The organism is Aeromonas sp. R6-1, from assembly GCF_040908165.1.
Taxonomy (GTDB): domain Bacteria; phylum Pseudomonadota; class Gammaproteobacteria; order Enterobacterales; family Aeromonadaceae; genus Aeromonas; species Aeromonas caviae.
Window position 1 is genome coordinate 124,450 of sequence record NZ_JBFODF010000026.1, and the last position, 53,718, is coordinate 178,167.

Genomic DNA, 53,718 nt, shown 5'->3' on the forward strand with positions numbered 1-53,718 from the left:
GTCGTTTTTATCAGAGCCATCTGGCTAACGCCACGCCCTCGGCCCGATCAGGCTTTCGCTGGCAGGCTCAGGCAGGCGACCGCTTCCACCTGCATCGTGCGAGGGGAAGATCCCGAGCGACGATCAGGCCTTCGCTGGCAGGCTCAGGCGAGCAACGGCTTCCACGTGCATGGAGTGCGGGAACATGTCCACCGGCTGCACCTCGTCCAGCACGAAGCCCTGCTTGACCAGCCAGGCGAGATCCCGGGCCAGGGTCTGGGGGTTGCAGGAGACATAGACCAGACGGCGCGGCGCCATGGCCACCAGGGTCTGCAATACCGCCTTGTCACAGCCCTTGCGGGGCGGATCCATCACCACCACGTCGGCACTCACCCCGTCGGCATGCAGGGCAGGCATCAGCTGCTCCGCCTTGCCCACGTGGAACTCGGTCTGCTCGATGCCGTTGAGGGCCGCATTGCGACGGGCGTCGCTGATGGCACTCTCCACCGACTCAATCCCCACCACCTTGGCGGCCTTGCCTGCCAAGAACAGGGAGATGGTGCCGATGCCGCAATAGATGTCGAACACCGTCTCGCTGCCGGTCAGCTCGCAATACTCCAGCGCCTTGGAGTAGAGCACGTCGGTCTGGCTCGGGTTGTTCTGGAAGAAGGAGAGGGGCGAGATCTCGAATTCGAGCTCGTGGATCTTGTCGCGGATCACCCCGCTGCCCAGCAGCACCCGGTTCTTGTCACCCAGGATGCGGTTGGTACGCGCCTCGTTGATGTTCTGCACCAGGGTAGTGACCGGCAGATCCGCCAGGGCCGCCAGCAGCTCGGCTTCGAACGGCAGCGCTTCGCCCAGGGTCACCAGCACCACCATCAGCTCGCCGCTCTTGAAGCCCTTGCGGGTCATCAGGTTGCGCACGCAGCCGGTGTGGGCCACCTCGTCATAGGCCGCGATGTCGTGCTCGCGCATCCAGTTGCGTACCCGGGCGTTGAGCTCCACGTGCAGGGAGTCCTGCACCGCGCAATCATCGGCGGTGATGAGGTCATGGGAGTGTTTGCGGTAGAAGCCGATCTCGGCGCCCGCCTCGCTGCCACGCACCGCGTACTGGGCCTTGTTGCGGTAGGCAAACGGCGTCTCCATGCCGAGGATGGGGTTGACCACGGCCTCACCCAGACCGACCTGCTCCAGTGCGCTCTGCACCAGGCTCTGCTTGAGGGCAAGCTGGGCCGGATAGGCCAGCGGGCGCACCTGGCAGCCACCGCATTCGGTGTTGGGGCAAAAATCGGCCACCCGATCGGCAGAGGGTTGGGTCAGCTCGACCAGCTTGCCGTGCAGGTAGTTAGGTTTGACCTCGGTCAACTCGACCAGCGCCTGCTCACCGGGCAGCAGACCCTCGACAAACAGGGGGCGATCGAACAGGCGACCCTTGCCATCCCCCTTGTCGGTCAGTTCCAGAATATCGATCTGATGTTGGTGTCCCACTAACGGCATGAGCGGCTCCGAAGGCATGAAAGAGAGGGTGACGACGGGGCAGACCCGGCGACCCCGAATAAAGGGTGGCAGAGTTTAGCGGAGATCCGCCCAAAATGCAGGCATAAAAGACCCCGCAAACACAAATAGCGACCCCGGCCACCAGCGGCCCGGTCCGGGCAGCCTGGCCAGCCCGCCCCAATAAAAAAACCGCCGGACGGGGCCGGCGGTATGACATTCATGGCAGCAGGATCAATGGCTGTAGGCTTTCTCGCCGTGGCTGGTCACGTCCAACCCTTCGCGCTCGGCATCTTCCTTCACCCGCAGACCGATCAGCAGGTCCACCAGCTTGTAGGCCACGGCCGAGACCAGGGCGGTCCAGACCACGGTCACCCCCACGCCGATGACCTGTACCTTGACCTGGGCCAGGATGGAGTACCCCTCGGCCACCTGGTTGGTCACATAGTCCCACACCCCGGTGCCGCCCAGATCCGGGCTGGCGAACACCCCGGTCAGCACGGCACCCAGGATCCCGCACACCCCGTGCAGGCCGAACACGTCCAGGCTGTCATCGGCCCCCAGCAGACGCTTGAGACCGTGCACGCCCCACAGACCAGCCACACCGCTGAGCAGGCCGATGATGAGGGCGCCCCCCACACCGACGAAACCGGCGGCAGGGGTGATGGCGACCAGACCCGCCACCGCACCGGAGACAGCGCCAAGCAGGGAGGGACGGCCCTTCATCGCCCACTCGGCGAAGGTCCAGGAGAGGGCGGCAGCGGCCGGCGCGATCCAGGTGTTGGCGAAGGCCAGGGCCGCCGTGCCGTTGGCTTCGAGGGAGGAGCCGGCGTTGAAGCCGAACCAGCCGAACCACAGCAGGGCGGCACCGATCATGGTCATGGTCAGGCTGTGGGGGGTCATGGGGTCACGGCCATAGCCAACCCGTTTGCCCACCATGAAAGCCCCAACCAGACCGGCCACCGCGGCGTTGATGTGCACCACGGTGCCGCCGGCGAAGTCCAGAGCGCCGTGCTGGAACAGATAGCCTGCGGTGGCACCGGCCGCTTCGGCGGCGGCCGCATCCGTGTAGGCATCCGGACCCGCCCAGTACCACACCATGTGCGCCATCGGGATATAGGCGAAGGTGAACCAGATCACCGCGAACAGCAGCACCGCCGAGAACTTCATCCGCTCGGCAAAGCCGCCGACGATGAGCCCGCAGGTGATGGCGGCAAAGGCACCCTGGAACACCACGTAGATGAACTCGCTGATCCCGACCCCCTTGCTGAAGGTGGCGGCGATGGAATCCGGCGTCACCCCCATCAACAGCACCTTGTCGAAGGAGCCGTAGAAGGCGCCGCCCTCGGTGAAGGCCAGGGAGTAGCCGTAGACCACCCAGAGGACGGTGATGAGGCAGAACAGGGTGAACACCTGCATCAGCACGCTCAGCATATTCTTGGCGCGCACCAGGCCGCCGTAGAAGAGGGCGAGGCCCGGCACGGACATCAGGATCACCAGGGCCGCCGCCACCATCAGCCAGGTATTGTCCCCCTTGTTGATGGTCACGGTCGCAGCCGCCTGTACCACATCGGCCTGCGCGGCCACCTCTTCGGCCCAGCCCGGGGCGGCCATGGTGGCGGCCAGCGCCAGCAGGCCAGTCATTACGAGTCTCTTGAACATACAGCCCTCTCCTTGTCGTCCCGGCATCCGGGTCCATTTCCTGATATGCATTTCCAACCTGGCCACCTGCCCACCGCACCTGTGTGGCTCACGGAGACATCATGGCGACATGACATGGGGAAAGCATAAAGCAGGCCAAGAAAAATAATCCTTTTATTTCATGTATTTATGTTTTTATCACATTCAACACGCACCATCTTGGCGCACGATGCCCGGTTACAGGGGGAAAATCGCACTTTGGCTGTGCATTGCCGGGAAAGTGCACCAGGATGACCCAACCACCTCACAATGACGGGGCGAACCCGTGGTGATGTCACCCTGGCAGGCTTATCTATCCCGCTAAGGTATTTATGAAATAAATGAAATGGGCCATACCATGGTGAAATCAAATGAGGCTGACGGCCAATATCCCCCCACCCGAGGGGCACAAGCACGATAAGAGTGCAAACTCGCGCCATTCGTCTGGCCTGCCCCGAAATGCCCGGTCATACTGGCAAGCCATCTTCCCCTGTTCCCAGCGCCTCGAGGAGCCCATGCCCAATCTCAACGTGACCGAAATCAAGGCCTTCGTGCCTGCCCGGGATTTCACACTGTCAAAGCAGTTCTATCAGGATCTCGGCTTTACCCTGGCCTCCGATGGCGACGGCGTGGCCTATTTTCATCTCGGCAACGCAAGCTTCCTGCTGCAGGATGGCAACCCCCCGGGGCTGGCCGAGCAGCTCATGATGCACCTCCTGGTGGAGGACGTGGCCGCCTGGCAGGCCCAAGTGGAGGCGAGCCAGGTCGCCCGCCGCTATGGCGTCAGGGTCACGGAGCTCGTCACCCAGCCGTGGCGCATGAAAGAATTCTGTCTGTACGACCCCTCAGGCGTGCTGTGGCGCATCGCGCAGAACATCGACTGAGGGGATGGCAGTCCGAGAGGTTGATGGCCCGAGAGCCTGTGGGTCTGAGGGTCTGAGGGTCTGAGGGTCTGAGGGTCTGAGGGTCTGAGGGTCTGAGGGTACACCTCTTCGCACCGCCCGGAAAAACAAAAGGCCATCCGCGAGGATGGCCTTTTGTCATGGAATCTGATGGTGCCCGGGGTCGGACTCGAACCGACACGTATTGCTACGGCGGATTTTGAAACCATCGCCAGCCGCTGTGAATCAATTGGTTGCCGTGTTTTTGCGGGTTTGCTTGGGGATGGATGGGGGTTATTGGGTGTCGCTGGTGAGCGCTGCCGCCACTTTGCCGCCATTTTTCAGCGCGGTGATCGGGTTGAGTTTGACCGCGTCTTCGAGGTGGTCAGGGGCGAAGTGGGCATAGCGCATGGTCATCTTGATGTCGGTGTGGCCGAGGATGCGCTGCAGCACCAGGATGTTGCCACCGCCCATCATGAAGTGGGAGGCAAAGCTGTGTCTAAGCACGTGGGTTCGCTGGCCGGCCGGCAGGGTGATCCCCGCGCGGCGCAGCGCCTTCTCAAACTCGGCGTAGCAATCACCGAACAGGCGGCCGGTGCGCTTGGGCAGCAAGGCCAACAGCCAGCCGGCCACCGGTACGGTGCGGTTCTTCTTGCCCTTGGTGCGGGTGAAGGTCAGCCGACCGATGCCCACTTGTGATCGAGTCAGCTTTTCAATCTCAGACCAACGCGCCCCGGTCGAGAGGCACAGCATCACGATCAGCCACAAGTCGTTCAGCCCCGCGCACGCTGCCAGCAACTGCTCGATTTCATCCTGATTGAGGAACGCCAGCTCGGATTCCTGCACCTTGTACTGGCGCAGCACCTCCAGCGGGTTGCCGTGGGCCCACTCCCCCAGGCGGCCGAGCTCATTGAACACCGCCTGCAGGTAGAGCAGCTCGCGGTTGATGGTGGTCGGGGATACCTGTTTGCGCTGACCGGGCACATAAAGCTCGCCGGCCAGTCGCCGCTCACGATAGGCCGCAAACTGCTGGGCAGTGAACTCTGTGGCCAGCGGGTTACCCAGCGCCTCAGCCAGCCAGATCAGCTTGTCGCGGCGCCGTTCGCCATCGGTCAGGGTTTGGCCGTGGCGACCATACCAGAGCGCCACCAAGTCACTCAGCCGCCGCTCATCCGCATGGCCAGCCTCTGGTTGTTGCCAGGGCTGGGCCAGCATGTGTTTTTCCCATGCCAAGGCTTCGCCCTTGGTGGCGAAGCGCTTGCGTTTGCGGGGGCCATCACGGCCTTGTGGATAGACCTCAGCAAGCCAGAGCTTAGACTTGCCATCATCGAGTTTACGGACAGTCATACGTAGGAGTCAGATTGATTAGTTTGACTTTAGTAACTGGCATTTTTCTTTAATAAACACATGCAAACTCCATCCGTACTTAATAAAGTGTTTCTCACATAGCTGCCACGACAGGAAGCCAAGAGAAAGGCATATTAGTAGCGATGAAACCTGATTAAAAAGAACTCCTTGAGAATGAAAGTAATGGGCCATGACTTGCTGCACTGGAAATCCCCATAAATAAACGCCATAAGACAAATCAATTTTAGGCTTTATCTTTAACATAAACTTTCTTGATGAAAGATATAAAATAGATAAGAAGATAAATGCATATGCCAAGTATGCTGAGTATAGTGTACCACTGAGAACGTAATACAGCACAAAAAAACCAACACAATGAGAGAGTCTCACATTCACAGTGTCTTTATATAAAGCTAGAATCGCACCGAATGCAAAGCAAGGGGCTAAAAAATCTATTTCGTGATTTTGTGGAACCCATGGAAACATAACTTTATAAGTTATAAATGGTTCGATCAGTATGAGTATAAATATAGCAACACTGAGTTTTTTAGACCTTAGTACACCCACAGCAAAGAAAGCAAAAAGCAATACATATGCAAATACTTCAAATGGGATGGTCCACAGTGAACCGTTGACTGCATTGGGATATGGGTTATCTACGAATACCCCAGGAAGGGTATACTGTATATTCATGGATGTAATATTATAAATATATCTTAAAACATCATTGGAATTGAAATAATCAACAATTGTCAACTGTGTTAACAATGGCCCCAAAAGAACAGCAGTAATAACGCTTGATAATATAAGGGCTGGCCATATTCTAAAAACCCGAGATATAACAAAGCGAATTAGATCGCCGTTATTTATAAGTGAGTTAGTTACAACCAATCCACTTAAAAAGAAAAATATCTTAACTGCAATTGACCCTGAATAATCATCATGCAGTAGGACTCTATGAATTACATCTGATTTTCCAGCCTCAGGAGATAACGCATAAGCATGGCCGTAAATTACCATGCTGGCAGCGATCAATCTGAATATATCTATATTGTTATTTTCTTTTTTTAATAAATCAGATAGTATCAACTTAATCTCCAAATATAATAAAATATAGCAAATAAAACTCAGATACCTATCGCTTTCTAAAAATTCGATGCTCGACCATCACGCCGATGATCTCAATATGCTGCCGGTCGGAGTGCATGGGCGGGTAATCGTCGTTGAGGGGGACCAGTTCAAAGACCTCTTGCCCACTCTCATCAATGCCACGGGGCCGGTACTTCTTGAAGGTGGCCTCTTCGCTGCCGTTCTTGGCGACCACGAAATCCCCCGGGCGTGGCTGTTCGTCAGGGTCCACGATCACCAGGTCCCCCTCATTGAATTGCGGGGTCATCGAGTTGCCACGCAGCCAAAGGCCAAAGCCACGGGGACCGATGTCCACACTGGCCGTCACATACTCGACGTTGCCATCAAAACCCGTGGCCTGTTCGCAGATCTCCCGCCAGTTGCCAGCCTGCACATAGCTCAGGATCGGTACTCGACCGCCTTGCGGGATGACCGCCGGTTCTACGTTGCGATAGCCAGGAATAGGAGACTCCGCGACGCCCGTGCTGCCTTCTTCTTTGCCGGTCAGCAGCCAATCAACAGACACGCCGAGCGCAGCCGCTAAATCGTTGAGATAGCGGCCTTTTGGCTGGTTCAGCCCTGATTCCCACTTATTAACAGACGCGTGAGTAATCCCAACGCGCCTAGCTAACTCGTTTTTGCTGATCTTGAGTGCCTGGCGGCGCTCTGAAATGCGGTCATTGATCGTTTTCATGAAACCTAAGTTACCACCCGCGATTGATACTTTGGGATCAAAAATCGTTGACCACCTATAATACCTAGGTTACAGTTTTCGCATTGTTGATACTTAAGGACACGGTGAGGGCAATGCGAAAACATGACGCCATAACACACTTCGGTGGTGTGACTGCCACTGCAAAAGCGCTCGGCATATCACACGCCGCAGTAGTTAAGTGGGGCGACACCATCCCACAGGGCCGCGCCTACCAGATCGAGGTGTTGACCGGCGGTGCACTGAAGGCTGACCCCGCCCCCACGTCTGGCCAACGGCGCCCATCTCAGCGCGTCGCGCCGGGCACCCCGCTGGAGGAGATCCCCAGCGTCCAGCGGGCGACGGCCGCCGCCAAGGCTGACCCCACCAACGCACAACCTGGTAAGGCGTAACCACCATGCCACCTCGTCATGTCAATCCAGCCGCCAGGCCGACCCAGGCCACCGCCGTCAGCGCGATCAATCTGGTGATCTCGGCAGACATTCCGCCGCTGATGCCCATCGCCAGGTTTGCCGAGTGGATCGGGGTGTCTGTCGATACCGCCCGCCACTGGGTCAAAACGGGCCGCCTCGATGTCATGGAAAAAACGCGCGCCAATGAGTTGGTGATGGTCAAGGTGCATGTGTTTATCGCCAAACAGATGGCGGGACACTCGTCATCCCTGTTCACACTCGCCAGCTAACCATAGCGACCTTTGGAGGGAAATCAGAGTGTCAAACCAGTCCTGTTTTTCACACAGCCACTTTGCAGGGGCATGCGACCTGTTCAAGCAGGCGCACAACATCAGCCAGCTGGCAGAAGCCATCGGCATGTCCAGCCACGTGCTGCACAACAAATTCAACCCGGCGTGTGAGCGGCACAACCTGACTGCGCACGATCTCATTGCCCTCTACCACGCCACCGGCGACGACACCCTGTTTGATGGCCTGCTGTTTGATTGCCAACTGACCGCCGTTCGTCTGCCGGATGCCGCCCAGGTTGCACCAGAGGCCCGCGCCCAGCAGGCGCTCAATGCGGGCGCCCAGATCATGGGCGTCACGGCCCAGGCCACCACCCTGCTTGCCGGTGATCGCGTCACCAAATCACACCGAAACACCGTCGTCACCGGCATCTGGGCAGGCATCGAGCACCTGGTGCTGCTGGCTACCGAGGTCGAGGACCGCTTTCACGCCATCCCCAGCCTCGCGTGCGCCGCCGATATGGCCCGCGCCGCCATCGGCGCATAGGAGACCAGACCATGAGATTGATTTGCCCCCACTGCGGTTACCACGCGAACACCCGAAACTCCACAAAAATGAGCCCTCTGACAGGGCACGCCTATTACGCCTGCAGCAATGTCGACTGCGGCCACACCTTCAAGGCCGCGTTTGAAATCGTCGGCACCATCAGCCCATCCGCCATGCCCAATCCGGCCATCGTGCTGCCGACCTGCAAGGGCGTGGGCAAAAACTGCAAAACCATGTCGAAGAGCGTCCCGCTCAAGGAGCCAGCATGAAACTTCGCGCAGAGCAGCCGGGGCTGATCCCGCTGCCTTTTCTGCTGTTCAACCGCGCCACCGTCGTCACCAGCGGCGACGAGCCGGTGATGCGCAACACCACCCGTTTCGACGGCAGTTATCTGGAAGACAGCGAGGGCCGCCGTGGCGCGCTGCGCTTCCAACCATGCCGCCAGCTCAGCAAGAGACCTCGCCCGCACTGGCTGACCAGGCTGCTGCAGGCATAACCGGAGGGCCACCCCATGAGCACCGCAAAGATTTTCGAGCTCGTTCAACAGCCCAGCGCCGCAGAGGTGGCGCTGGCAGAGATGCGCGCCCAGTTCGGCCGCAATGGGGCGGCCAGCCGCTGGTCACGCCTGCCGACCCGGGCCCGAGCCGTCATCTGCTACGCCGCCGGGGTGTCGACCACCCAAGCCGGGCGCGAGCTGGACCAGTTCGACTTTGAGCAGCAAGAGGCGATCCGCCTCGCCCTGGGGGAGCTGCTGGCGACCCTGCACGAGTTTGATGGCGGCGTGCTGCACCGACGCGAGTGGCACCGTACCACCCGCCGCATTGAGGGGCCGACCCGCAGCGAGCTGGAGCAGGCGGCTTTTGAGGACAAACGCCGGGCTCTACTCAACGAGCAGGCCAGCACATTGGAAAGCCGCATCGCGGCATTGAGAAAGGCAGCCGGGAACGGCCAATAAAAAACCCCGCTATCGGTGTTGGCGCACCAGCGGGGCTTTCAATCAATCAGCGAGGTAAACCTCATGAACAATCTTACAGCAGAACAGGCGATCCGCAAAGTCGCCAACTCCTTGATAAATACCCACCGCCCCCAGCTCGGGGCCTGCCACAGCCTGGCCGTCGAGGCCAGCCTTGAGGCGCTGGCCGAACTGGCCGACGAGCTGGCCCTGCTCGACATCTACGCCGAGCTGACCAAGCGCCTAGAGATCCTGCAGGGTGGCCAGCGGCCCCACATCATCGGCGTGGACATGGCGGCCCCAGTCCATGACGTCACCGTGATATTCCAGCCGCCTTTTGCCCATGAGCTGCAAGGGGGTGCCCAATGATCGCCATCACCGCCAAGCACACCGCCCCATCACCGGCCGCTGCCGTCGCCTACCTGGTGCGCCACGGCTACATCAACGTCAAAAACTGCTGGCTGCGTGGCCAGCGCCAAGCCGCCCGTATCGAAACCCTGGCCTCCGGCCGCGCTTGTGTACTGGAAGGAGTAGCCGCATGAGCAACATGAGATGTGAACAGTGTGGGCGCTACCGCCTGCCGGATCCGGCCGCCTTTCGCTGCGGAGACAAGGTGACCTTCAAGCGGGTGATCCAGCGCGCCAGAACCACCCAGCTCAAAGCTGTCGATGGCGTCATCGTCGAGGAAGGTGTCGCCACTGTGACAATCCGGGTTCGGGGTGGTGACAGGGTCCAAGTCGCACGCACCGGCATCACCATGCAGGGCGCGCCAGGTCCACTGACCTATGAACTGTTTGGCGTCTGCCACTGTGAAGGAGGCCAATCATGAGCAGCACCACCGGCAATGTCATCGAGCGCGAGCTCTACCCAACGCCCGCCAGCGCAGTGGCTGCCCTGATGCGCTGCATCAGCTTCCGTCCAGGTGATCACTTCATGGAACCATGCCGCGCAGAAGGGAACATCTTCGATCCAGTTCCGCTGCCGGCCGAGCAAAAGGAGTGGGCCGAGATACGCCATGGCCGCGACTACCTGACTTGGGACTTTGGCCGCCAGTTCGACGTCATCATCACCAACCCGCCGTTCTCGCTGACGGAGGAGTTTCTGAGAAAGAGTCTGTACGAGCTCGAACCTGATGGCACCCTGATTTACCTGCAGCGGGTGAACTTCTTGGGCAGCAAAAAGCGCGTGCCGTTCTGGGCAGAGGTCGGCTTTCCGAACAAGACCCCGATCCTGGTACCACGGCCCCGTTTCGTGAATGGCGGGTCTGACTCCTGCGAATACAGCTGGTTTATTTGGGACAACGGCAATCGTGTGAACCTGCCGAACGGCCTGAGTCATCTGATTGCGGAGGATGCAGCATGATCCACGACTTCTGGCTCGATGCCATGTTGAGCGACGCCGCGCGCCGCCGGGAATACCAACTCGAGTTACTGGATGCCCGTCGCCGTCCCTGCCGCCCCCACCGATATATCAAAACCCTGCTGGTCATGGTGCGCGCGGCCCGCCGCTGCGAGCACCAATCTGCCGCCCGTCTGCGCCAGTCATACAACGGAGGCGCCATCTAATGACTCACCAAAAACCAGCCGGGCTTGCCCCGGCTTTGGGCGTCGTGCGCCCTGCAAACAGCAATATCGTGACGCTTGAGCCCTGCACCAAGTGCCACCAGATGGCGGTTTGCCTGCCGGTAGCGGGCCGACACGGTCGCCGCTCTTACCCCTACTGCGTCGAAACCTGCTGGCCGCTGGCCCGCGCCGCCAGTGAATCCGTGGTGAAGACCGTCCCGGCCAACGCTCGCCCCTCGATGCGGTGCAGTTGCTGCGGCGAGTTCGGCCATGTGCGCCCGGTCATCCTCTCCGGCAACCGCATGACCAGTCTGTTTTTCTGCGAGTCCACCTGCTGGTCTGATCGGCTCGCCACCCTGGACATGGTACCGACCTGCTCCACCTGCGGCCGCTACCTGCAACCCAACGAGTATGTGACCGAAAAGTGTGGGGTGTGCAAATGAGAGAACAGAATTTCAGCCTCTTCAATGAAATCGTCGTGGACAACTTCGCCGGTGGCGGTGGGGCGTCTACCGGGATCGAGATGGCGCTGGGTCGCAGCCCGGAGATCGCCATCAACCACGACCCCGATGCGATCTCCATGCACACCGTCAACCACCCTGACACCGAGCACTATTGCGAATCGGTGTGGGATATCGTGCCGCGAGACGTCGTGGCTGGCCGCCCAGTCGGGCTCGTCTGGCTGTCACCTGATTGCAAGCATTTCTCCAAGGCCAAGGGCTCGACCCCGGTCAGCAAGAAGATCCGGGGCTTGGCGTGGGTCACTCTGCGCTGGGCCGCCACGGTACGCCCCCGGGTGATCATGCTGGAGAACGTCGAGGAGTTTCAAACCTGGGGCCCGCTGCTGATCGACTCGGAGGGCAACGCTCGCCCTGACCCTGCAAAAAAGGGCCGCACCTTCAACAGCTTCATCAACGCTCTGCGCCGCCAGGGCTACAAGGTGGAGTGGCGGGAGCTGCGTGCCTGCGACTACGGCACCCCCACCATCCGCAAGCGCCTGTTCCTGATCGCTCGCCGGGATGGCGCCCCCATCGTGTGGCCCAAGCCGACCCATGGCGACCCCGCCAGTGCTGAGGTGCAGGCCGGGAAGCTGCTGCCGTGGCGGACCGCTGCTGACATCATCGATTGGTCAATCCCGTGCCCCTCCATATTCGAACGCAAGCGGCCACTGGCAGAGAATACCCTGCGCCGGATTGCCAAGGGGCTGGAGCGATTCGTCATCAACGCCGCCGAGCCGTTCATTGTTAAGTGCAACCACACCAGCACGCGCACTGTGTACGACTGCTTCCGGGGTCAGGGTATCAACGAGCCCCTGCAAACCATCACCCAATCACCGGGGTTTGCCGTTGTGCAGCCAACCCTTGTCCCCTTCATCACCGAGTTCGCCAACGCCAGCCATCAGCGCAACATGCCGGCAGATGAGCCGCTGCGCACCATCTGCGCCCAGGTGAAGGGCGGTCACTTCGCCCTGGTGGCACCGGTCATCGCCCGCCAGTTCGGCAACTCTGTCGGCCAGTCAGTGGAAGACCCGCTGGGCACAGTGATGGCCAAGGCCGACAAGAGTCAGCTGGTGACCGCCTTCTTAGCCAAGCATTACACCGGCGTCGTGGGTGCCGAGCTGATCCAGCCGCTGCCGACCGTCACCACCGTTGACCACAATGCGCTGGTGACCAGCCATCTGGTGAAACTGCGCGGCACCTGCCAGCACGGCCAGCCAGTAACCGAACCCATGCCCACTGTCACCGCTGGCGGGCTGCATATCGGCGAGGTGCGGGCCTTCCTGCTCAAGTATTACGGCACCAACATCGGCCACCCTGCTGACGAGCCTTTGCAGACCGTCACCACCAAGCACCGGTTCGGGCTAGTCACCGTGCGCGGAGAGGATTACCAGATCGTCGATATCGGCATGCGGATGCTCGAACCCCATGAGCTGTTCGCCGCCCAGGGGTTCCCGGCCGACTACGTGATCGACCACGACGCCACTGGCAAGAAGTTCACCAAAACAGCGCAGGTGGCTCGCTGCGGCAATGCCGTGTGCCCACCACTGGCTGCCGCTCTGGTTCGCGCCAACCTGCCAGAGATGTGTGCCGATGCGCAGGAGGTAGCGGCATGAATGACGCCATCACCAACCTGCACGGGATACAGCTGCCCCAGCACTACCTGGTCGGGCACCACGCCATCAACATGGCCGGGGCGGCCGAACAACTCGCCCGCATTGAGTGGCACGTTGCCAAGCCGCTGGCCGCGACCTTCCTGCGCCGCTACCCGGCCAACCCCAAGACCGCCAACATCTGGCTGCGCCGCATGGTCGACGCCTGCGCCGCCGCACAGAGCCGGTTCCCGGTACCGGTGATTGATCTTCGCAACGATGTGCGCCGCGAGCTGGTTGCCGCCGAGTGGGCCCGTCGCTGCCAGCAACTGCTGGCGGCGGCGGGCCATGAGCGCACCGCCACGGAGCTGCTGGCCGATATCGGGGCCCAGGCCAAGGCGTGGCACTTCTGCCCTCCCCTCCCCATTCACCCGCGTACCAAGGTGGAGTGCCTGCTGGGCCGCCCACTGAGCCAAGAAGAGCGGGATGATCTGGCTGACGAGGTGGACAAGTTCGAGGGAGCCGCCGCCAGCCTGCTGGTGCGCCTGCTCGACGAGTCATGGTGGCTGCGCAAGATCAACCGCGCCTGGGCCATCTACTGCGAGCTGATTGCCATCCTCACCGGCCAGGTGCGCAAGGGGGTCAGCCCCTACGCCAGCGCCCACGCGGTGCGCGAGTTCACCCAGCGCAAGGCGGCACAGCAGGCATGGATGGCGAGCATGAGCGCCGTCAACGAAGATCTGGGGCAAGAGATTGACCTGGTCGATGCGGTGATGGGCTCGGTCGCCAACCCCGAGATCCGCCGTCATGAGCTGATGGTGCGCATGCGGGGCTTTGAAGACATGGCACAGGAGCAGGGCAAACTGGGCCTGTTCCTGACGCTGACCGCCCCCTCCAGCTATCACGCCTGGCGCCAGGGCAGCAAAGACAAGGCGAAGACCTACCAGAATGAGAAGTTCAACGGCGCCTGCCCGACCGAGACCAACCGCCTGCTGTGCAAACAGTGGGCCCGCTTTCGTGCCGCACTGGCCCGCGAGGGGATCATGGCCTTCGGTTTTCGGGTTGTGGAACCGCACCACGATGGCACCCCGCACTGGCATTGCCTGCTGTTTATCAACCCCGAGCACCAACGCGACTTTCTGACCCTGCTTGCCTACCACTTCACCGCCGCCGAACGGGCCGAGCTCAAAATGCCCAACGGCGACCAGCTCGATGCGCTGTCCGAGATGAAAATCCGCAACAAGATGCCGCGCATCAAGTGGCTGCTCGATGTGAGCAGCCCGGCGGTGGTCAAGGCCATCAACCCACGGGTGAATTGGAAGGAGATCGACCCAACCCAAGGCAGCGCCACCGGCTACATCGCCAAGTACATCGCCAAGAACATCGACGGCCACAAGGTCGGGATGGATTACGAGGCCGAGGCCCCGGTCGACCACACCACCATCGCGGTCGCGGCCTGGGCGAGCTGCTGGCGTATACGCCAGTTTCAGCAGATAGGCGGCCCTGCTGTGAGCGTATGGCGTGAGCTGCGCCGCCTGGGTGACGAGGTGATCGAGTGGGATTGCATCCTGGAAGCCGCTCGCACCGCAGCCGACAACAACCGCTGGGGAGACTTTATCGACGCCATGGGCGGCATTGACCTTCCCCGCAAAGAACACCTGATCCGCCTCTCCAAGCGCCTCGATGAAGCCGCCAACAAGTATGGCGAGGATGTGCTGCGCCTGATGGGGGTGATCACTGACATCGGCATGACCACCGCCATCACCCGCACCGAGGGTTGGCAGATAGTGCGCAAGGGGGTCAACGGGTCGGGTTTGGGCGAGCAGCGCGAGCCTGCTGTGAGCGAGCGCAGCGAGTTGCCCTCAGGCGGCGGCAGCCGCCCCCCTCGGAGTTCTGTCAATAACTGTACGGAAGGATCCAAATCGGGGGTGAAAGGATCCGCTCTGGCTAAAGAGTTGAGCCGTATGGGTCTTGATGAGAGTAACGCCACCCTGCTGCTGCACGGCAGCATCATCAATGCCGGCGGCCAGTATGTGCGACTGCGGGGCGATCGGCTGATTGTGACCCGACACTGGCCTGGTGCTGGCGATGCTGTGGCCGACCAGCTGACCGCCGAGATCGAGGCAGAGCAGGCCAGCAACCGGGCCGCCAGCAGCGACATGCTGAAACAGCAGGCCCGCGAGCTGATGCACTCCGGCGGCAACATCACGGAATGGCTGGCAGCTCTGCCGCTGGCGCAGGCCGAAGAGGCGATCACCATCTTCACTCGCCTGCTGGATGACGAAGAGGACCGGGCCAGTTACCAGCCCACCGAACAGGAGCAGGCCCGCGTCGACTGGCTGAAAGCAGACAACAAGCGCCATGAAGCAGAAATCGCAGCGGCCCGTCAACGCAGGGGCCTTTAACTAAGGAGGTGTGTATGAAGAAGAAACCAGCCTACATGCTCTGGACAGGCACCATTGTGTGCAAAACCACAGGAAAAAAGCTGTGGATTGCCGAAGGCTGCCACTACGACAAGGCCAACCCTGGGGCCCGCGAATGGCTTAACCCCACCTTCAATCCAGACGAATACGAATTTCCAAAGCCAGAGGAACCAAGAGAAACATGGTCGCCTTATGCAGAGGGGGAATAACGTGCAGGACATCATCCCCCGCGCCAACGTGGAGCGCCTGCTGCCGCTCTGCCAGCGGCTCTGGCCCATCATCCAGCAATACCCGCCGGGATCGGCAGGTCGTGCCGCCATTACCCACGAACTCGACAGCCTGCCGGCAGCCGACCGCTATCTCTGCGATCTGCTGCTCGACCGCATGGAGCGGGTCATACGGTTCGAGGATGCCTGGTTCCCGTTCTACCAAGGTGAGATAGACACCATCACCCCACCCAAGAAGGCAAAGCGGGTGCTGCCTGCTGGCCCAACACCCAAGCAGGTCTGGAAGGCCACCCGGGCGCGGCAGGGCGCGTTTGCCAAAAGATAATGTCCTTACTTCACCACCGGCAGCTCGCCGAGCGCGGTGGTATAGCGGGGGCTTAACTGCTCTCGCTTCATCATCCACTCCCGGGTGTCCCGACCGCGAGCCGCGAAGTAGACCTTCCCCAGCCGCCCCTGGTTGATCTTGTCGATGACCTGCATCAGCGCCTCGTTAGGTGGGGTGATGGTGCCGATTTTCCTCGGCAAGGACCAGAGAAGACCTGAAAGACCCTAAAAGGCCCAGAAAGGGAAAATAAGGGGCAATCAGAGACTACCAGGGTTGATTGGTGGCGCAATGTTGCGCGATACTGCGTAATATACAAAATTGAATATTACTCACCGAGCATCTGTTTGGTGACGTCCACCCCATCATTGAAGAGGATCACGCTATGAGCAGCCATCTCAATGAGAAGCAACTCCAGGCCAAAATCCGCCCTGGGAAAAGCAAGCGAATCACTAGCGACTCATTCAAAGCCAAAATGGCTGAGGGCTTTGTTACCGTGGCAAAGAACATGGAAACAGAGCGGTGGAAGTGATTTTGCCGTTTTGATTGCGGTATGAATGAACTGCGCATCGACTGGTCAGTTATCGGCCAGGACATGCAAAACTCACTCAGTGAGGAAGGAACAAACCATGTTTAACGAAGAGCGTGTGGCACAAATGGCCGCCTTCCTGCTTTCCAAGCGGGGCGGACGAATGGCATACCTCAAACTGATGAAACTGCTCTACCTGAGTGATCGGGAGTCCATGAGCCGTTTCGGTGAATCCATCAGCGGAGACCTCATGGTGTCCATGCCCCATGGGCCCGTGCTGTCACAGACGTTGAATCTGATCCGCGGTGGCGGTGAGCATGCTGACGGCTGGAATGAGTGGATCTCGGGCGAAGCGAATTACGAGGTGGCAATCCGTCGCAACGTGTCCGACCGGGACGACTTCGACTTGCTCAGCGATGTGGATTTGGAAATCCTGACCAAGGTATGGCACGAGTTTGGGCACATGACTCGATACCAAATCCGTGACTACACCCATGACCATTGCCCGGAGTGGCAAGACCCCAGAGGCAGTGCTTACCCCATCAAGGAAGAAGACCTGTTTTTGGCAGTCGGCAAGTCGCCGGAAGTGGCTGGCGCCATGGCGCAGCATCTGCGCGAACAACGCCAGCTCGACGAAATCACCAGCAGGTTGCGCTAATGTCGATAGCACTCGTGCGAAGAGGCACGCTGCTGATCCCATCGGGCGCAACCAATCATCTGTTTTTTGTCTGTAACGACCCCATTCTTTACCCCAGAAACACCAAAGCAAGCTTTCTTGCGGTCAATATCAGCAGCATCGCCCCCAACATCGAGCATGATCGGACTTGTGTGCTTGATGTGGGGGATCACCCTTTCGTGCACCACCCTAGTTTTGTCTTTTACCGCAAAGCCGAGATTTTCGGTGCAGCAACGGTCGGCGAACAAATCGCGGCTGGTGACATTCAAACCCACGCCATCTGTGAAGAGCCAACCTTTGCACGCATCTTGGCCGGGTTTGACCTGTCTCCACACGTCACCCCCTTGATCCGCAACTTCTATCGTAAATACTGCCTTCCCCAACCCTGAGCAGTCCTGCGCTCCCTGACTTTGTGTATGTTTCCTGCCGAAACTAACGTCCCCTTCCTTGCGTAGAACCGGTACCCTGCCGGCGGTGTTGTGCTGCTGGGCAGGGGTGATGGTGCCGATTTTCCCTGATAAGCGCGGATGCGGGCCGCAGGGGGCCGGAAAGGGACAAAAAGGGAGCATCGGGGACTATTGGGGTTGATTGGTGTCGCGCTGTTGCGCGATACTGCGCGGGCAACGGCAAAATCCGTTGCCGGGATTGGCGTCCCGAACTTCCACAATGAGCACAACACGCTCTCGCGTGTTTTTTTGTGCAACCCAGTTGTACCTGTCAGTTATGACGGGCTGGGCGGGGGCCCTTCGGGGCGCCGGGTTCATTGTGGCCGGTACGCCAACCTCGTTCAGTTCGTCACCAGATGATTGGCGTCATCGGTGGCGTTACCCAACGACGTTTGGAGACACCACAATGAACAGCATCCGCTTCCATGACACCCAGTTCACCGTTATCCCCCATCACGGCCAGCCCTGGCTGACCGCTACCCAGATCGCCCAAGCCCTTGGCTATGCCAGCGAAAAGTCCATCAGTAACCTGTACAACCGCAATGCCGACGAATTTACCCCCTGCATGACCTTGGTCATCAATTCGATGACCAAGGGGTTCGGCAATGGCAGCAGCGAGAAAGAGGTTCGAATCTTCTCCCTGCGCGGCGCCCATCTGATCGCTATGTTCGCCCGCACTGCGCTGGCCAAAGAGTTTCGCCGCTGGGTGCTCGATGTGCTGGACCGGGAGACCGCCGCCCATCCGCAGCCCCTCACCGTGCTGACCGACGACGAACTGCATTCGCTGGCGTGGCTCTGGCGCGCCGCCGATTACATGATGGGGGCCGCCCGCCGCATCTATCCCCTACTCGAGGTGGCCGAGCATCGTGAAGCCGGCACCTACTACTCCATCATCCACGAATACCCGATGACCCTGGCCAGCGCCCAACGCATCCTGGCCGACAAGACCCGCCATGTGCAGCCCGCCACCCACTGTGATCGCGACTGGAACAGGTTGATTCCCCACCTGCACCGTCTGCCGACAGCAAAAAGTTGGTAATGTGACCGGTCACGCACCTCGGTGCGTGACCGGAGCAACCCCAAAGGGTAGTCTTTTGCATGGGGGCTCAGATGAGCTTTAACCTATATTATCTGCCAGCGGCTCCCCGCTAAAAACACCGAACCCATTAATTTTAAGGAAGAATTATGGCGCTTCTGAATCGTAGTGACCTGCAATATAGCTACTCTTGGACGACAATATCACCTGATGATCCACGAGTAACAGGAACCCCTGATAACACCTTACTGAATCGTAATGAAGGGTATGAAGTTCTGTCGTTTCTGAACCGCTTGGCCAAAGCTAGTGAGTGGACTACCAAGGCTCCTGCTTTGAAAGCGGAAAGGCTTATCAAAAGCCATCTTCCAGGAGATGTGCGTAGCCATAAGAATGTCTGGAGCTGGCTTGTTGCTAATTGGAAATCCTATCAATAAGGCTTAGAGCCCATCAAAAGAACTGGGGGCGTAATAGAGCCCCCAGTTCTTTTTGTACCATTGACATCCATTCCATTCTGCCAGGTGAATACGTGAAAGGATCTGACGGAAAGTGAAGGATCGCAAAAAGGATCCGGCATCCCCAGCGCGGCCAGTGCTGGCGCGGGGAGCCGCTCCCCTCCCCCAGCCGTTCACCTGCATGGAAATCGACACATAAAGCGGGCAGGCGTGGCGGGGTCCCGATTGCGCGCCAGCGCTGCGCAGGGGGTCGTAACAGGCCGCCATGGCTCACCGGTGAACGCAGGGAGAGCCAGCCGGATTTGGGCGCGGTGCTGAGTGGGTTTGAAGGGCGATCGCGTAGCGGGCCGCTGGCGAGCCTAGGCGGGGGATCGTCCAGGTGAACCAGATGGAGGCCGACCGATGCCATGCGCCGGCAAAAGAAAACCCCGCCAGGTGGCGGGGTGTCGGGATGCGATCGGAAAGGTCAGCGCGGCAGGTCGCCATGGCTGGCCTGCTCGATGCCGGCGGCCAGCTTGTAGGGGTTGAACCGGATCACCTCCTCCCCTGCCCAGTCATTGAGCGCCAGCAGGCTGGCCTTGATGCTGTCGATCTCGTTGATGTCGAACACCTGGGCGGCCTTGGTCACATCGCCGAACCCGCCCGTGCTGTTCGGCATCACTCCCATCAGCTGGGGCGGTACCCGGTGGGTGGCCAACTGGTCGTCGCGGCTGACGTTCTTGATGGAGAGAAAATCATCCTTGGCCGCCACCTCGGCCACCGGGATCAGCTTCACCCCGTCCTTGCTGCCGTTCGGGGTGTAGAGCAAGAGGTTGCGGAAGTTGCCGGGCCCCTTGCTCTGGCGCAGCGCCTCACGCAGGGCCGCAATGTCGCCCTCGTTCTGCACCGCGTCGGTGATGTGCATGATGAACCCAGCGTGGGATCCATTCTCGTAATACTTGCGGCGGAACAGGGTGGCCGACTCGTTGAGCAGGGTAGAGTTTAGCCCGCCGACATAGTCGGGGATGCCGTAGATCTCCTGGTTGATGTCGCTCTCCATCACATGGCCAACCCGCCCGGCCGGCAGCGCCTGCTCCTGGCCGGGCTGGGCAATCCACCAATAGGTGTCCAAGTCCAGGGCGCGCCGGGTGTACTTGGCCCGCAGGTGGTCATAGCGCAGCACCCCGCCGAGCCGGTTCTGCACCGCCTGCAGATAGCCGTTGCCGAAGATCAGATAGTCCAGCGCCAACCCGGTGAAGGCGGCCAAACTCAGTTTCGGATGCGGGATGAAGCAGGAGCGCAGGATATTGCGCTTCACCTGGATGGCCGAGGCGTGATGCACCCCAGCCCGATAGACCCGGGACAGCCCATTGAGGGAGAGGGGCGGCTCGTACCAGCGGCCGTTGTGCATGGCCTCCAGGTAGTCGAACACCTCCCGTTGCGATAAGACGGGCACCGGCTCGCCAAAACTGAACGCCTCGATGGCCGCGCCGGGTTTCTGGGTCGCCGTCACCGGCGAGGTATGGCGCTGTGGGCGGCGCTTTCTCATGCGAAAATCTCCATCATGCTGGTATTGGCACCGGTGGCACCTGCCAGCGGTTCATGTAACAGGGCCTGCATCGTGGCCCAGGCAATATCGGCGTGGCTGGTTTCCTCTGACCGGCTGGCCTCAAAGGTCGGCAGCTTGCCGCCCGCGGTCACGGCGCGGCGGATGCTCATGAACGCCTGGGCGAGGTCGGTCCAACCGCTGTCAAACTCCAGCCGCCCCTTGTTCATCACATCCTGCGCCTTCATCACCATCTGGATTTTCACGCTCGGGTTGTACTGGATAGGGGTCGCCGCCGGGTAGAACTGCTTCACCAGCTGGTAGACCCCCTCCCCGATCCCAGTCGTGTCGATGCCGATGTAGCCCACGTTGTAGCGCTCGCACATGGCTTTGATGGCCCGCGCCTGGGCGTCGAAGTCCATCCCGCTCCAGCGGTGGCGCTCCAACACCCGAAACTTGCCGCCCGGTACCGCTGGCGGGGCCAGCACGGCGCAGCCCGCGCTATCCCCCTGCCCGCCCTTGGCCGGGTCATAGCCGATCCACACCGACCGGTTGCCCAGCGGGCGAAGGGCAAAGGGCTTGTAGTCGTCCCACAGTTCCCAACTGTCGACCATGCAGCGCTGCAGGGTGGCAAGCGGGAAGACGCTCGAGGTGTCATCCATGAAGATGCACATCAGCAGGTTGAGGTATTCCTCCTCGGAGTATTCGCTGCGCAGTTGTGCCAGGTCGAACAAGTCGCAGCCGCCGCGCACCGCATCCTCGACCGTGACAATCTGCCGCCACTGGCCATCGGCGCACAGCTTGCCGTCGGCTAGGTTGGCGTGGCTCAGGTCAATCTCGACCCGGTCGGCCTTGGGCTTGCCCCGGTTGAAGTTGGCGCCGGACCAGAACGCATAAGCAGGATGGGAGAGGCTGGAGGGGGTGGAAATGTAGGTCTGGCGCCACTTCTTGTGCATCGCCATGCCGGAAGCCACCTTGCGGAACTCCAGGAAGCCATGGATCCAGAAGTACTCATCCATGTAGATATTGCCGTGGTAGCTCTGGGCTGTGCGGGCGTTGGTACCGAGGAAGTAGAGGTGCGCCCCGTTCGGCAGCACCATGGGGTCGCCCTTGAGCTCGACCCCTTCATCCTTGGCAAACTGGATGATGTACTGCTTGAACACATGGGCCTGCGCCTTGCTGGCCGACAGGAAAATCTGGTTGCGCCCGGTGACCAGGGCGTCGATGAACGCCTCGAAGGCAAAGAAGTAGGTCGCCCCAATCTGGCGCGACTTGAGCAAGTTGCGGATCCGGTACTGATTGCCGGCCTCGTACCAGGTGCGCTGGTAACCAAACATGGTCGACTCGAATCGCTCGATCAGCCGCGCCTGCTGCTCGGGCTCCACCACATTGCGCTCGGGCGCCTTCTTCGGCCCCCTGTTGCGGTTCGCCACCTTGGGATTGAGGTCAGCCTCGTTGCCGCCGTTGCTGTATTTGTGAACCCGGGCGATGCGCTCCATCTGGCGGCCAAGCAGGTCAATCTCCTTGAAGTCACCGCCGGTTTTCACCTCCTTGGCGATCAGCTGGCACATCCGCGCCTCGATGGCGAAGTCGACCCGGTCAATGGGTTTGATGTCATCCCAGCCGTCGCGCTTCTTCCATGTCGAGATAGTCCCCTCCGGCGTCTGCAGCAATTCAGCAATGGCGCGGAGCGGATAGCCCTGGAAGAACAGGTGCATGGCCTGCCGTCTGGGTTCGATATGGGGGAAAAGTAAGGGTGCTGTCGTCATGGCGCCAGTCTACCCAGCCACAACCCATCCAAACGCCACCCCGCCAGTGTGCCAGCGCCGTACACACTGGCCGCCGATTGCACGAGCCAGCCTGTCACCCAGACCATAACCGCGACATCACCACCCAATCACCAAAGGGATCCCAGCTCATGGCGAAGAAAGCAAAATTCAAGCGCGTCGCGGTGGCAGGCCAAACCACCGACGGCCGCACCATCGCGCCGGAATGGCTCACCCAGGCAGCCAAAAACTACAACCGCGAAAAGTACGGCGCCCGCGTCAACCTCGAACACTACCTCAGCCCGTTCCCTGATAGCGATTTTCGCGCCTATGGCGACGTGATCTCCGTCTATGCCGAAGAGGTCGAGATCGACGGCGAAAAGAAAATGGCCCTGTTCGCCGATATCGACCCGACCGAAGACCTGATCAAACTCAACAAAGCCCGCCAGAAGGTTTACACCTCCATCGAGCTGGATCTGGACTTTGCCGGTACCGGCGAGGCCTACCTGGTAGGTCTTGCAGTGACCAACACCCCCGCCAGCCTTGGTACCGAATACCTCCAGTTCTGCGCCGGTGCTGGTGACAAAAGTCCGCTGGCAGCGCGCAAGCAAAAATCGACCAACCTGTTTACCTGCGCCATCGAAACCGAGGTCGAATTCACCGAAGAGGGCGACAAAGGCCCCGGCCTGCTGGAACGGGTCACTGCGATGTTCTCCAGCCACAAGAAGCAATCCACTGCCGATCTCAGCGACGTGCACCAGGCCGTCGAGACCGTTGCGAAAGAAGTGACCAGCCTCGATGCCGACCTGCAGAAGAAGTTCACCGACCAGGCCCAGACCATCACCGAGCTGACCAGCAAGCAGGATGCCACCGCCAAGGCGCTGGCCGACCTCACCGCCAAGCTGGAGGGCCAGGAAGATTTCAGCCACAAGCGCCAGCCGGCCACCGGTAGCGATGGTACCTCCATTCAAACTGACTGCTAAGGACCCCATACATGCGTAACGAAACCCGCCAGAAGTTCAACGAGTTCACCGGCCAGGTGGCCAAACTCAACGCCATTTCCAACGCCATGGTGCAGTTCAACGTGCAGCCGAGCGTCCAGCAGACCCTGGAAACCAAGATGCAGGAGTCGGTGAAGTTCTTGGAAATGATCCAAGTCATCCCGGTACCTGAGATGAAGGGGCAGAAAGTGGGTATCGGTATCGGCAACACCATCGCAGGCCGCACCGATACCAGCAGCAATGTCCGAGAACCTAACGACCCGAGCGCCCTCTATCCGCAAGACTACGAGTGCGCAAAGACCAACTACGACACCAGTCTGGGTTACAACAAGCTGGACATCTGGGCCAAATTCCCCGACTTCCAGACTCGCATTCGCGACGCCATCCTCAAACGCCAAGGGCTGGACCGGATCATGATCGGCTGGCACGGTACCAGCGTGGCGCCGAGCACCAACCGCACCGCCAACCCGCTGCTGCAAGATGTGAACAAGGGCTGGCTGCAACACATCCGTGAGGATGCCCCGGCCAAAGTGATGGATGAAGGGGAAAAAGGTTCCGGCCATATCTACATCTACCAGCCGAAGGGGGAGGACGACGCCAAAGAAGGCGACTACCACAACCTCGACGCCCTGGTGTTCGATGCCGTAAGCGAGTCTATTGCCCCCTGGCATCAGGATGACACCGAACTGGTTGTCATCTGCGGTCGCAAGCTGCTGGCCGACAAATACTTCCCCATCATCAACAACGCCGACAACAACCAGGAAAAGCTGGCCGGCCAGGTGCTGGTCAGCCAGAAACAGATCGGCGGGCTCAAGGCCATGCGGGTCCCCTTCTTCCCCGAAGACTCCATGCTCATAACTTCGCTGGAAAATCTGTCCATCTACTGGCAGGAAGGCGCCCGCCGCCGTCATATCCAGGAAGAACCGCAGCGTGACCGCATCGTCAACTACGAAAGCTCCAACGATGCCTACGTGGTGGAAGACTACGACTGCGTCGCCCTGATCGAAAACATCGTCATCGGGCCGAAACCGGCCGCCGGCGGTTAAGGGGGCGATATGACACCTGCCCGTCGCAACCGCGAACGCAAACTGGCCGCCCTGCAAGGGGCGGCCAATCCTCAGTTCGACCAACAACGCGCCAACGCCTACGAGCTGCAGCTGATGCAGCTGGCCGAACACCGCCGCACCCTCAAAGGCATCCAGAGCATCGAACGCAAGATCGACGCCAAGCGCCCCATGCTGGTCGTCTATCAGCCGTGGATTGATGGCGTGCTGGGCGCCGACCGGGGCGGACAAGATGACGTCCTGGTCACCGTCATGCTCTGGCACCTCGACACCGGCGATCTGGAAGGAGCCCTACCCATGGCCTCCTACGTGATCCGCCATGGCCTGAGCACCCCCGATCGCTACGAACGCACCGCCGCCACCATGATCGCCGAAGAAGTCGCCGACACCGCCATCAAGCAGCAAGAAGCCGGCGCGGGACCCTCCCTGCCCCTGCTCAATCGCTATCTGGCCATGTTGGCCGACTGCGACATCTTCGACCAGGTGCGCGCCAAGCTGCACAAGGCGGTAGGCCGTGCCTGCCTCGCCGATGGGCTCAAACAGCAGGCCGCCGAGCACTACCGGCGCGCCATCGAGCTGCATGACAAGGTCGGCATCAAAAAAGAGCTCGAAGTGCTCGAGCGCGAACTGAAAAAAGAACAGCAGCCCGACGCCACCGGCGGCGGCAGCTAACCGAGCGAACCCCGCACCCTGGGCGGCTCGGGCCTGACGAATGCGTTTCGCATACCAGACGGCCCGACCACCGCCCAACAAGCGGAAAAGGAGCACCATGAGCACCGGATTCATTGCCAATGCCCCCACATCGCCAGCCGAAGGGGAGATAGACTCCAGCCCCTTCTGGCCGGCGATCTCGCTGCCTGACCTGCGCGACACCGTCCGGCTCGATGGCACCGTCACCACGGCCCGCCTCAAGCATGCCGTGATCGACGCCATCACCAGCGTCAACCGGGATCTGGCTGACTGGCGCCGCGCCCGTGAGGCAGAAGGGGTCGCCACCCTGGCCGCCGTACCGGGTGAGGTCATCAATGGCGAATCGGCGTACCTGCACAGCTACCGGCGCGCCGTCTATGCCATGACCCGCGCCAACCTGCTGGAGCGTTACACCGACTACAGCGCCACCGGTGATGGCGTCAAAGGGGCCGATGCCAAAATCATCAGCTCGGATGACCTCTACCGCGACGCCCGCTTTGCCATTCGCGACATCCTCGGTACCACCCACATCACCGTGGCGCTCATCTGATGGAGCTGCGCAGCCAACAGGGTGACACCCTCGACCTCATCCTGTTCCGGCACTACGGCTACACCGCAGGCATCACCGAGCAGGTGCTCGCACTCAACCCCGGTTTGGCCGCGCTCGGCCCCATCCTCCCGACCGGAACCCTCATCACAATGCCAGCGGCCCCCACCCAGGCCGAGCAGCCGCTGATCCAGCTATGGGACTGACCATGAGCCGCCTCGACGACGAACTCGAACGACTGGCCGACATCAGCGAGCAGCAACTCGCTGCCCGCATCCACGCCGCCCGCATCAGTGGCACCGGCCCGCACTACTGCATCGACTGCGACAACACCATCCCGCAAGCGCGCCGTGAAGCGATCCGGGGCTGCGAACGCTGCGCAGAGTGCCAGACCATCCACGAATTTCAAACCGCTCGCCACTACGGCAGCAAACGATAGGAGAGCAAGATGCCAGAACCCATTTCAGCCAGTACCGCCAATGGCGTAGCGCTCGCCCTTGCGCTTGCCTCCACCGCGCCCTGGCTCGATCCCATCATCCTGCTTGGCTCATTCGCCGGTGCACTGCTCTTTGGGCTCACCAGCGAGGAGAAGATTGCCGGGCGAGTCATCCTCCTGTTTATCACCTCGTTCATCTGCGGGCTGCTCGCTGCAGATTTCACCGTCCAGATGCTGACCAAGCTGCTGCCGGTAGGTATCGAGATCAACAAGGGAGTTGGGGCCATCGTGGCCGCAGCCCTGGCGGTGAAAATACTGAAAGTCGCGATGAACTCGATCCCCGGTCAGCTCGGTACCCTGTTCAGTCGCATTGGCAAAGGGGGCAACGATGATCCCCACTAACCCCACCTACGCCATGATCTACACCGCGATCTATGCCCTGATGTGCACAGCCATCTGCCTGCGTGTCATGTTCTTTGACAGCCGGGATGGACGCTATCAGGCGCTTCCTGCCTGGCTGTCTTGGGTGATCTGTGTCGCCACGGCATCGGTGCCGATCCGCTTCTTGTTCGGCACCATCATCGTCCCCGACCTCGCCTCCGTCATCATCACCGCCTTCCTGCTGTGCGCGGTGTGGAGTGACGGCGGCTCTATCTACCACCTGCTGCGCAGCAAAAAACACTACCGCACCACCGATAGGAGGCAACCATGAGCCTGAAAAAAGGGGATACCGGCGCCGCCGTCGCCGACCTGCAGCGTCGCCTGGTCAAAGCAGGTTATCCGCTCGATCCGGATGGCTGGTTTGGCGATGCCACCGAGCGCGCCCTGCTCGCCTTTCAGCGGGACTACATGATCACCGCCATCGGCCAGGCTGGCCCCCGCACCATGGCCGCCCTGCTCGGCAGCGAGCGGGGCAACCAGTTGCGCATCGGCGACATGCAGGCTGGCGCTGACCTGCTGGGCCTGCCGCTGGCCACCATGGCCACCGTCGCCCAGGTCGAGAGCATTGGCGAAGGCTTCACCCAAGACCAGCGCCCGGTGGTGCTGTTCGAGCGGCATGTGTTCTACAAGCAGCTCACCCAGCACCTGGGCAAAGCCACCGCCGACAAGATGGCCGCCCATTACCCCAACCTGGTCAACCCCAAGCGCGGCGGCTATGCGGGCGGGACGGCCGAGTGGGAGCGGCTGCAACTCGCCATCAGCCTGCACCGGGATGCCGCCATCGAGTCGGCCAGTTGGGGGATGTTCCAGATCATGGGCTACCACTGGCAGGCGCTGGACTTTGCTTCGGCCAGCGAATGGCAGGCGGCCATGCAGCGCAGCGAGGTCAACCACCTCACCGCCCTGTGCCGCTTCATCCAGCAAGATCCCGCCATGCACAAGGCCATGCAGGGTCGCAAGTGGGCTGACTTTGCCCGCCGCTACAACGGCCCGGCCTACAAAGACAATGACTACGACACCAAGCTGGCCAAGGCATACGACCACTTTGCCAAGGTCTATCCGGTGAAGGAGGTGGCGGATGTGGCGTAGCCTGCTGCGCTCCCCCCTCACATGGTTGCTGCTGGCCCTGACCGTCGCCTTGGCTGGCTGGGGCTGGTCGGCCACCTCGGCAGCGACCGCCAGAGGCAAGGTCTCCACCCTGCAAAGCGACCTCAAGGCCGCCAACGACAAGGCCGTCGAGGCCGAGCAGCGGGAGAAACTCAAAGACGGGACCATCGACACCCTCACCGGCGAGCTGGACGCCCAGGCAACCGCCGCCGCCACGCTGCAACGCCAGCTTGGCGATCTGACCATCACGGCCGCCACCCGGGCCGACACCATCAAGAGGCTCAAACGTGAAAATGCTGAACTCAAGGAGTGGGCTGATCGCCCTCTGCCTGATCCTGTTGTCAGGTTGCTCCAGCGCCCCGCCTTCACCGGCGCCGCAGATTATCAGGCTCACCTGTCCAGCCCCGGCGCCCTGCCAACTGCCGGCAGCCAGCCCGGTCAATAACGGTGATCTGCTCGACCAACTGACCCAGACCGAGGCGGCATGGGCCACCTGCGCCGCCCAGGTCGACAGCCTTATCGCCTGCCAGCAACGCCACCAGAACGGGAGGGAAAATGGAAAAGCCAAAACAGATCCGTGAGGTGTTGCAGCAGTGCATCCCGCTGCTGCGCCAGAACCCGGATCACATGATGATATTCGTCGACAAGGGCAAGCTGGTTGCCACCGGCGCCGCAAGCCTGTCGTTTGAATACCAGTACGAACTGACCATCATCGTGGCCGACTTTGCCCAGAACGTGAACACCGTCATGGTGCCGCTGCTGGCATGGATCAGGCAGTACCAGCCAGAACTGATGATGAACAGCGACAAGCGCGAAAACGCCATGCGGTTCGAAGTCGAGATCCAGAACAACGAGACTTGCGACATCGAAATCAAGCTGCCACTGACCGAGCGGGTCAAGGTCTGGAAGGATGGCCAGGGCCTGCACTTCGAACACCTGCCCGAACCGCCAGAAGACCCCTACGACGGCATCACCTGGGAACTGTTCATCAACGGGGAGTATCAGCCGTGGCAGCCGACATCGACCGTCTGAACGACTTCGCCGCCAGGGTAGAGTTGATCCGGGCCAACCTGTCGCAGCGGGAGCTGGCCAAATTTGCTGACCAGATGGCCAAAGAGATGCGCGAAAGCAACGCCAAGCGCATCAAAGACAACGTCACCCCGGAAGGGGACAAGATGGACCCACGCAAGCCGCAGCGCGGCAACCGCGAGATAAAGTTCATCTACACCACCAGTGACAAAGAAGTGCGCCATCTGAAAAGCTGGCGCGGCACTCGCAGCTACATCATCGGCTTCGATATCATGCGGGGCGGCATCCGGACCTTCAAACGATCACGCATCAAGCGCTTCATCAAGGTCGATGCCAGCAAGGGCGACACCGTCAACAAAAGTCGGCTCAAGCGCAAGATGTTCTCCCGCCTCATCAAGTCGACATGGCTCAAGGCCAAGGGCTATAGCGACAGGGCCGAGGTCACATTCGCCAGCACGGCCGAGAAAATCGCCCATATCCACCACTACGGTCTGAAAGACAAAGGCAGCAAGGGGCAAGACATTCGGTACCCGGAACGGCGGTTACTGGGCATGGATGACAAAGACATCGACAAGGTCGAAGACCTGCTGCTCGCCCACCTCACCAAAGGGCTGTAACCAACGCCGCCAGTGTGCCAGCGCCGTACACACTGGCCGCCCCTCGCCTTACTCGCCATTGCCCAAAACAATGGCCCCATGCAACCGACCCCGACCGAACTCCAACGCCTGATCGACAACCTGATCCGCATCGGCACCGTCACCGCCGTGCGATCAGGGGAATGTCGCGTCAAAACCGGCGACCTCATCACCAACTGGCGGCCCTACGCAACTGCGCGGGCCGGGAGGAACCGCACCCGCCATCGCCTCTCCATTGGCGAACAGGTGCTGATGCTCTCGGTCAGCGGCGATTTGCGCAATGCCTACATCGTCGGCCCCATCAATTGCGCTGCCTTCCCAGAACCCTTGGCAGGCGATGACAATCCGGATCTCGACCGCACTGAATACGCTGATGGCGCCGTCATCGAGTACAACCCGGCCACCGGGGCGCTCAATGCCAGCGGCATCAAGCGCGCCACCCTCTCGGCCTCGGTGACCGTCAAGCTGATCACCCCCCTGGTGGAATGCACCCAGGCACTCAAGGTCGGTACCACCATCAGCGCGGGCGGCAAGATTACCGCCCCCACCGCAACCATCGGCGGCATAGAAGTCACTACCCATAAACACAAAGACACCATGCCGGGCAACGGCACCTCCGGGGGCCCGGTATGAACTGGCTCGGCATGAATGCCGCCCATGGCCGCGCCATCAGTGCCACCGACCACATCATCCAGTCTGTGCGCGACATCCTCATCACCCCGGTGGGATCCCGCGTCATGCGTCGTGACTACGGCAGCGAGCTGTTTTACCTCATCGACCAACCCCTGCACCAGGTCACCCGCTTGCGCCTGATGGCCGCCACCGTGCAGGCCCTCATCAACTGGGAACCGCGCATCACCATCACCCGGGTTGACGTGCTGACTGGCGCCACTGCCAGCGCCTTGACCATCGAGCTGACCTGGCAACGCAAAGATGGCGGCGCTCAGGAGTCTGCCAGCATCACTATCCCAACCGGAGCCGCCCAGTGAGCACCATCACCCTCTCCCAACTGCCACAGCCTGATGTGGTCGAGCTGCTGGATTTCGAGACCATCCTGGCCGAGCGCAAAGCCTATTTCGTCAGCCTCCACCCGGCAGACCAACAAGCCAGCGTCGAGGCCACCCTGGCACTCGAATCAGAGCCCATCACCAAGCTGCTGCAAGAGAATGCCTATCGAGAGCTGATCCTGCGCCAGCGTATCAACGATGCCGCTGTCGCCAACATGCTGGCGTGGGCCAAGGGGAGCGACCTCGATAACCTGGTGGCAAACTGGAATGTGCAGCGACTCATCATCCAGCCGGGTGACCCCACCGCCACCCCGCCGGTACCAGAACTCAAGGAAGATGACGAAGCCCTGATCCTGCGCGCCCTGATGGCGTGGGATGGCCTTAGCGTCGCCGGCCCGACCGGGGCCTATGAGTATTTCGCTCTCTCTGCTGATGGCAAGGTGGCAGACGCCAAAGGATCCAGCCCATCGGGCGCCGTGGCCATTGTCACCATCCTCAGCACCGAAGGCGACGGCACCGCCGACGCCGCGCTGATAGCCAAGGTAGACAAAGCCCTGAGTCACGAAGACCGCCGCCCGGTTGCCGACCGCCTCACCGTGCAGAGCGCGGGCATCATCCGTTACAGCATCAACGCCAAGCTGCATATCAGCAGCCAGGGCGCAGAGGGCGACGTGATCCTGCAGGCCGCCCGCGACAAGCTGGCCGCCTTCATCAACCCGCGCCGGCGCATCGGCATCGAGGTGCCGCGCTCCGCCATTGATGCCGCCCTGCACGTGCAAGGGGTCAGCAAGGTCGACCTGATCGGCTGGGCAGACATCACCCCCAGCCCGACCCAGGCGGCCTACTGCACCGGCTTCACCGTGGAGCGGGCATCATGACCACCCTGCTGCCGCCCAGCACCAGCCGCACCGAGCGCAACCTGGCCACTGCTGGGGAGCAGGCCATGCAGTTGCCGCTCCAGTTTCGCTCACTCTGGTCACCATGGACCTGCCCAACCCACCTGCTGCCCTATCTGGCCGCCAGTTGGAGCGTAGATCGCTGGGATGACAAATGGCCAGAGGCCACCAAACGCCAGGTCATCGCCAACAGCTACTTTGTGCACTGCCACAAAGGCACCATCGGCGCCATCCGCCGGGTGGTCGAGCCGCTGGGCTACCTGATCCGGGTACTGGAATGGTGGCAAGAAACCCCGAATGCCGCCCCGGGCACCTTCAAGCTCGACATCGGCGTGCTCGACACCGGCATCACCGAAACCATGTACCAGGAGCTGGAACGGCTGATCGCCGACGCCAAGCCGATGACCCGCCACCTGACCGGCCTTGCCATCAGCATGGAGACTCGCGGTCAGCTCTATCTGGGGGCCGCCTGTCACCTGGGTGAAGAGCTGACTGTGTACCCCTATCAGCCGGGCCCCATCGTCGTGACCGGGCTGGATGTGTTCGGTGCTGCAGTGCACACCATCGACATCACCAGCATCAGCTCGGAGGCTGGCGACTACCACTTCAACAAATGGGCCGCAGCCGTTGAAACCAGCTGCGCCCTTGGCTTTACGGAGGTAACTAATGGCGTCCATTAACCAGGGCGATGACGCCGTCGAACGGCTTGATAATGCCGTCACGGCATTTGAACAGATCATGACGGGGCAGGAAGGGCAGACCGTGGCGGTGCCGGGGCACCAACCACAGCCGACACTAGCCGAACGGGTCAAGCAGAACCTCAAGCCCAGCACAGACGAGGCGGCCGGTTACGCTGCGCAAGCATCAGTCAGCGCCAAAGCGGCGGATGATGCGGCCAAACGGGCGTCACAGATCTCCAGGCTGGAAACCGTGGCCGATGCCATTGGGTTAGCTGCCCTCCCGCTGCCGGATGTGTGGGCGCCGCTCTCTGACAGCCTGCGCCTTATCACCGGTTATGGCCGGGATGTGCTGGTCGGGTCGGATGTGGTGGCGAGGATGGTAAATTTCAGCCGCAACTCCACGGCGACCTATATCGGCAAAGACGGCCAGCTTAAAACCGCTGCTGCGAATGAGCCGCGCTTTGAGAAAGAGGGGCTGCTGATTGAAGGCCAGAGCCAGAACATCATTCCAATCAGTAACTTTCCACAAAATCTGGCTAGCTGGTCAACACCAAACCCAACTGGGAACCTGTATTCCTATGTTGCCGCCCCTGATAGAACAAGCTCCGCTGTCAAGGTTTCGTTTGCTGGTGATGGCTTTAACCAGCCTTTCCCATCGCTTGTCGTTGGGACTGTTTACACATTCAGTTTTTATGCAAAAAATGAAACAGCAACTGACGTTAACGTTTCAATCATGCTCGGCTCTGGGAGTGGCGAGGGCGCAGTTCGAATCCCAGCGAACACAGCATGGACTCGTTATTCTGTTACTCGCACGTTCCAGGCTGGTGATTCGACCCTTAGATGGTATTTCTCAACAAAAAATGTAGAGGTGTCGCTCTGGGGTACTCAGCTTGAAGCCCTGCCATTCGCCAGCTCTTACATCCCGACCAATGGCGCAGCGGTCACTCGGGCTGCAGATGTGTGTTGGATACCGAATGCGCTCAACGTCACGCCTGACTATGGCGATATTACGATAGCGATGGAGGTACGCCGCAATCTGGCCATTCCGCCCAGCGTATTCCCTCGGGCAATTCACATCTCTGACCGTCAGTTTGTGGTCGCTGACAGTGCCAGGATCATGGCCAGAGGCGGCGGCGTCGAGCAGGTTAATATCAGCACAGCCGCCCCAGGTACAAGGGAACGAATTGCCGCAACAATCAAGGGGAACACAATCGCGTGCTTCCTGAACGGGATAAAAGCCACGCTGCCACAAACGCCGATATTGCCTGTGTCTAATGGGACTAGCTGCTTTATTGGCTCTCGCAATGGATTGGATGGGCTCTTTGGCCACGTTCGTAATGTGCGGATTTGGCAGCGCACTCTCTCTGACGAGCAAATCAAGGCGGCCGCATGACAGACTATATCGACCTCAACCTCAAGGCGGCCGACAAGGCCGCTATGACCAAAGCCCTGCTGGCAGCTGGCTTTATCAAAGACAGCGAAAGCGGCACCCTCTATCACCCTACCGCCTCGCTGCAACTGCTGCCGCCCGGCATGGTCACTCGCCCCACTGGCGAGGTACAGACTGTCGATGGCATCGAGCTGGAGGTGCGGGAGGCCGTACCCGGCTATCACGCCAACGTCAGAACCCAAGACCCTGCAATGGCCGCAGCCCTGGCGCCGGTGACCGTCAACGTCGATACACCCCAGTATGTCTGGGCGCAATAAGGAGCTCTCATGGCAAACTACTTCGCACTCCTGACCAATCAGGGCGCTGCCAAACTCGCCAATGCCGCCGCGCTCGGCATTCCGCTCAAACTGACCGCGATGGCAGTGGGTGACGGCAATGGTCAGGCGGTCACCCCGAATCCGGCCGCGACCAAGCTGGTCAACGAAAAGCGCCGCGCCCAGCTCAACGCCCTGTTCGCTGACCCGCTCAACGCCAGCCAACTGGTCGCTGAACAGATCATCCCGGAAACCGTCGGCGGATGGTGGATCCGTGAACTCGGACTCTATGACGAAGCGGGCACCCTGATCGCCGTCGCCAACTGCCCGGACACCTACAAGCCGCTGCTGTCAGAAGGCTCTGGCCGAACCCAGGTCATCCGCATGGTGCTGATCGTCAGCAGTACCAGCGCAGTCGAGCTCAAAATTGATCCGGCGGTGGTGCTGGCGACTCGCCAATATGTCGATGAAACACTCAAGACCCACAAAGAAAGCCGCGATCACCCAGACGCCAGTGAGGCTGAAAAAGGCTTTTCCCGCCTTGCTACGCAAGCTGAAGTAAATGAAACCGTCGCCGCCAATCGAAAAGCGGATGTCGTGGTTACAGTGAAAACCTTGTGGGGGTGGGTAAAGCAGGCCACTGAAACTGTGCTTGGCATGATGAGGGTTGCCACCCAGGAGCAGACTAACGCTGGAACCGCTGATGATGTAGCCATTACCCCGAAAAAGCTGCGGGCTGGCTTCTCAATCCTGCTGGAAAACAACGGCTATATCGTCACCCCATCATGGATGGGGGGATGGATGCTGGCGTGGGGTACAGGCGTTATCCCACCAAATAGCCAAGCGGTGACCCTGACCTACGCCTTGGCATTCCCGACCAAAGTGCTGGGCGGTGGGGCTTTCCATAACAACGGTACCGTTCCCGCATTCACCCTGGATGCTAACACCAGAGTATCGACCACCCAGATTGCCATTAAATCAAGTGCCATGACGGCAGCAGGGGCCATCGGCGTGAACTACATCGCCATCGGCTGCTAAAGGAGAACGACATGTATCAATACTCACCCTCAACCAAAGGGTTCTATCTGGTCGGGTTAAGCGCCAACATCCCGGCAGATGCCATAGAAATCAGCAATGAAGCGTACCAGCAGCTGCGTGAAGGCGAATCCAAAGGGCTGGTAATCACCATCAGCGACGCGGGTCAACCTGAGCTGATGTCACCACCGCCACCGACAGAACAGCAATTACTTGAGCAGGCCGTGCAAATGCAACAGCAGAAGCTCAAAGAAGCCTATGTACAGATGGATCCACTTATCTATCTGGATTCGTTGGGGCAGTGTTCGGCCCAAGAGGCAGAAAACCTGCGCCAATGGCGCGAATATACAGTTGATGTCAGTCGCGCCAACCAGCAGCAAGGCTGGCCATACAACATCACCTGGCCAGTAAAACCAGGGTAGCCGACCCATCTCACCACACCCCGCCCAGAGCGGGGTGTGTCGTAACTGCCGCCAGTCACCACCTTGTCACCGTCTCGCCAGTGTGTGTGGCCCTCACACACTGGCCGCCGCTCGCCTGACATCCCCTGCCCCTGCATCCTGACCCTGCTCGCATCACATGCATTACCTACGCAAAGAATGCTCCGTCCGGACAACAGGAGAACCTATGGCACTGGACCAATTTCACCACGGCGTGCGCGTCGTGGAAGTCAACGAGGGCACGCGCACCATCCGCACCGTCGCCACGGCGGTGATCGGCATCATCTGCACCGGCAGCGATGCGGATGCCGCTTACTTCCCCCTCAACAAACCCGTGCTGATTGCCAACCTGCCGGCGGCCATCGCCAAGGCGGGCGGCACCGGCAACCTCAAACGCTCGCTGCAAACCATCTATGACACCGTCAACACCATCGTCATCGCCGTGCGCGTGGCCGATGGCGCCGACGCCGCCGAGCTGACCAGCAACATCATCGGCACCATCCTGCCGGATGGCAGCTATACCGGCCTCAAGGCGCTGGAGCGTGCTGCCCCGGTCACGGGCGTCAAGCCGCGCATCCTCTGCGTGCCGGACAACTGCACCTTAGCCGTAGCCACCGCCCTGGCGGGCGCAGCCAAAAAGCTGCGCGCCTTCGCCTATGTGCCGACCATCGCCGACACCGTCGAGGCAGCGCTCGCCTACCGCGAGAACTTCTCCAGCCGCGAACTGATGCCGATCCACGGCGACTGGACCGCCTGGGACACCACCGCCAATGCCAGTATCAAACTGGATGCCTGCCTCAAGGCGGCCGCCATGCGGGCATTCATCGACAAAGAAATTGGCTGGCACAAGACCCTGTCGAACGTCGGCGTGACCGGGGTCGACGGCATGACCAAGGCCCTGTTCTGGGATCTGCAAGACCCCGATACCGAGGTCGGCCTGCTCAACGCGAGCGAAGTCACCGCCCTCATCCGGGCGGACGGCTTCCGCTACTGGGGCAACCGCACCTGTTCCGATGATCCCCTGTTCGCCTTCGAGAACTACACCCGCACCGCCCAGATCCTGGCCGACACCATGGCCGAGGCGCACATGTGGGCCAACGACAAGCCGCTCACCCCAACTCTGGTAAAGGACATCGTCGAGGGCATCAAGGCCAAGGGCCGAGAACTGGTGGCGGGCGGTTACCTGCTCGGCTTTGACTGCTGGTACAACGAGGAGCTCAACGACAAAGACACCCTCAAGGCCGGCAAGCTGCGCATCGATTACAACTACACCCCGGTGCCGCCGCTCGAAGACCTCGGCTTTATCCAGCGCATCACCGACACCTACCTCATCGACTTCGGCGCCCGCGTCGCGGCCGCCGCATAAGGAGCCCCCATGGCACTGCCACGCAAACTCAAACGCCTGAACGTCTTCCTCAATGGCGATAACTGGGTCGGTGAAGCGGAAGATTTCACCCCGGCCAAGCTGTCCCGCAAGTTTGAAGCCTATCGCGGCGGCGGCATGGGGGGTGCCGTCAACATCGACATGGGGCTGGATGACAGCGCCCTCGATGTCTCGTTCACCTTTGGCGGCTACGGCGAACCCCTGCTGAATTGCATGGGGGAGCCCAAAGCCGACGGCACCAGCCTGCGCTTTGCCGGTTCAGTCCAGCGTGATGACACCGGCGAAGTGGTCGCCGTCGAGATCGTCTGTCGTGGCCGCTTCAAAGAGCTCGATCGCGGCACCCTCAAGGCCGGTGACAACACCCAGGCCAAGGTCAGCATGGTCAATACCTACTACAAAGAGACCGTCAACGGTCAGGTGATCCATGAGATTGACCTGATCAACATGGTCGAGATTGGCCCCGACGGCGTCGACCGCATGGCCGAGCACCGCAAAGCCATCGGCCTCTAACCCATTCACCCATCCAACGGGCGGCCAACAGCCGCCCTCACCACATCCACAACAGGAACCAGCACCATGGACCAGAAAGAAATCACCCTCGACACCCCGATCCAGCGCGGCGAAAGCACCCTCAACAGCCTGATCATCCGCAGCCCCAAGAAGGCGGGCCACCTGCGCGGGCTCAACACCATGGACATCGTCCAGATGAACGTGGATACCCTCATCAAACTGCTGCCCCGCATCACCGACCTGACCGAAAAAGAAGTCAACGACATGGACCCGGCTGACCTGCTCAAAGCCGGGGTGGTGGTGGTCGGTTTTTTGATGGGCTCGCAGCAGGAGGCCTACCTCACTGCATAGACGATCTGATGGCCGAGATCGCCATCATCGCCCACTGGCCGCCGTCCGAGATGGCGGCCATGGACATCAGCGAGCTGATGGGCTGGCACCAACGCCTCGTTGAGATTCACAACCGCATCAACGGGGCAGAAGAACAATGAACCCTCTCAAACTGCAAATCCTGCTCGGGGCGGTCGACAAACTGACCGCCCCCCTCAAAGCCGTCAGCGGCCAGAGCCGCCTGACCGCCAAAGACTTGGTCGACACCAAAAAGCGCATCAAAGATCTCGAAACCCAGAGCGGCCAGATTGACGGCTATCGCACCCTCGGCAAGCAGATAGGCGCCACCCGCGCCCAGCTCACAGCAGCCCAGCGCGATGCCCAGCAGATGGCCCAACAGCTCGCCCAGGTCGAACAGCCAACCAAGGCCATGACCAGGGCGATGGAGCAGGCCAAGCAGAGGGTGCGCGACCTCTCCCAGCAAGAGCGGGAAATGGTCGCCCGTCACGGCAGCCTGAAACGGGCCCTGGGCGAGGCAGGTATCAACACCAAGCAGCTCGGAGAACACCAGCGCCGCCTCAAGACTGACCTGGCTGCCGCCAACGGCCAGCTTGACCAACAGCGCGCCAAGCTGGGCCAATTGGCAGACCAACAAAAGCGCCTCAACCAGGTCAAGGCCAGCTACCGGCAAACCCAGGAGCTACGCGGCCAGATTGCCGGTCACGGTGCCGCGGCACTGGCAACAGGCACAGCCATGGGGCTGACCACCCTCAAACCCGTGATCGAGTTCGCCAGAGCTGAAACATCGGTCGTAGACCTCAAGGTCTCCATGATGGGCAGAGGCGGCCAGGTGCGGCAGGAGTTCCAGGCCATCAGCGATCTGGCCAACAAGCTCGGTAACAAACTGCCGGGCACCACCGCGGACTTCCAGAACATGATGAGCACGCTGATCCAGCAGGGGATGAGCGCCAAATCCATCTTGGGCGGCCTGGGTGAGGCAACGGCCTACCTCGGTGTGCAGTTGAAAATGCCATTCGACCAGGCGGCGCTGTTTGCAGCCAAGCTGCAGGATGCCACCGGCACCGCCGAGCAAGACATGATGGGGCTGATGGATACCATCCAGCGCTCGTTCTACCTTGGCGTTGACAGCGGCAACATGCTGGGCGCCTTTACCAAACTCACCCCGGCCATGGGCATATTGCGCAAGTCAGGGCTTGAGGCCGCCAAGGTACTGGCCCCGTTGGTCATCATGGCCGATCAGGCCGGCATGGCGGGCGAGTCATCAGGGAACGCCTACCGCAAAGTTTTCCAGATGAGCATGAATACCGGAAAAATTGCCAAGGCCACGAAAGGCACCGGGTTGAAGCTGAATTTCACCGACGGAAAGGGGGAATTCGCAGGGATGGAGAACATGTTTGCCCAGCTCGCCAAGCTGAAGGGATTGAACACCGAGCGCCGCCTGCAAGTCCTGAAGGGCATCTACGGCGACGATGCTGAAACCCTGCAGGTGCTGGAGCTGATCATCAGCAAAGGGATGGATGGCTATCGCGCAACCCAGAAGAAGATGGCCGACCAAGCCGCCCTGCAAGAGCGGGTCAACGCCCAGCTTGGCACCCTGGGCAGCCTGTGGGATGCCGCCACCGGCACCTTTACCAACGCCATGGTCAGCTTTGGTGAAGCCATCGCCCCAGAGATCAAAGCCATCACGGAATGGATCGCCGAACTGTCCGAGCGCCTCGGTAACTGGGCGAAGAAAAACCCGGAACTCTCCAACACTCTGATGAAGATTGGTGCCATTGTATCGGTCGTCACCATTGCCTTCGGCGGCCTGTCGCTGGCAGTGGCCGCCGTCTTGGGGCCCATGGCCATCATGAAACTGACGTTCGGGATCCTGGGCGTCAAAGGCACTTTCCTAGGCAAAGCCATTACCATGCTGCTTGCACCGCTCAAGTGGCTCACCCTCGGCATTTCCCGGCTGGGGATGGCCATGCTCACCACCCCGGTAGGCTGGTTCATCATGGGGATTGCCGCTATCGCCGGTGTCGCCTACCTCATCTACAAAAACTGGGACGGAATCGCCAAGTGGTTCAGTGAACTCTGGGAGAAATGCAAAGCCCCGCTGATAGCCTGGTGGGATCTGCTCAAAGAGCTGTTTTCATGGACTCCCATCGGCATGCTGATTGCCCACTGGAACGACATCTGGGCCTTCTTCGACACTCTGCCAGACGGTGCGGTCAACAAGGGCAAAGCCATCGTGCAGGGGCTGATCGACGGCATCACCGCCAAATGGAAGACCCTGATGGAGAAGGTCAAGGAATTCACCAAATACCTGCCTGACTGGTTTACCGGCGGTAACGTCACCATCGGCCAGGACAAGTCGACAGGGCCGGGTTATCTGACGGGTAATCTCCCCCAGCCGGCACTGGCTGGCGCCAGCGGATACGGCCCCCGTATCGCCGACACACCGAAGCTCAAGCCCAAGGTCAGTACCACCACCATCCACAGTCAGCCGTTCTACCAGCTCACCGTCAACCCTTCGCCGGGAATGAACGAGGCACAGCTCGGCAAACTGGTGATGGACAAGCTCAAAGAGAGCGAGCGCGCCAACCAGGCACAGGGCCGCGCCCGATTTGGCGACCGCAACTAAGGAGCAACCACCATGATGATGACCCTGGGCTGGTTCGTGTTTATGCGCTCGACCGTGGCCCCCCTCTCACAACAAGACGAACGGGCATGGCGCCACCCGGGCAATAACCGGGTCGGCGCCCGCCCGGCTTATCAGTACCTCGGCCCTGACGATGAGACCAGCACTCTGAGCGGGGTGCTGCTGCCAGAGCTGACCGGCGGCCCTGTCTCCCTCGACATGCTCAACCTGATGGGCGACAGCGGCCAGGCCTTCCCCCTGATCCAGGGGGATGGCGTGATGCGCGGCTCGTTCGTGATCGAAGGCATCAGCACCACCCGCAGCGAGTTCTTCGCCGATGGCACCGCCAGAAAAATCGAATTCACCATCAAGCTCAAGCGGGTGGATGACAACGACAGCACGCTGGGCAACACCCTGCTGGGGCGCACCGCGGGCAACCTGCTCGGCCGCTTGGGGGTGGGCAAACTCATGGGTAGCATCGGCGGCAAGCTGGGGGGGATCCTCTGATGGGGGCACTCGACCAGTTCGGCAGTCGCCTGGCCGAGAATCTCGGCATCACCAGCTCGCTCGATGCCCTGCGCCAAGGCCATCCGGTGCCGGCCTACCAGGTGCTGGTCGATGGCAAAGACATTTCGGCCGCCATCCGCCCGCGCCTGATGTCGATGACCATCACCGACAACCGGGGTTTCACCGCAGACACCATCGAGATCACCCTCGATGACAGCGACGGTCAGCTCGACATGCCACGCCGTGGGGCGACCCTGCGCGCCCTCATCAGCTGGCAAGGCAGCGCCCTGGTCGACAAGGGCACCTATAAAATTGACGAGGTGGAACACAGCGGCGCCCCCGACGTGCTCACCCTGCGTGGCAAATCGGCCGATTTAAGCGGTGAAATGAACAAACTACGCGAGCGCAGCTGGCACTATGAAACCGTCGGCGCCATCGTGGACGTACTAGCCACCCGCTATGGCCTAGTCCCTACCGTAGGTGATGTGTTCAAGGGGATGATGATCGACCACATCGACCAGACCAACGAAAGCGATCTCGCCTTTCTCACCCGCTTGGCGACTGAGCAGGATGCCATCGCCACCGTCAAGTCTGGCCGCCTCATGTTTATCAAGGCCGGTCAGGGCACCACCGCCAGCGGCCAGCCACTGCCGGCCATCACCATCACCCGCCAAGATGGCGATCAGCACCGCTTCTCAGTGGCAGACCGCGACGCTTACACCGGCGTGACGGCCTACTGGCAAGACAACAAGTCCGCCGAGAAAAAGAAAATCGAGGTGAAGCGCAAGAAGAAGACCAAACCGAAACCGGAACGGCCCCTGCCGCCGGGCGTGGTCGTCAACAAGACCGAGCGTGAACTGCTGATCGGCAACAGCGACAATGTCAAAGTGCTGCGCCACATCTACACCAGCGAGCGCAGAGCAGCCAACGGAGCCAGGGCTGCATGGGAAAAGCTGCAGCGTGGGGTGGCCGAGTTCGACATCACCCTGGCCAGGGGCCGGCCCGAGCTCTACCCGGAACAACCCACCACCGTCAGAGGGTTTAAGCCCCAGATTGATGAAGCCGACTGGCTGCTCACACAGGTAGTGCACGACCTCACCAACCAGGGATACACCAACCGCCTGCAGCTCGAAGTGAAACTAGACGAGCTGCCAGAGTAACTGGCCAGATGCGAGAAGGGCCCCACATGTGGGGCCCTTCTCATTCTTCCTGACGACGCGCTGAAACATGGCCAGGGAAAGGTGCCGCATGAAGCACGCGATCAGGCAGACGCCGCATCATACAAGAAGGTACATCCAGCACCAAAAACATAGGGTGTGGCCGGGAAGGTCTAAAACTCTGCCGCCATTTTGCCGCCACTTGGGGCCAGAAAAACTTAAGGCCACCCGCTTGGGTGGCCTTAAGTCATTGAATTCTAAATGGTGCCCGGGGTCGGACTCGAACCGACACGTCTTGCAACGGCGGATTTTGAATCCGCTGCGTCTACCGATTTCGCCACCCGGGCAGCTGCGAGGGATTATACGAATGGCGCTTGGCCATGCAAGGTGTTTTTCTTGCGCCCACCGTTGTTTGCTCATTTATTCAACGCCTTGCCGATGCCAAGCCAGTTACATAGAATGCCCGCATCATATTAATGGAATAATCATCATGGCCAAGCGCAAGACCCCCTCCCCTCTCCAGCCTGCTCCCCGGCATCCGTCTGCCGGTCTGCTGCGCCGTCTCGGCGCCCTGCTCTATGACTATCTGGTGGTGATTGCCCTGCTGATCATCGCCGGCTTCATCGGCATGGGGGTGGCCCACCTGCTGCTGGCCACCGGCATGGCGCACGTTCCTGAGGGCAAGGATGCCGCCTGGCTGCTCACCAGCCCCCTCTACAGCGCCTGGCTGGCCTTCGTCATCTGCGGTTTCTACACCTGGTTCTGGGTCCGCGCCGGCCAGACCATTGGCATGCGGGCCTGGCGCCTGCGCATCCAGAACCTGGACGGCAGCAACATTCGCGTCACCCAGGCCCTGATCCGGCTCGCCACCTCGGCCTTTGGCCTGGGCAACCTGCTGTGTGTGTTCAATCGCGCCCGCCCCCGCGCCTTCCAGGACATCTGGGCCGAGTGCGAGGTGGTGGTGCTCGGCAAGACGGAAAACCTGGAGCAGCTCAATCGCTGATCCCAAGGCGGCAACGAAAAAGGGCACCCCGAGGTGCCCTTTTTGCTGACCAGAACTGACGGCTTGCAGCCCAGAACCTTGACGGAAACGGTGCATCGAGAGCAATAGCCGCCTTTTGTCAGCAGCCCGCCGTCCTTCAGGCCGCTACTGCTTGCGGCTCAGGATATAGAAGGAGATGCCGCCAAACAGCAGGCTGGGTGCGATGGCCGCGAGGATGGGCGGGACCGCATAGACCAGGCTGACCGGGCCGAACACCCTGTCGCTCACATAGACCGCGAAGCCGGTCATGATCCCCATCAGCATCCGCGCCCCCATGCTCACCGAGCGCAGCGGGCCGAAGATGAAGGAGGAGGCGAGCAGTATCATGGCCACCACGGAGAGCGGTGACAGCAGCTTGCGCCACATCTCCAGCTTGTAGCGTCCGGCATCCTGCTTGTTGGCATCCAGATAACCGATGTAGTCCCGCAGCCCCGAGATGGGCAGGTTCTCGGGATCGATGCTGACCACCCCGAGCTGCTTGGGGGTCAGCTCGGATTGCCAGGCCATCTGGGCATGCTCTTCGTCCTGGATCCGGGTGGGATCGTCAAACCGGGTGATGTGCACCTGTTTCAGCAGCCAGTGGTGATCCTCGAACACCCCCTCCTTCGCCTGCACCACGTCGATCAGATTGCGGGACGGAGTGAAGCGGTAGAGGGTGATGCCGGTCAGGGCGCCATCGTTGCGCACCCCGTTGATGTTGACGAAGTTGTTGCCATCCCGTGCCCAGACCCCGTAGGCCGAGACCGTGAGCCGCCCTTCCGACATGGCCCCCGCCTTGATGTCATCCGCCATCCGCTTGGCGGCCGGTGCGACGTACTCGCCCATCAGCCCCACCAGCAGCATCAGGGGAATGGCGGTCTTGAGCGCCGCCATGACGATGCTGATCTTGGAGCGTCCCGCCGCCTGCATCACCACCAGCTCGGAGCTGGTCGCGAGCTGGCCCAGACCGATGAGGCCACCGAGCAGGGCCGCCAGGGGGAAGAAGAGCACCGCCTCCTTGGGCATGGAGAGCAGCACGTAGTAGAGGGCGTTGAGCATGTCGTAGTTGCCTTCCCCGACCGCCTTCAACTGCTCCACGTACTTGATGAGCGCGGCCAGCCCGACCAGGGTCAGCTCGCACAGCAGGATCGACATGAAGATGACCCTGCCTATGTATCTATCGAGAATGCCGAACATCAGCAGAGACTCCCAGGTTGCAGCATCATGCTGACTTTCTCTTGAACAATTGCCCTTTGACCCCGTTCCACCAGCTGGTGCCCTGCAGGTTGAGAGGCAACCCTATCAGCAGCAGATAGACCAGGGGCACCAGGAACATCCCGGGCCAGTGGGGCAGACGCCCGCTGTCGATGGCCGACCGGGCGGCACTGAGCAGCAGGAAATAGGAAAGATAGAGCAGGATGGCCGGCAGCAGCTTGGCGTAACGCCCCTGACGGGGATTGACCCGCGCCATCGGCACCACCAGGAAGGTGAGCACCAGGATGGAGAGGGGCAGCGACAGGCGCCACTGCAATTCGGCCATCAGCTGATTGTCCTGGGTGCCAAGCAATGCCAGGGTCGGCTTGGCCGCCGCCTTGCGGTTGGATCGCTCCATCTCCTGCTGGCGGATCACCAGGCTGTATTCACGGAACTCCGAGACCTGGAACTGCTTGCCGGTGAAATGCCCCTCGTAGCGCGAGCCATCCTTCAGGGTCAGCCACTGCAAGCCGTTGCTGTCGGCGGTCACCTGCCCCTCGTTGGCCACCACCACTGACGGGGGTGAGCCACCCTCGGCCCGTTGCAGCACGAAGATTTTCTGCAACTCCGACCCCTTGTCGTTCAGATCCTGGATGTAGGCCACCAGGCGCCCCTTGTCGAGCTCCATGAAGCGGCCGGCCTGCAGGAAAGAGATACCGGGATCGGCCTTGAACTCGTCGATCACCTGGTACTCCCGTTCCTTGGCCTGGGGGGCGACCCAGCCGGTGTTGAACGCCGCGACGGCGGCGGTCAGCAAGGCCAGCACCAGGGCGCTGCCCATGATGAAACGGTGACTGAAACCCACCGCGTGCATCACCGTCATCTCGCTTTCCGCGTACAAACGGCCGTGAGCAAACAGAATGGCTAAAAACAGACTGATAGGCAGCATCAACAACGCCATATTCGGCAGGTTGAGCAGCAGGAGGGTGGATACCAGGCGCGTCGGCACCTCACCATCGGCGGCATCGCCAATGATCTGGATAAATTGCTGGCTGACGAAGATAAGCAGCAGCACGAACAGCACCGCCAGCTGGGTTTTCAGGGTCTCCCTGAACAAATATCGGAAAACGATCACAGTCATTCCCAAGTAAACTTGTGTTTTTAGTCGAATGCCTGAAAAATAGGGCCCTATATTGGATTTTTACCAGTTTGAACTGCGGAGCCTGTGACTGTTCGCTCCGCCTCTGATACCCCAACAAGCACCGCATTATTCAATAAATGGTGCCTTTTGTCTTTAGGATGTAGGAGATTCCATGGAGTTCAGTGTAAAGAGTGGCAGTCCTGAGAAGCAACGCAGTGCCTGCGTCGTGGTCGGCGTTTTTGAGCCCCGCCGCCTCTCTCCGGTTGCCGAACAGCTGGACAAGATCAGCGACGGCTACCTCAGCTCGCTGCTGCGCCGTGGCGACCTGGAAGGGAAACCGGGCCAGATGCTGCTGCTGCATCAAGTACCGGGCGTGCTCAGCGAGCGCGTACTGCTGGTCGGGTGCGGCAAGGAGCGCGAACTCGACGAGCGCCAGTACAAGCAGATCATCAACAAGACCATCACCACCCTGAACGAAACCGGCTCCATGGAAGCGGTCTGCTTCCTGACCGAGCTGCACGTCAAGGGTCGGGATACCTACTGGAAGGTGCGTCAGGCGGTGGAAACCACCAAGGCGGGCCTCTACAGCTTCGATCAGTTCAAGACCAACAAGGCCGAACCGCGCCGTCCGTTGCGCAAGCTGGTCTTCAACGTGCCGACGCGTCGGGAACTGACCATAGGCGAGCGCGCCATCAACCACGGCCTGGCCGTGGCGAAAGGGGTGCGCATCTGCCGCGACGTGGCGAACATGCCGCCCAACGTCTGCAATCCCGCCTACCTCGCCTCCCAGGCCCGCCGTCTGGCGGATGCCTATGACAACATCACCACCAGGGTGGTGGGGGAGCAGGAGATGGCCGAGCTCGGCATGAACTCCTACCTCGCAGTGGCCCGCGGCTCCGAGAACGAAGCCATGATGGCCATCATCGAGTACAAGGGCAACGCCGACGCCAAGCCCATCGTGCTGGTGGGCAAGGGGCTGACCTTCGACTCCGGCGGCATCTCCATCAAGCCGGCAGACGGCATGGACGAGATGAAGTACGACATGGGTGGCGCCGCCTCCGTGCTCGGCACCATGCACGCTCTGGCCCAGTTGCAGCTGCCCATCAACGTCATCGGCGTGCTGGCGGGCTGCGAGAACATGCCGGGGGGCAACGCCTACCGCCCCGGTGACATCCTCACTACCATGTCCGGCCAGACCGTCGAGGTGCTCAACACCGACGCCGAAGGCCGCCTGGTGCTGTGCGATGCCCTCACCTATGTGGACCGCTACGATCCCGAGACCGTGATCGATGTGGCGACCCTGACCGGTGCCTGCATCATCGCCCTGGGCCACCATACCTCTGGCCTCTTGGCGAACCACAACCCCCTGGCCCACGAGCTGCTCAACGCCTCCGAACAGGCCGGCGATCGCGCCTGGCGCCTGCCCCTGTTCGACGAGTATCAGGAGCAGCTGGAAAGCCCGTTCGCGGACATGGCCAACATCGGTGGCCGTCCGGCCGGTACCATCACCGCCGCGGCCTTCCTGTCGCGCTTCACCAAGAAGTACAACTGGGCCCACCTGGATATCGCAGGGACCGCCTGGAAGAGCGGCAAGGAGAAGGGCTCCACCGGCCGTCCTGTGCCCCTGCTGACCCAGTTCCTGCTCAACCGGGCCGGCGTGGCGGACGTCGAAGACAAGGAGTGATCCCCTTCCCCATCGACTCGAAGAGCGATGCGAGAAGGCGTTACCCTGTATCACAAGGAAGAGGCCTGCCTCTTCCTTGTTTCATTGAGAGAATCCGGGAAGTCCGTGCCAGACGCGGCTCCCGAAGACGGCCAATCGCTGTCCGTCACAGCCAAACGGGACCGACCTGATGAGCCAAGTGACCTTTTACCTGATGAGCCAGCCCGATGATGCGGATGCCTCCGCCGTCGAGCGCCTCGCCTGCCAGCTTGCGGCCGATGGCTGGAGCGCAGGCCACCTCTATCTGCTGTGCGAGGACGAGGCCCAGGCCCTGCGTCTGGACGAGCTGTTGTGGCAGTTGCCGCCCGATCGCTTCGTGCCGCACCAGTTGCAGGGGGAGAGCGGTCAGGCTCCGGTGGAGATAGGCCATCAGCCGCCACGGCGGCGCTATGCCTGCCTCATCAACCTGGCCCGGCAGACACCTTTGTTTGCAGGACACTTCGCTCAAGTGGTAGATTTTGTCCCCACTGACGAAACGCAAAAGCAGCAAGCCCGCGAGCGCTACAAGCACTATCGCCAGGCGGGCCATACCCTCGAGATGAGGGATCAGCCCGTCCTTGCCGCACCGGATCCGGCGCAGCCCTGACTGTGCCACCCTCGATCCACGACGAATCAACACCAGACTCCATCCATCCAGAATACGGCGAGACCATGGAAAAGACTTTTAATCACAACGCCATCGAACAGGCGCTCTATCAGCACTGGGAAGCCCAGGGTTACTTCAAGCCCCACGGCGACACCAGCAAAGACTCCTTCTGCATCATGATCCCGCCGCCGAACGTCACCGGCAGCCTGCACATGGGTCACGCCTTCCAGCAGACCCTGATGGACACCCTGATCCGCTACAACCGCATGCAGGGCAAGAACACCCTGTGGCAGGCGGGTACCGACCACGCCGGTATCGCCACCCAGATGGTGGTTGAGCGCAAGATCGCCGCAGAAGAGGGCAAGACCCGCCACGATTACGGCCGGGAAGCCTTCATCGACAAGATCTGGCAGTGGAAGGAAGAGTCCGGTGGCACCATCACCCGTCAGATGCGCCGTCTGGGTGACTCCGTGGATTGGGAGCGCGAGCGCTTCACCATGGATGAGGGCCTCTCCGCCGCCGTCCAGGAAGTGTTCGTGCGCCTGTACGAAGACGGCCTGATGTACCGCGGCAAGCGTCTGGTGAACTGGGATCCCAAGCTCAACACCGCCATCTCCGACCTGGAAGTGGAAAACCGCGAGATCAAGGGCCACATGTGGCACCTTCGCTACCCGCTGGCCAACGGCGCCAAGACCGCCGAAGGCCAGGATCACCTGATCGTCGCCACCACCCGTCCGGAAACCATGCTGGGTGATACCGCCGTGGCCGTGAACCCGGAAGACCCCCGCTACAAGGCGCTGATCGGCCAGCACATCCTGCTGCCGCTGGTGAACCGTCTGATCCCCATCGTTGCCGACGAACACGCCGACATGGAGAAAGGCACCGGCTGCGTGAAGATCACCCCGGCCCACGACTTCAACGACAACGAAGTGGGCAAGCGCCACAACCTGCCGATGATCAACATCTTCACCCTGGACGCCCACGTGCGTGCCGAGGCCGAAGTGGTCGATACCAATGGCAACCCCAGCACCGCCTATGACGCCGCCCTGCCGACCGAGTTCGCCGGGATGGAGCGCTTCGCCGCCCGCAAGGCCATCGTCGCCAAGCTGGACGAGCTGGGCCTCCTGGCCGAGATCAAGGATCATGTGCTGCAACAGCCTTACGGCGATCGCGGCGGCGTGCCCATCGAGCCCATGCTGACCGACCAGTGGTACGTGCGCGTGGCCCCCATGGCCAAGACCGCCATCGAGGCGGTGGAAGATGGCCGCATCCAGTTCGTGCCGAAGCAGTACGAAAACATGTACTTCTCCTGGATGCGCGACATTCAGGACTGGTGCGTCTCCCGTCAGCTGTGGTGGGGTCACCGCATCCCGGCCTGGTATGACGATGCCGGCAACGTCTACGTGGGCCGCAACGAAGAGGAAGTGCGCGCCAAGCACAGCATCCCGTCCGTGACCGTGCTGCGTCAGGACGAAGACGTGCTCGACACCTGGTTCAGCTCCGCCCTGTGGACCTTCTCCACCCTGGGCTGGCCGAACAACACCGAGGCACTCAAGACCTTCCACCCGACCGACGTGCTGATGAGCGGCTTCGACATCATCTTCTTCTGGATTGCCCGGATGATCATGATGACCATGCACTTCATCAAGGACGAGAACGGCCAGCCGCAAGTCCCGTTCAAGACCGTCTACATCACCGGCCTCATCCGTGACGAAGAAGGCCAGAAGATGTCCAAGTCCAAGGGCAACGTGCTGGACCCCCTCGACATGATCGATGGCATCTCCCTGGAAGACCTGCTGGAGAAGCGCACCGGCAACATGATGCAGCCGCAGATGGCCGAGAAGATCGCCAAGCGCACCGCCAAGCAGTTCCCGGAAGGGATCAATGCCCACGGCACCGACGCCCTGCGCTTCACCCTTGCGGCGCTGGCCTCTACCGGTCGTGACATCAACTGGGACATGAAGCGCCTGGATGGCTACAACAACTTCTGCAACAAGCTGTGGAACGCCTCCCGCTATGTGCTGATGAACACCGAAGATCAAGATTGCGGCTTCTCTTCGCAAGGGAATGGTGGCGAGATGCAGTTCAGCCTGGCGGATCGCTGGATCCAGTCCCAGCTGCAAGTGGCCATCCGGGACTTCCGTACCGCCCTCGATACCTACCGCTTCGACATCGCGGCAGGCGTCTTGTACGAATTTATCTGGAACCAGTTCTGTGACTGGTATCTGGAGCTGACCAAGCCGGTATTGACCAAGGGTTCCGAGGCCGAGCAGCGCGCTGCCCGCCACACCCTCGTCAGCGTCCTCGAGACCCTGCTGCGCCTGGCTCACCCGATCATCCCGTTCATCACCGAGACCATCTGGAAATCGGTCGCCCCGCTGGCCGGCGTACACGCCGACACCATCATGATTCAGGCCTTCCCGGAATTCGACGCCGCCAGGGTGGACGACGCCGCGATGGCGGATCAGGAGTGGGTGAAGGAGTTCATCGTCAGCATCCGCAACATCCGCGCCGAGATGAACGTGGCCCCGAGCGTCCCCCTCAACGTGCTGCTCCAGTGCGATGCCAAGGATGCCCAGCGCGCCCAGGGCAACGAGGCCTTCCTCAAGTCGCTGGCCCGTCTGGAATCCATCCGCGTACTGGCGGACGGTGAAACCGCCCCGCTGTCGGTCAAAAAATTGATCGGTGCTACCGAGCTGATGATCCCGATGGCTGGTCTCATCGACAAGGATGCCGAGCTGGCCCGTCTGGCCAAAGAGGTTGCCCGTCTGGTGGGCGAGTGCGGCCGCATCGAAGGCAAGCTCGGCAACGAAGCCTTCGTCGCCAAGGCGCCGGAAGCGGTCATCATCAAGGAGCGCGAGAAGCTGGAAGATTACCGTCTCCAGCTGACCAAGCTGGAAGCCCAGCAGGCCGAGATCGCAGCGCTCTAAGCCACAGCGCAACATGACAAGCCCCCGTTTATCGGGGGCTTTTTCATGTCATGGGTTCAGTTCTCCCTCTCCTGCCCCGCAGTTTTATCCCTCCCGCCGGGGCGATATTCAAAAATTCACGAGCCAAATCACCTCCTTTCACAAGCGCAGAGCCCGCAAATTCATTACACTGCCAGCGGTCTTTTCTATCGGGAGTGCTGCTGCAGTATGGAAATATTGATCCTGTTTGGATTGATTTTGCTCAATGGCGTCTTCGCCATGTCGGAAATCGCCATCGTGACGGCACGCAAGGCACGCCTCGCCAAAATGGCGAGCGAAGGGAGCCGCTCCGCCGCCATCGCCCTCAAGCTCGGGGAAGATCCGACCCATTTCCTCTCCGCCGTGCAGATCGGCATCACCAGCATCGGTCTGCTCAACGGTATCTATGGCGAGTCCCTGCTGGCCCAGCCCTTCGCTCTCTGGCTGCAGGAGTGGGGGCTCTCCCCCAAGAGCAGCAGCCTGCTCGCCACCGTCATCGTGGTCGTGCTGGTCACCTATCTCTCCATCGTGGTAGGGGAGCTCGTGCCCAAACGCCTCGGACAGCTCAGCGCCGAGCGCATTGCCTGTCTGGTAGCCCGCCCCATGCTCTGGCTGGCGACCCTGACCCGTCCCTTCGTCTGGTTGCTCTCCGCCTCCACCAACGCCAGCCTGCGGCTGCTGCGGGTCGATCAGCGCAGCAGCAACAACGTCACTCAGGAGGAGATCCACGCCATGCTGGTGGAGGGCTCCGAAGCGGGGGTGATTGAGGACCATGAGCACACTATGTTGCGCAACGTGTTCCGCCTCGACGAACGCAGCCTGGCCTCCCTGATGGTGCCGCGCAGCGACATCCGCTATCTGGACCTGTCACTGCCGCTGGAAGTGAACCTCCAACGTCTGGTGGAGTATCGCCACAGCTTCTTCCCTGTCTGTGACGGCAGCCTGTCGGATCTCGTCGGCATCCTCAACGTCAGCAAGGTGCTGCACGCCTACATCAAGGGAGAGCCCATCGATCTGGCGGCGCTGACCCAGGACGGCAGCCTGCTGCCGGAGACCCTCAATGGCCTGGAGCTGCTCAACCACTTCCGTACCCACTCCGAGCACATGGTGCTGGTGGTGGACGAATATGGCGAGCTGCAGGGGCTGGTCACCCAGCAGGATCTGCTGGAAACCCTGGCCGGCGACTTCCAGCAGGAAGATGGGGAAGACAACTGGGCCTTCCAGCGCGCCGACGGCAGCTGGCTGCTCGACGGCCTCATTCCGCTGCCAGAATTGAAGGACTGTCTGGAGCTGGTTCGTCTGCCGGAAGAAGAAAAACATCACTATCACACCCTTGGAGGGCTTATCATGCTGCTCCTTGGCCGCCTTCCCCAGACCGGAGACCTGGTCACCCTGGAACAGTGGCAACTGGAAATCGTGGATATGGACGGCCTGCGCATCGACAAGGTGCTTGCCATGCCCTTGACCGACCAACCCAGCTAACCTGCGGAGTTTGCATGTATGGAGCAGTTTTACCACCTGGCTCACGCCTTTATGCATCAGGATCTGGCGACACTCTCTGATCCCAAGATGGTCTTCATGGTCTATGTCGTCCTGCTGACCTTCCTGGTGCTCGAGAATGGCTTTATCCCCACCGCCTTCCTGCCAGGGGATACCCTGCTGATCCTGACCGGCGTGCTGATCTATCAGGGGGTGTTGCCGATGGCAGTGGTCCCGCTGCTGATCATGGCGACCTTCGTCGGTACCTGGCTTGGCTACATGCAGGGGCGTTTCCTCGGCCACACCCGGATGTATCACAGGCTGATGTCCCATCTCGATGACAAGCACAAGGAGAAGGTGCACTACCTGCTCAACAAGTACGGCATCATCACCCTGATCACCGCCCGCTACATCGCCTTCGTGCGTACCGCCTACCCCTATATCGTCGGCGCCAACGAGATCCCCCAGGGGCGCTTCCTGGTGGTCAACCTGATCAGCTCCATCATGTGGATCTGCCCCCTGGTCGGGCTGGGTTACTACCTGAGCCACACCAAGCTGGCCGCGCAGTATGAGTCCCAATTTCTCAGCGTCATTATCTACCTGCCGGTCGTGCTGCTGGTGGGCGGCCTCATCGCTCTGGTCTGGCGCTGGTGGAGCAGACGCAAGCCCGGCGTCTCCAGAGAGTGAGACAAACCACAGGGTCGCCCACAGGCGGCCCTTTTTTATGGAAAATAGTGGCGAATTCCCCCTGCTCGCTCTTGTAAAGCAGGGGCAAAAATGAGTGAATCTAGCGCCTTTTTTCGCTGTGGATGGAGTTGGTTGTATGGGGTGTTGGATTCGCGCAATCGCGCTGGTAGGTGGATTGATGGGACTGCTGGGTTCGCAGACAGCCCTGGCGACCCCCGACCCGGCCAAGCTGCAGCTCAAATCGGGCAGTGCCCTGGTGATGGACGTCAACACCGGCAAGACCCTGTATCAGAAAAACCCCACCCGGGTGCGCCCCATCGCCTCTCTCACCAAGCTGATGACGGCGCTGGTGGTGCTGGATGCCCGCCAGAACCTCAATCAGACCCTGACCATCGATCAGAACGACAGGGACAACATCAAGCACACCTATTCACGGGTGCGCATGGGCACCCAGGTCAGCCGCCGCGACGCCCTGCATCTGGCGCTGATGTCCTCCGAGAACCGCATGGCCTCGGCGCTTGCCCGCCACTACCCGGGGGGTCGCCAGGCCTTCATCCGCGCCATGAACAACAAGGCCAGACAGCTCGGCATGCGCAACACCCGCTACTATGACTCCACCGGTCTCTCCACCCGCAACGTCTCCACCGCCCAGGATCTGGCCAAGCTCCTCTCTGCGGCCTATCGACAGCCGCTGATCCGTGAATTCACCCAGGACACCAGCAGGGAGATGCGCTTTCACAAGCCGGCCTACAGCCTGATGTTCAACAATACCAACCCGCTGGTGAAGAACCCGGACTGGGATGTACGCCTCTCCAAGACAGGCTATACCGACGAAGCGGGCCGCTGCCTGCTGATGCGTGCCAAACCGGATCGTCAGGAGCTCGCCATCGTACTGCTCAACTCGGTGGGCAAACGCACCCCTGTCGGGGATGCCAACCGCATCCGCAAGTGGCTGAAAAGCTGATTCTCTCCACGAAGACATGAAAGGATGCCGCGGCATCCTTTTTATTGCCCGCCAAACGCCTCAGCAAGCCGCCAGAGAGCGCCAGCCCCTCACAGCATAGTGCGTATGGTAAGGGTACCCAGGCCCACAGGCACGGCCACGGGATGCATCAGCAGCCTGCCAGGCAAGACCCGTCGAGAGTGGTTACCCGGGGGCACGTGCAGCAAGGGGGAACAGTCCCCCGTGGGAGCGTCAGGGAGAAAAACACGAGAGAGACAACCCCATGATGGGGAGGAGGAT

At 60.9% G+C, this 53,718-nt stretch carries 67 protein-coding genes and 1 tRNA gene; 57 read left to right on the forward strand and 11 right to left on the reverse strand.

From position 1 onward, the window contains the following. Nucleotides 1-123: 123 nt before the first annotated feature. Together rlmD and amt are read right to left on the reverse strand one after the other, a co-directional pair. Complete coding sequence (gene rlmD / locus AB5Y68_RS06980) at nucleotides 124-1,476, reverse strand: 23S rRNA (uracil(1939)-C(5))-methyltransferase RlmD (RefSeq protein WP_039039940.1); 1,353 nt, start codon at nucleotides 1,474-1,476, stop codon at nucleotides 124-126. A gap of 231 nt (nucleotides 1,477-1,707) precedes the next feature. Beyond that, the gene (gene amt, locus AB5Y68_RS06985; protein WP_010673021.1) at nucleotides 1,708-3,135 is read right to left on the reverse strand and encodes an ammonium transporter; all 1,428 of its coding nucleotides are present in this window, start codon (nucleotides 3,133-3,135) and stop codon (nucleotides 1,708-1,710) included. 533 nt (nucleotides 3,136-3,668) lie between these two features. Here amt and AB5Y68_RS06990 point away from each other — a divergent pair. Continuing rightward, on the forward strand, nucleotides 3,669-4,037 hold the full coding sequence (locus tag AB5Y68_RS06990) for a VOC family protein (RefSeq protein ID WP_039039939.1): 369 nt from the start codon (nucleotides 3,669-3,671) through the stop codon (nucleotides 4,035-4,037). A gap of 291 nt (nucleotides 4,038-4,328) precedes the next feature. On the opposite strand, the gene AB5Y68_RS06995 is transcribed toward AB5Y68_RS06990, so the two are convergent. Genes AB5Y68_RS06995 through AB5Y68_RS07005 form a run of 3 tightly spaced genes read right to left on the reverse strand, consistent with a single transcriptional unit; the run spans nucleotide 4,329 to nucleotide 7,203 of the window. Next, on the reverse strand, nucleotides 4,329-5,381 hold the full coding sequence (locus AB5Y68_RS06995) for a site-specific integrase (protein ID WP_368206982.1): 1,053 nt from the start codon (nucleotides 5,379-5,381) through the stop codon (nucleotides 4,329-4,331). A gap of 18 nt (nucleotides 5,382-5,399) precedes the next feature. Continuing rightward, on the reverse strand, nucleotides 5,400-6,470 hold the full coding sequence (locus AB5Y68_RS07000) for an acyltransferase family protein (RefSeq protein ID WP_368206983.1): 1,071 nt from the start codon (nucleotides 6,468-6,470) through the stop codon (nucleotides 5,400-5,402). Between the two features lie 46 nt (nucleotides 6,471-6,516). Beyond that, nucleotides 6,517-7,203, reverse strand: a complete 687-nt coding sequence (locus AB5Y68_RS07005) for a LexA family protein (protein WP_368206985.1) — start codon at nucleotides 7,201-7,203, stop codon at nucleotides 6,517-6,519. A gap of 113 nt (nucleotides 7,204-7,316) precedes the next feature. On the opposite strand from AB5Y68_RS07005, the gene AB5Y68_RS07010 reads away from it, so the two are divergent. The 16 genes from AB5Y68_RS07010 (at nucleotide 7,317) to AB5Y68_RS07085 (ending at nucleotide 16,025) form a co-directional block, all read left to right on the forward strand. Continuing rightward, a complete protein-coding gene (locus AB5Y68_RS07010) occupies nucleotides 7,317-7,613 on the forward strand; it encodes a Cro/CI family transcriptional regulator (RefSeq protein WP_368206986.1) in 297 nt (98 codons plus the stop codon). Between the two features lie 5 nt (nucleotides 7,614-7,618). Beyond that, entirely contained in the window at nucleotides 7,619-7,903 is a 285-nt protein-coding gene (locus tag AB5Y68_RS07015) for a hypothetical protein (RefSeq protein WP_368206988.1), read from the forward strand. A gap of 28 nt (nucleotides 7,904-7,931) precedes the next feature. Continuing rightward, nucleotides 7,932-8,447, forward strand: coding sequence for a phage regulatory CII family protein (locus AB5Y68_RS07020; RefSeq protein WP_368206990.1), 516 nt, complete (start codon nucleotides 7,932-7,934; stop codon nucleotides 8,445-8,447). Between the two features lie 11 nt (nucleotides 8,448-8,458). Next, on the forward strand, nucleotides 8,459-8,716 hold the full coding sequence (locus AB5Y68_RS07025; RefSeq protein ID WP_139738068.1) for an ogr/Delta-like zinc finger family protein: 258 nt from the start codon (nucleotides 8,459-8,461) through the stop codon (nucleotides 8,714-8,716). Then, nucleotides 8,713-8,943: a hypothetical protein gene (locus AB5Y68_RS07030; protein WP_368206991.1), complete on the forward strand. Its 231-nt coding sequence runs from the start codon at nucleotides 8,713-8,715 to the stop codon at nucleotides 8,941-8,943. Before AB5Y68_RS07025 ends, AB5Y68_RS07030 begins: the two co-directional genes overlap by 4 nt. A gap of 15 nt (nucleotides 8,944-8,958) precedes the next feature. Continuing rightward, entirely contained in the window at nucleotides 8,959-9,402 is a 444-nt protein-coding gene (locus tag AB5Y68_RS07035) for a hypothetical protein (protein ID WP_368206993.1), read from the forward strand. Nucleotides 9,403-9,465: 63 nt separating this feature from the next. Beyond that, the gene (locus tag AB5Y68_RS07040; protein ID WP_368206994.1) at nucleotides 9,466-9,768 is read left to right on the forward strand and encodes a hypothetical protein; all 303 of its coding nucleotides are present in this window, start codon (nucleotides 9,466-9,468) and stop codon (nucleotides 9,766-9,768) included. Beyond that, nucleotides 9,765-9,941, forward strand: a complete 177-nt coding sequence (locus tag AB5Y68_RS07045; RefSeq protein WP_368206996.1) for a hypothetical protein — start codon at nucleotides 9,765-9,767, stop codon at nucleotides 9,939-9,941. The genes AB5Y68_RS07040 and AB5Y68_RS07045 overlap by 4 nt, the downstream gene beginning before the upstream one ends. Beyond that, nucleotides 9,938-10,228 carry a hypothetical protein gene (locus AB5Y68_RS07050; protein ID WP_279982817.1) on the forward strand — a complete coding sequence of 97 codons (291 nt, stop codon included), beginning with the start codon at nucleotides 9,938-9,940 and terminating at the stop codon, nucleotides 10,226-10,228. The genes AB5Y68_RS07045 and AB5Y68_RS07050 overlap by 4 nt, the downstream gene beginning before the upstream one ends. Next, nucleotides 10,225-10,761, forward strand: coding sequence for a DNA methyltransferase (locus AB5Y68_RS07055; protein ID WP_279981120.1), 537 nt, complete (start codon nucleotides 10,225-10,227; stop codon nucleotides 10,759-10,761). The genes AB5Y68_RS07050 and AB5Y68_RS07055 overlap by 4 nt, the downstream gene beginning before the upstream one ends. Then, entirely contained in the window at nucleotides 10,758-10,964 is a 207-nt protein-coding gene (locus AB5Y68_RS07060; protein ID WP_139736260.1) for a hypothetical protein, read from the forward strand. The genes AB5Y68_RS07055 and AB5Y68_RS07060 overlap by 4 nt, the downstream gene beginning before the upstream one ends. Nucleotides 10,965-11,032: 68 nt before the next feature. Further along, a complete protein-coding gene (locus tag AB5Y68_RS07065) occupies nucleotides 11,033-11,404 on the forward strand; it encodes a hypothetical protein (protein ID WP_368206998.1) in 372 nt (123 codons plus the stop codon). Continuing rightward, entirely contained in the window at nucleotides 11,401-13,074 is a 1,674-nt protein-coding gene (locus AB5Y68_RS07070) for a DNA cytosine methyltransferase (RefSeq protein WP_368207000.1), read from the forward strand. Before AB5Y68_RS07065 ends, AB5Y68_RS07070 begins: the two co-directional genes overlap by 4 nt. Then, entirely contained in the window at nucleotides 13,071-15,455 is a 2,385-nt protein-coding gene (locus AB5Y68_RS07075; protein ID WP_368207002.1) for a replication endonuclease, read from the forward strand. Before AB5Y68_RS07070 ends, AB5Y68_RS07075 begins: the two co-directional genes overlap by 4 nt. Before the next feature lie 14 nt (nucleotides 15,456-15,469). Continuing rightward, the gene (locus tag AB5Y68_RS07080; protein ID WP_005308768.1) at nucleotides 15,470-15,682 is read left to right on the forward strand and encodes a hypothetical protein; all 213 of its coding nucleotides are present in this window, start codon (nucleotides 15,470-15,472) and stop codon (nucleotides 15,680-15,682) included. A gap of 1 nt (nucleotide 15,683) precedes the next feature. Continuing rightward, on the forward strand, nucleotides 15,684-16,025 hold the full coding sequence (locus AB5Y68_RS07085; RefSeq protein WP_104452384.1) for a hypothetical protein: 342 nt from the start codon (nucleotides 15,684-15,686) through the stop codon (nucleotides 16,023-16,025). A 5-nt stretch (nucleotides 16,026-16,030) separates the two neighbouring features. On the opposite strand, the gene AB5Y68_RS07090 is transcribed toward AB5Y68_RS07085, so the two are convergent. Further along, nucleotides 16,031-16,225 (reverse strand): DUF4113 domain-containing protein, encoded by a 195-nt coding sequence (locus AB5Y68_RS07090; RefSeq protein ID WP_233768383.1) that lies wholly within the window; start codon nucleotides 16,223-16,225, stop codon nucleotides 16,031-16,033. 182 nt (nucleotides 16,226-16,407) lie between these two features. Here AB5Y68_RS07090 and AB5Y68_RS07095 point away from each other — a divergent pair, with 182 nt between their 5' ends. From AB5Y68_RS07095 to AB5Y68_RS07115, 5 genes are all read left to right on the forward strand, one after another. Then, nucleotides 16,408-16,554 carry a hypothetical protein gene (locus AB5Y68_RS07095; RefSeq protein WP_368207004.1) on the forward strand — a complete coding sequence of 49 codons (147 nt, stop codon included), beginning with the start codon at nucleotides 16,408-16,410 and terminating at the stop codon, nucleotides 16,552-16,554. Nucleotides 16,555-16,651: 97 nt separating this feature from the next. Continuing rightward, on the forward strand, nucleotides 16,652-17,209 hold the full coding sequence (locus AB5Y68_RS07100) for a Panacea domain-containing protein (RefSeq protein ID WP_104452383.1): 558 nt from the start codon (nucleotides 16,652-16,654) through the stop codon (nucleotides 17,207-17,209). Further along, on the forward strand, nucleotides 17,209-17,616 hold the full coding sequence (locus tag AB5Y68_RS07105) for a hypothetical protein (protein WP_104452382.1): 408 nt from the start codon (nucleotides 17,209-17,211) through the stop codon (nucleotides 17,614-17,616). The genes AB5Y68_RS07100 and AB5Y68_RS07105 overlap by 1 nt, the downstream gene beginning before the upstream one ends. A gap of 463 nt (nucleotides 17,617-18,079) precedes the next feature. After that, nucleotides 18,080-18,712 carry a P22AR C-terminal domain-containing protein gene (locus AB5Y68_RS07110; protein WP_368207006.1) on the forward strand — a complete coding sequence of 211 codons (633 nt, stop codon included), beginning with the start codon at nucleotides 18,080-18,082 and terminating at the stop codon, nucleotides 18,710-18,712. 146 nt (nucleotides 18,713-18,858) lie between these two features. Further along, nucleotides 18,859-19,143 (forward strand): hypothetical protein, encoded by a 285-nt coding sequence (locus AB5Y68_RS07115; protein WP_223920687.1) that lies wholly within the window; start codon nucleotides 18,859-18,861, stop codon nucleotides 19,141-19,143. 484 nt (nucleotides 19,144-19,627) lie between these two features. Here AB5Y68_RS07115 and AB5Y68_RS07120 read toward each other — a convergent pair whose 3' ends face one another. Together AB5Y68_RS07120 and AB5Y68_RS07125 are read right to left on the reverse strand one after the other, a co-directional pair. Continuing rightward, nucleotides 19,628-20,689, reverse strand: coding sequence for a phage portal protein (locus AB5Y68_RS07120; RefSeq protein ID WP_104452379.1), 1,062 nt, complete (start codon nucleotides 20,687-20,689; stop codon nucleotides 19,628-19,630). Further along, nucleotides 20,686-22,455 (reverse strand): terminase ATPase subunit family protein, encoded by a 1,770-nt coding sequence (locus AB5Y68_RS07125; protein WP_368207009.1) that lies wholly within the window; start codon nucleotides 22,453-22,455, stop codon nucleotides 20,686-20,688. Before AB5Y68_RS07125 ends, AB5Y68_RS07120 begins: the two co-directional genes overlap by 4 nt. 149 nt (nucleotides 22,456-22,604) lie before the next feature. Here AB5Y68_RS07125 and AB5Y68_RS07130 point away from each other — a divergent pair, with 149 nt between their 5' ends. From AB5Y68_RS07130 to AB5Y68_RS07265, 28 genes are all read left to right on the forward strand, one after another. After that, nucleotides 22,605-23,435 (forward strand): GPO family capsid scaffolding protein, encoded by an 831-nt coding sequence (locus AB5Y68_RS07130; RefSeq protein WP_368207010.1) that lies wholly within the window; start codon nucleotides 22,605-22,607, stop codon nucleotides 23,433-23,435. Between the two features lie 11 nt (nucleotides 23,436-23,446). Further along, a complete protein-coding gene (locus AB5Y68_RS07135) occupies nucleotides 23,447-24,499 on the forward strand; it encodes a phage major capsid protein, P2 family (RefSeq protein ID WP_368207012.1) in 1,053 nt (350 codons plus the stop codon). Nucleotides 24,500-24,508: 9 nt separating this feature from the next. Then, a complete protein-coding gene (gene gpM, locus AB5Y68_RS07140; RefSeq protein WP_368207014.1) occupies nucleotides 24,509-25,189 on the forward strand; it encodes a phage terminase small subunit in 681 nt (226 codons plus the stop codon). Nucleotides 25,190-25,286: 97 nt separating this feature from the next. Further along, nucleotides 25,287-25,757: a head completion/stabilization protein gene (locus AB5Y68_RS07145; protein WP_223949523.1), complete on the forward strand. Its 471-nt coding sequence runs from the start codon at nucleotides 25,287-25,289 to the stop codon at nucleotides 25,755-25,757. Then, a complete protein-coding gene (locus tag AB5Y68_RS07150) occupies nucleotides 25,757-25,960 on the forward strand; it encodes a tail protein X (protein ID WP_025327452.1) in 204 nt (67 codons plus the stop codon). Before AB5Y68_RS07145 ends, AB5Y68_RS07150 begins: the two co-directional genes overlap by 1 nt. 2 nt (nucleotides 25,961-25,962) lie before the next feature. Further along, nucleotides 25,963-26,193, forward strand: a complete 231-nt coding sequence (locus AB5Y68_RS07155) for a TraR/DksA C4-type zinc finger protein (protein WP_180344887.1) — start codon at nucleotides 25,963-25,965, stop codon at nucleotides 26,191-26,193. A 9-nt stretch (nucleotides 26,194-26,202) separates the two neighbouring features. Continuing rightward, entirely contained in the window at nucleotides 26,203-26,592 is a 390-nt protein-coding gene (locus tag AB5Y68_RS07160; protein ID WP_368207016.1) for a putative holin, read from the forward strand. Further along, a complete protein-coding gene (locus tag AB5Y68_RS07165; protein WP_368207017.1) occupies nucleotides 26,579-26,902 on the forward strand; it encodes a phage holin family protein in 324 nt (107 codons plus the stop codon). Before AB5Y68_RS07160 ends, AB5Y68_RS07165 begins: the two co-directional genes overlap by 14 nt. Beyond that, nucleotides 26,899-27,720, forward strand: coding sequence for an N-acetylmuramidase domain-containing protein (locus AB5Y68_RS07170; protein WP_368207018.1), 822 nt, complete (start codon nucleotides 26,899-26,901; stop codon nucleotides 27,718-27,720). The genes AB5Y68_RS07165 and AB5Y68_RS07170 overlap by 4 nt, the downstream gene beginning before the upstream one ends. Then, the gene (gene lysB / locus AB5Y68_RS07175) at nucleotides 27,710-28,183 is read left to right on the forward strand and encodes an Rz-like lysis system protein LysB (protein WP_368207020.1); all 474 of its coding nucleotides are present in this window, start codon (nucleotides 27,710-27,712) and stop codon (nucleotides 28,181-28,183) included. The genes AB5Y68_RS07170 and lysB overlap by 11 nt, the downstream gene beginning before the upstream one ends. Beyond that, complete coding sequence (gene lysC / locus AB5Y68_RS07180; RefSeq protein ID WP_368207022.1) at nucleotides 28,077-28,319, forward strand: Rz1-like lysis system protein LysC; 243 nt, start codon at nucleotides 28,077-28,079, stop codon at nucleotides 28,317-28,319. The genes lysB and lysC overlap by 107 nt, the downstream gene beginning before the upstream one ends. Continuing rightward, nucleotides 28,294-28,770: a phage tail protein gene (locus AB5Y68_RS07185; RefSeq protein ID WP_368207023.1), complete on the forward strand. Its 477-nt coding sequence runs from the start codon at nucleotides 28,294-28,296 to the stop codon at nucleotides 28,768-28,770. Before lysC ends, AB5Y68_RS07185 begins: the two co-directional genes overlap by 26 nt. Further along, complete coding sequence (locus AB5Y68_RS07190) at nucleotides 28,746-29,384, forward strand: phage virion morphogenesis protein (RefSeq protein WP_368207025.1); 639 nt, start codon at nucleotides 28,746-28,748, stop codon at nucleotides 29,382-29,384. The genes AB5Y68_RS07185 and AB5Y68_RS07190 overlap by 25 nt, the downstream gene beginning before the upstream one ends. Nucleotides 29,385-29,462: 78 nt before the next feature. Then, the gene (locus AB5Y68_RS07195; protein ID WP_368207027.1) at nucleotides 29,463-30,035 is read left to right on the forward strand and encodes a phage baseplate assembly protein V; all 573 of its coding nucleotides are present in this window, start codon (nucleotides 29,463-29,465) and stop codon (nucleotides 30,033-30,035) included. Further along, nucleotides 30,032-30,391, forward strand: a complete 360-nt coding sequence (locus tag AB5Y68_RS07200; RefSeq protein ID WP_368207028.1) for a GPW/gp25 family protein — start codon at nucleotides 30,032-30,034, stop codon at nucleotides 30,389-30,391. Before AB5Y68_RS07195 ends, AB5Y68_RS07200 begins: the two co-directional genes overlap by 4 nt. Beyond that, the gene (locus AB5Y68_RS07205) at nucleotides 30,388-31,287 is read left to right on the forward strand and encodes a baseplate J/gp47 family protein (protein ID WP_368207030.1); all 900 of its coding nucleotides are present in this window, start codon (nucleotides 30,388-30,390) and stop codon (nucleotides 31,285-31,287) included. The genes AB5Y68_RS07200 and AB5Y68_RS07205 overlap by 4 nt, the downstream gene beginning before the upstream one ends. Beyond that, nucleotides 31,284-31,985, forward strand: a complete 702-nt coding sequence (locus AB5Y68_RS07210; RefSeq protein WP_368207031.1) for a phage tail protein I — start codon at nucleotides 31,284-31,286, stop codon at nucleotides 31,983-31,985. Before AB5Y68_RS07205 ends, AB5Y68_RS07210 begins: the two co-directional genes overlap by 4 nt. Next, entirely contained in the window at nucleotides 31,972-33,378 is a 1,407-nt protein-coding gene (locus tag AB5Y68_RS07215; RefSeq protein ID WP_368207033.1) for a LamG-like jellyroll fold domain-containing protein, read from the forward strand. Before AB5Y68_RS07210 ends, AB5Y68_RS07215 begins: the two co-directional genes overlap by 14 nt. Further along, the gene (locus tag AB5Y68_RS07220) at nucleotides 33,375-33,692 is read left to right on the forward strand and encodes a hypothetical protein (protein WP_368207035.1); all 318 of its coding nucleotides are present in this window, start codon (nucleotides 33,375-33,377) and stop codon (nucleotides 33,690-33,692) included. Before AB5Y68_RS07215 ends, AB5Y68_RS07220 begins: the two co-directional genes overlap by 4 nt. Nucleotides 33,693-33,701: 9 nt before the next feature. After that, entirely contained in the window at nucleotides 33,702-34,727 is a 1,026-nt protein-coding gene (locus tag AB5Y68_RS07225) for a phage tail protein (RefSeq protein ID WP_368207037.1), read from the forward strand. A gap of 11 nt (nucleotides 34,728-34,738) precedes the next feature. Then, a complete protein-coding gene (locus AB5Y68_RS07230) occupies nucleotides 34,739-35,146 on the forward strand; it encodes a tail fiber assembly protein (RefSeq protein ID WP_368207039.1) in 408 nt (135 codons plus the stop codon). A 211-nt stretch (nucleotides 35,147-35,357) separates the two neighbouring features. Further along, complete coding sequence (locus tag AB5Y68_RS07235; protein WP_368207071.1) at nucleotides 35,358-36,530, forward strand: phage tail sheath protein; 1,173 nt, start codon at nucleotides 35,358-35,360, stop codon at nucleotides 36,528-36,530. 9 nt (nucleotides 36,531-36,539) lie between these two features. Then, complete coding sequence (locus AB5Y68_RS07240) at nucleotides 36,540-37,058, forward strand: phage major tail tube protein (protein WP_368207041.1); 519 nt, start codon at nucleotides 36,540-36,542, stop codon at nucleotides 37,056-37,058. Nucleotides 37,059-37,124: 66 nt separating this feature from the next. Further along, entirely contained in the window at nucleotides 37,125-37,409 is a 285-nt protein-coding gene (locus AB5Y68_RS07245; RefSeq protein ID WP_039214151.1) for a phage tail assembly protein, read from the forward strand. 8 nt (nucleotides 37,410-37,417) lie between these two features. Further along, nucleotides 37,418-37,549, forward strand: coding sequence for a GpE family phage tail protein (locus AB5Y68_RS07250; RefSeq protein ID WP_025327470.1), 132 nt, complete (start codon nucleotides 37,418-37,420; stop codon nucleotides 37,547-37,549). Beyond that, nucleotides 37,546-40,035 carry a phage tail tape measure protein gene (locus tag AB5Y68_RS07255; protein ID WP_368207043.1) on the forward strand — a complete coding sequence of 830 codons (2,490 nt, stop codon included), beginning with the start codon at nucleotides 37,546-37,548 and terminating at the stop codon, nucleotides 40,033-40,035. Before AB5Y68_RS07250 ends, AB5Y68_RS07255 begins: the two co-directional genes overlap by 4 nt. A gap of 12 nt (nucleotides 40,036-40,047) precedes the next feature. Beyond that, the gene (locus AB5Y68_RS07260; protein ID WP_328222728.1) at nucleotides 40,048-40,539 is read left to right on the forward strand and encodes a phage tail protein; all 492 of its coding nucleotides are present in this window, start codon (nucleotides 40,048-40,050) and stop codon (nucleotides 40,537-40,539) included. Beyond that, nucleotides 40,539-41,699, forward strand: coding sequence for a phage late control D family protein (locus tag AB5Y68_RS07265; protein WP_368207045.1), 1,161 nt, complete (start codon nucleotides 40,539-40,541; stop codon nucleotides 41,697-41,699). The genes AB5Y68_RS07260 and AB5Y68_RS07265 overlap by 1 nt, the downstream gene beginning before the upstream one ends. A 259-nt stretch (nucleotides 41,700-41,958) precedes the next feature. Here AB5Y68_RS07265 and AB5Y68_RS07270 read toward each other — a convergent pair. Then, nucleotides 41,959-42,043, reverse strand: a tRNA-Leu gene (locus tag AB5Y68_RS07270). 143 nt (nucleotides 42,044-42,186) lie between these two features. Between AB5Y68_RS07270 and AB5Y68_RS07275 the strand changes: the two genes are divergently transcribed. After that, nucleotides 42,187-42,699 carry an RDD family protein gene (locus tag AB5Y68_RS07275; protein WP_010672963.1) on the forward strand — a complete coding sequence of 171 codons (513 nt, stop codon included), beginning with the start codon at nucleotides 42,187-42,189 and terminating at the stop codon, nucleotides 42,697-42,699. A gap of 144 nt (nucleotides 42,700-42,843) precedes the next feature. Here AB5Y68_RS07275 and lptG read toward each other — a convergent pair whose 3' ends face one another. Both lptG and lptF read right to left on the reverse strand, forming a co-directional pair. Continuing rightward, nucleotides 42,844-43,914, reverse strand: coding sequence for an LPS export ABC transporter permease LptG (gene lptG / locus AB5Y68_RS07280; protein WP_010672962.1), 1,071 nt, complete (start codon nucleotides 43,912-43,914; stop codon nucleotides 42,844-42,846). Between the two features lie 25 nt (nucleotides 43,915-43,939). Next, nucleotides 43,940-45,052: an LPS export ABC transporter permease LptF gene (gene lptF / locus AB5Y68_RS07285; RefSeq protein WP_029313726.1), complete on the reverse strand. Its 1,113-nt coding sequence runs from the start codon at nucleotides 45,050-45,052 to the stop codon at nucleotides 43,940-43,942. A gap of 172 nt (nucleotides 45,053-45,224) precedes the next feature. Here lptF and pepA point away from each other — a divergent pair, with 172 nt between their 5' ends. The 6 genes from pepA to pbpG all read left to right on the forward strand — a co-directional run bounded on the left by pepA (nucleotide 45,225) and on the right by pbpG (nucleotide 53,439). Next, complete coding sequence (gene pepA, locus AB5Y68_RS07290) at nucleotides 45,225-46,736, forward strand: leucyl aminopeptidase (protein ID WP_010672960.1); 1,512 nt, start codon at nucleotides 45,225-45,227, stop codon at nucleotides 46,734-46,736. Nucleotides 46,737-46,905: 169 nt separating this feature from the next. Then, complete coding sequence (locus AB5Y68_RS07295; RefSeq protein WP_010672959.1) at nucleotides 46,906-47,361, forward strand: DNA polymerase III subunit chi; 456 nt, start codon at nucleotides 46,906-46,908, stop codon at nucleotides 47,359-47,361. Between the two features lie 65 nt (nucleotides 47,362-47,426). Continuing rightward, the gene (locus AB5Y68_RS07300) at nucleotides 47,427-50,291 is read left to right on the forward strand and encodes a valine--tRNA ligase (RefSeq protein WP_039040922.1); all 2,865 of its coding nucleotides are present in this window, start codon (nucleotides 47,427-47,429) and stop codon (nucleotides 50,289-50,291) included. Nucleotides 50,292-50,498: 207 nt separating this feature from the next. Continuing rightward, entirely contained in the window at nucleotides 50,499-51,791 is a 1,293-nt protein-coding gene (locus tag AB5Y68_RS07305) for a hemolysin family protein (RefSeq protein ID WP_029313724.1), read from the forward strand. A gap of 18 nt (nucleotides 51,792-51,809) precedes the next feature. Further along, nucleotides 51,810-52,475 (forward strand): DedA family protein, encoded by a 666-nt coding sequence (locus AB5Y68_RS07310; protein WP_039040923.1) that lies wholly within the window; start codon nucleotides 51,810-51,812, stop codon nucleotides 52,473-52,475. 136 nt (nucleotides 52,476-52,611) lie between these two features. Then, the gene (gene pbpG, locus AB5Y68_RS07315) at nucleotides 52,612-53,439 is read left to right on the forward strand and encodes a D-alanyl-D-alanine endopeptidase (RefSeq protein ID WP_029313722.1); all 828 of its coding nucleotides are present in this window, start codon (nucleotides 52,612-52,614) and stop codon (nucleotides 53,437-53,439) included. Nucleotides 53,440-53,718 lie beyond the last annotated feature (279 nt).

Bases quoted from the DNA above. Each gene is read 5' to 3' on its own strand.
- rlmD (WP_039039940.1), bottom strand. From the start codon at position 1,476: ATGCCGTTAGTGGGACACCAACATCAGATCGATATTCTGGAACTGACC.
- amt (WP_010673021.1), bottom strand. From the start codon at position 3,135: ATGTTCAAGAGACTCGTAATGACTGGCCTGCTGGCGCTGGCCGCCACC.
- AB5Y68_RS06990 (WP_039039939.1), top strand. From the start codon at position 3,669: ATGCCCAATCTCAACGTGACCGAAATCAAGGCCTTCGTGCCTGCCCGG.
- AB5Y68_RS06995 (WP_368206982.1), bottom strand. From the start codon at position 5,381: ATGACTGTCCGTAAACTCGATGATGGCAAGTCTAAGCTCTGGCTTGCT.
- AB5Y68_RS07005 (WP_368206985.1), bottom strand. From the start codon at position 7,203: ATGAAAACGATCAATGACCGCATTTCAGAGCGCCGCCAGGCACTCAAG.
- AB5Y68_RS07010 (WP_368206986.1), top strand. From the start codon at position 7,317: ATGCGAAAACATGACGCCATAACACACTTCGGTGGTGTGACTGCCACT.
- AB5Y68_RS07015 (WP_368206988.1), top strand. From the start codon at position 7,619: ATGCCACCTCGTCATGTCAATCCAGCCGCCAGGCCGACCCAGGCCACC.
- AB5Y68_RS07025 (WP_139738068.1), top strand. From the start codon at position 8,459: ATGAGATTGATTTGCCCCCACTGCGGTTACCACGCGAACACCCGAAAC.
- AB5Y68_RS07030 (WP_368206991.1), top strand. From the start codon at position 8,713: ATGAAACTTCGCGCAGAGCAGCCGGGGCTGATCCCGCTGCCTTTTCTG.
- AB5Y68_RS07035 (WP_368206993.1), top strand. From the start codon at position 8,959: ATGAGCACCGCAAAGATTTTCGAGCTCGTTCAACAGCCCAGCGCCGCA.
- AB5Y68_RS07040 (WP_368206994.1), top strand. From the start codon at position 9,466: ATGAACAATCTTACAGCAGAACAGGCGATCCGCAAAGTCGCCAACTCC.
- AB5Y68_RS07045 (WP_368206996.1), top strand. From the start codon at position 9,765: ATGATCGCCATCACCGCCAAGCACACCGCCCCATCACCGGCCGCTGCC.
- AB5Y68_RS07050 (WP_279982817.1), top strand. From the start codon at position 9,938: ATGAGCAACATGAGATGTGAACAGTGTGGGCGCTACCGCCTGCCGGAT.
- AB5Y68_RS07055 (WP_279981120.1), top strand. From the start codon at position 10,225: ATGAGCAGCACCACCGGCAATGTCATCGAGCGCGAGCTCTACCCAACG.
- AB5Y68_RS07060 (WP_139736260.1), top strand. From the start codon at position 10,758: ATGATCCACGACTTCTGGCTCGATGCCATGTTGAGCGACGCCGCGCGC.
- AB5Y68_RS07070 (WP_368207000.1), top strand. From the start codon at position 11,401: ATGAGAGAACAGAATTTCAGCCTCTTCAATGAAATCGTCGTGGACAAC.
- AB5Y68_RS07075 (WP_368207002.1), top strand. From the start codon at position 13,071: ATGAATGACGCCATCACCAACCTGCACGGGATACAGCTGCCCCAGCAC.
- AB5Y68_RS07080 (WP_005308768.1), top strand. From the start codon at position 15,470: ATGAAGAAGAAACCAGCCTACATGCTCTGGACAGGCACCATTGTGTGC.
- AB5Y68_RS07095 (WP_368207004.1), top strand. From the start codon at position 16,408: ATGAGCAGCCATCTCAATGAGAAGCAACTCCAGGCCAAAATCCGCCCT.
- AB5Y68_RS07100 (WP_104452383.1), top strand. From the start codon at position 16,652: ATGTTTAACGAAGAGCGTGTGGCACAAATGGCCGCCTTCCTGCTTTCC.
- AB5Y68_RS07105 (WP_104452382.1), top strand. From the start codon at position 17,209: ATGTCGATAGCACTCGTGCGAAGAGGCACGCTGCTGATCCCATCGGGC.
- AB5Y68_RS07110 (WP_368207006.1), top strand. From the start codon at position 18,080: ATGAACAGCATCCGCTTCCATGACACCCAGTTCACCGTTATCCCCCAT.
- AB5Y68_RS07115 (WP_223920687.1), top strand. From the start codon at position 18,859: ATGGCGCTTCTGAATCGTAGTGACCTGCAATATAGCTACTCTTGGACG.
- AB5Y68_RS07120 (WP_104452379.1), bottom strand. From the start codon at position 20,689: ATGAGAAAGCGCCGCCCACAGCGCCATACCTCGCCGGTGACGGCGACC.
- AB5Y68_RS07125 (WP_368207009.1), bottom strand. From the start codon at position 22,455: ATGACGACAGCACCCTTACTTTTCCCCCATATCGAACCCAGACGGCAG.
- AB5Y68_RS07130 (WP_368207010.1), top strand. From the start codon at position 22,605: ATGGCGAAGAAAGCAAAATTCAAGCGCGTCGCGGTGGCAGGCCAAACC.
- AB5Y68_RS07135 (WP_368207012.1), top strand. From the start codon at position 23,447: ATGCGTAACGAAACCCGCCAGAAGTTCAACGAGTTCACCGGCCAGGTG.
- gpM (WP_368207014.1), top strand. From the start codon at position 24,509: ATGACACCTGCCCGTCGCAACCGCGAACGCAAACTGGCCGCCCTGCAA.
- AB5Y68_RS07145 (WP_223949523.1), top strand. From the start codon at position 25,287: ATGAGCACCGGATTCATTGCCAATGCCCCCACATCGCCAGCCGAAGGG.
- AB5Y68_RS07150 (WP_025327452.1), top strand. From the start codon at position 25,757: ATGGAGCTGCGCAGCCAACAGGGTGACACCCTCGACCTCATCCTGTTC.
- AB5Y68_RS07155 (WP_180344887.1), top strand. From the start codon at position 25,963: ATGAGCCGCCTCGACGACGAACTCGAACGACTGGCCGACATCAGCGAG.
- AB5Y68_RS07160 (WP_368207016.1), top strand. From the start codon at position 26,203: ATGCCAGAACCCATTTCAGCCAGTACCGCCAATGGCGTAGCGCTCGCC.
- AB5Y68_RS07165 (WP_368207017.1), top strand. From the start codon at position 26,579: ATGATCCCCACTAACCCCACCTACGCCATGATCTACACCGCGATCTAT.
- AB5Y68_RS07170 (WP_368207018.1), top strand. From the start codon at position 26,899: ATGAGCCTGAAAAAAGGGGATACCGGCGCCGCCGTCGCCGACCTGCAG.
- lysB (WP_368207020.1), top strand. From the start codon at position 27,710: ATGTGGCGTAGCCTGCTGCGCTCCCCCCTCACATGGTTGCTGCTGGCC.
- AB5Y68_RS07185 (WP_368207023.1), top strand. From the start codon at position 28,294: ATGGAAAAGCCAAAACAGATCCGTGAGGTGTTGCAGCAGTGCATCCCG.
- AB5Y68_RS07195 (WP_368207027.1), top strand. From the start codon at position 29,463: ATGCAACCGACCCCGACCGAACTCCAACGCCTGATCGACAACCTGATC.
- AB5Y68_RS07200 (WP_368207028.1), top strand. From the start codon at position 30,032: ATGAACTGGCTCGGCATGAATGCCGCCCATGGCCGCGCCATCAGTGCC.
- AB5Y68_RS07210 (WP_368207031.1), top strand. From the start codon at position 31,284: ATGACCACCCTGCTGCCGCCCAGCACCAGCCGCACCGAGCGCAACCTG.
- AB5Y68_RS07215 (WP_368207033.1), top strand. From the start codon at position 31,972: ATGGCGTCCATTAACCAGGGCGATGACGCCGTCGAACGGCTTGATAAT.
- AB5Y68_RS07220 (WP_368207035.1), top strand. From the start codon at position 33,375: ATGACAGACTATATCGACCTCAACCTCAAGGCGGCCGACAAGGCCGCT.
- AB5Y68_RS07225 (WP_368207037.1), top strand. From the start codon at position 33,702: ATGGCAAACTACTTCGCACTCCTGACCAATCAGGGCGCTGCCAAACTC.
- AB5Y68_RS07230 (WP_368207039.1), top strand. From the start codon at position 34,739: ATGTATCAATACTCACCCTCAACCAAAGGGTTCTATCTGGTCGGGTTA.
- AB5Y68_RS07240 (WP_368207041.1), top strand. From the start codon at position 36,540: ATGGCACTGCCACGCAAACTCAAACGCCTGAACGTCTTCCTCAATGGC.
- AB5Y68_RS07245 (WP_039214151.1), top strand. From the start codon at position 37,125: ATGGACCAGAAAGAAATCACCCTCGACACCCCGATCCAGCGCGGCGAA.
- AB5Y68_RS07250 (WP_025327470.1), top strand. From the start codon at position 37,418: ATGGCCGAGATCGCCATCATCGCCCACTGGCCGCCGTCCGAGATGGCG.
- AB5Y68_RS07255 (WP_368207043.1), top strand. From the start codon at position 37,546: ATGAACCCTCTCAAACTGCAAATCCTGCTCGGGGCGGTCGACAAACTG.
- AB5Y68_RS07260 (WP_328222728.1), top strand. From the start codon at position 40,048: ATGATGATGACCCTGGGCTGGTTCGTGTTTATGCGCTCGACCGTGGCC.
- AB5Y68_RS07265 (WP_368207045.1), top strand. From the start codon at position 40,539: ATGGGGGCACTCGACCAGTTCGGCAGTCGCCTGGCCGAGAATCTCGGC.
- AB5Y68_RS07275 (WP_010672963.1), top strand. From the start codon at position 42,187: ATGGCCAAGCGCAAGACCCCCTCCCCTCTCCAGCCTGCTCCCCGGCAT.
- lptG (WP_010672962.1), bottom strand. From the start codon at position 43,914: ATGTTCGGCATTCTCGATAGATACATAGGCAGGGTCATCTTCATGTCG.
- lptF (WP_029313726.1), bottom strand. From the start codon at position 45,052: ATGACTGTGATCGTTTTCCGATATTTGTTCAGGGAGACCCTGAAAACC.
- pepA (WP_010672960.1), top strand. From the start codon at position 45,225: ATGGAGTTCAGTGTAAAGAGTGGCAGTCCTGAGAAGCAACGCAGTGCC.
- AB5Y68_RS07295 (WP_010672959.1), top strand. From the start codon at position 46,906: ATGAGCCAAGTGACCTTTTACCTGATGAGCCAGCCCGATGATGCGGAT.
- AB5Y68_RS07300 (WP_039040922.1), top strand. From the start codon at position 47,427: ATGGAAAAGACTTTTAATCACAACGCCATCGAACAGGCGCTCTATCAG.
- AB5Y68_RS07305 (WP_029313724.1), top strand. From the start codon at position 50,499: ATGGAAATATTGATCCTGTTTGGATTGATTTTGCTCAATGGCGTCTTC.
- AB5Y68_RS07310 (WP_039040923.1), top strand. From the start codon at position 51,810: ATGGAGCAGTTTTACCACCTGGCTCACGCCTTTATGCATCAGGATCTG.
- pbpG (WP_029313722.1), top strand. From the start codon at position 52,612: ATGGGGTGTTGGATTCGCGCAATCGCGCTGGTAGGTGGATTGATGGGA.